The sequence below is a fragment of the Alkalispirillum mobile genome, from assembly GCF_003664325.1.
GTDB classification, from domain to species: domain Bacteria; phylum Pseudomonadota; class Gammaproteobacteria; order Nitrococcales; family Halorhodospiraceae; genus Alkalilimnicola; species Alkalilimnicola mobilis.
The window spans coordinates 57,672-115,342 of record NZ_RCDA01000005.1; the positions used below are offsets into that span (position 1 = coordinate 57,672).

The window sequence follows — 57,671 nt, forward strand, 5'->3', positions numbered from 1 at the left end:
CAGCGGGGCCCCCCCGCTGATGGCCACCCGCAGCCGGCCGCCCAGCCGCGCGGTGACCTTTCCCGCCACCAGCTTGTTCAACAGTGGCCAGCCCAGCTCCTTCGGGTGCCAGCCCCGCAGCCCCTGCCCCCGCTGGTAACGCTGCCAGCCCACGTTGACGGCGCTGTGGAACAGCCGGCGGGCCAGGGGCGATTTCTCGCGCAGCCCCTCCTGGATTCGGCCGTAGACCCGCTCGTAGATGCGCGGCACGCTTACCAGCGCAGTGGGACGATGCGTGGCCAGGTCCTCGGGCAGGTCCGGTACCGACCGGGCGTAGGCCACGGTGGAGCCGGTCATGATCGGCAGGTAATAGCCGATGGTGCGCTCCAGGGTGTGGGACAGGGGCAGAAAGGACAGGAACAGATCGTCCGGGTAGATCGCGATACGCTGCAGCCCGGCGTGGGCGTTCTCCAGCATGTTGTGGTGGCTGAGCATCACCCCCTTGGGCCGGCCGGTGGAGCCGGAGGTGTAGACGATGGAGGCCAGGGCGTGGCCGTCGCGGGGCGGTTCGGGCAGCGCCTCATCTTCCGTCGCCCGCTCCAGCCAGACCTGCAGGGCCGTCACCGCTCCCTGATCATCCGCCGGGGCCATGCCCCGCGTCACCACCACGCGCTGCAGGGCGTTGAGCCGGTGGCCGCCGCGCTGGATGGCGTGCCAGGTCTCTGCCTGTTCCAGGATCAGCAGCCGGGCCCCGCAATCATCCAGAATGTAGGCCACGTTGTCCGGCCGGTCGCTGGTGTACAGCGGCACCACCACCAGGCCGAGCGCCAGGGCGGCCTGGTCAAACAGCACCCACTGCCAGCTGTTCGGCAACATCACCGCCACGGTATCGCCGCGCCCCAGCCCCTCACCGGCCAGGGCTGCCTGCCAGCGGCGCACGGCGTCGGCGGTCTCCTGCCAGGAAAAGGTCTGCCAGGCCTGGCGGGCATAGTCGTACTGGCGGTACGCCGGGGCATCGGGGCTACGGCGCACCCGTTCCAAAAACAGGCGGTGCAGGGTGCCCACCCCCTTGGGTTCGATGTAGTCGGTCTCTGGTTCCACGGTCTCCTCCTGGCGCTTCGTTCTTTTGTTTTGCGGGCTGTCTTGTGCAACCTCTGAGTAAGCGCTATTAAAACGTTTGTTTTACTTCTGTCCGAAAAAAATCCCGCCGCTGCGGGCCGGTCTCAGTCCGACCCGAGCGCCGCCTCAGCTGCGCCCTCCTCCAGGGCCTGCTGTAACTCTGGCGGCAACGGCGCCTGCAAGCCACCCGCCAGGAAGGGCACCATCCTGCGGATGATCTCCTGCGGGTCATCGGGGTTCGCGCCCCGGCTCGCCGCCAGCACCTGCATCATGTCGTTGCCCGCCATTACGTAGGACATGACGCCGACCATGAAGTGCAAGCGCCAGTACAGCTCACCCTTGGGCAGCTCCGGCAACACCTCACGGAACGCCGGCTTGAACCGGCTCACCAACCCCTCGTTGGCCTGCCGCATGTGGTCGTGGAGGAAGTTGGCGTGCTCCGTGTAGGTACGCCCCATCAGGCGCACGAACCGGCCGCCCCCGGCACCGTCGCGGCTCAGCTCCAGCGGGGGGCCGATGAACGCTTCGATCAGCCCCTCCAGCGTCAGGTCGCCGCTGCGCTCCAGCCGGTCCAGCCGACGGATACGCTCGCGGTTCAGCGGCTCCAGCCGCCGGGCCAGCACTGCCTTGATCAGCCCCTCCTTGGAGCCGAAGTGGTAATTGACCGCGGCCAGGTTCACCTCGGCCTGGGAGGTGATCTGGCGCAGCGAGGTCTGCCCCAGGCCGCGCTCTGCGAACAGCCGCTCGGCGGTATCGAGTATGCGCTCCTTGGTGTCGGTGGCTTCGCTCATGGTGGCTTCCGCGTCTTAAACGTACGTTTATTTATAGTCATCCCTGCGAGCAGGTCAAGGGGATTCGTTGTTGCACTGCCACATCCCGTATGCGCCGCTCAGCGCGTCGACATTGAACCCTGCCCGCCCCTGCTCCATATACATCAGTAGGCAAAACGAATACCTCGGACCCGCACAACAAGGATCGGACACGCACATGAAATTCAAGGACTACTACGAGATCATGGGCGTCAGCCGGGACGCCAGCCAGGACGAGATCAAGCGGGCCTACCGCCGTCTGGCCCGGAAGTACCATCCGGATGTCAGCAAAGAGCCGGACGCCGAGCAGAAGTTCAAAGAGCTGGGCGAGGCGTACGAGGTGCTCAAGGACCCGGAGAAACGAGCCGCCTACGATCAGCTGGGGCGCAACTACCAGGCCGGCGAGGATTTCCGCCCGCCACCGGACTGGGGCCAGCAGGGCTTCCAGTTCCACGGTGCGGAGTTCACCGGCGCCGACGCCTCCGGCTTCAGCGACTTCTTCGAGTCCCTGTTCGGCAGCGGCTTCGGACAGCCCGGCGGCTTCGCGCGTGGCGGGACCCAATTCCGGGCCCGCGGCGAGGATGCACGGGCACGCATAACCATCGACCTGGACGACGCCTACCAGGGGGCCAACCGCACGCTCACCCTCACCGCGACCGAGATTGGCGAGGATGGCCGGCCCCGGCACAGGGAGCGCACGCTGAACGTGCACATCCCCAAGGGGGTCCGGCAGGGCCAGCATATCCGCCTGGCCGGTCAGGGCAACCCGGGCCTGGGCGGTGGCCCGCCGGGCGACCTCTTTCTGGAAGTGGCCTTTCGGCCCCACCCCCTGTTCCGCGTCGAGGGGCGCGACGTGTTTCTGGACCTGCCCGTCGCCCCGTGGGAGGCGGCGTTAGGCGCCAAGGTCGCCGCACCCACCCCCACCGGCACCGTGGAACTGCGAATCCCGGCCGGCTCGGTGGGTGGCCACAAGCTGCGGCTAAAGCAGCGAGGCATTCCCGGCAACCCGCCCGGTGACCTCTTCGCCGTATTGCAGATAGCGCTGCCACCCGCCGACACAGAGGCGGCCCGGCAAGCCTACCGCGACATGCAGCAGGCCCTGGACTTCAACCCACGCGCCAGGCTGGGGGTGTGAACGCCATGACACGGAAAATGCAGACGGTGATCCGCGGCGAGATCCTGGAAGAGGAGGTGGTGCTCAGCCTGGGCGAGGTGTGCCGCCTCTGCCGGCTGTCCGCCGACGAACTGCTGGTAATGGTGGACGAGGGCATTATCGAGCCCATGGAGCGGGGCCCCACCAGCCACTGGCGCTTCCATGGGACCAGCGTGCGGCGGGCGCACCGCGCCGTGCAACTACGCCGCGACCTGGGGGTCAACTGGGCCGGCGCGGCGTTGGCGCTGGAGTTGCTGGACGAGGTGGAGACCCTGCGCCAACGCCTGTGGCGCCTGGAGGGGGGCTAGCGCCGTTCAGGCATCGGCGGTGTCCGCCTTCAGGTCATCGGCCAGCACAACCCGGTCGCGGCCCGCCGCCTTCGCCGCGTAGAGCGCCCGGTCGGCGTTTCCGATGGCGCGGGAGTAGTCGGGGTGGCCGTCGTGCAGGGCCAGGCCGATGCTCGCGGTCACCCGGATCGTTGCGTCGCCCGCGTTGATCACCAGCTCGCGTACGCCCCGACGGATCTTGTCCGCCACCGCCTGGGCGTTCTCCGGGCTGATGTCGCTGAGCACCACCAGGAACTCCTCGCCGCCGTACCGGAAGACGAAATCGCCGGCGCGGATCTGGCTACTGAGCGCCTCGGCCACCTGACAGAGCACCCGGTCTCCGGCGTCATGTCCGTGGCGGTCGTTGAGCTGCTTGAAGTGGTCCAGGTCCACCAGCAGCAGCGCAAACCGCCCCCCGTGACGGATGCAGACCTGGGTCTCCCGCTGCAGGATGGTATGCAGGAAGCGGCGGTTGAACAGGCGGGTCAGCGGATCCCGCCCGCCGTCCATCTCCAGGGTGTGGCTGACCAGTTCGGCCAACAGCCAGTTGGCCCGGGTAACCCCCTGGTTCAGCGCCTCCACCTGCTCGAAAAACCCCTGGGTCAGCCCCTGCTTGCGCACCTCGATCGCCCGCTCGGAGGCATGTTCGATTGCGGCCAACTGCTGTTTGAGCTTGGCGATCTCCTGCTCCTGCTGGAACAGCAGGTCGGCCTTGTGGTGCAGCCAGAGGGCGAAATCGGACTGGCGAACGGAATCCGCCGGGGTCAGCGCCGGCTGGTCCTGCTGATACAGGCGGGTCATGAAGCGGCGCAGCCAGTCCAGCAGGTCGGAGCGCAGCCGCTCGCACTCGATGGCCAGGTTCTGGCTGACCGCGTGCATCTTGAGCGCCTGGGACTGGCGCTCCGCCACCATCTGGTCACCCAGGTAGCTCTCGTTGATCAGCGCAATGGAGGCATCGATCAGCTCGCAGACCGCGATCAGCCGGTCCAGGTCCCCGTCATGCTCCCGGTGCACCCGGGTGAGGATGTCCCGCTTCAGGAACCGGCCGCCCAGGTTGACCATGTGCATGGGCACATTGATCCGGGCGTGGACCCGCCCCACTTCCAGCTGACGCTGCACGAAGGCGGGCACCGCGTCCGGCTCGCGGGGGGTGAACAGCTCCCGCACCCATTGCGCCAGGGTATAACGCAGCCGTTGGCGGACAAGGTCATGGGACAGGAAGGCGTCGCTGCCGGGCTCCCGCAGCATCTCGTCGTAAAACTCCGCCACGATGCCGTCCAGATCCCCCTCCACCGCCTGGCGGATGCCGTGCAACGGCTCCTCGCCGATGTCCTGGTAGAGGCGCGTCAGGAGCTGGATGTGGCTGTCGAGGATCTGGCTGGTCTGGATGCCGTGGCTCATGGGAATGAAGCTCTGGGTTGCAAGGAACACATGCCGCCGGCACCGGAGGCCGGAACGCGGGCCATTATGCCAGCTTCGTGCCGCCGGCAGGGAATCGGCCCTTGATACGCAGCAACCCGACGCCACACTTGGTATCCTATGCGGTTCCCTTGCTTAATCAGCTGATACAGCCATCCAGCCATGACCGATTGCCGCAAAACCCTGGAAGACGCCCTCGCCCGCCACATCCTCATCCTGGACTCCGGCATGGGCACCATGATCCAGAACCGTCAGCTGGAGGAGGCCGACTTTCGGGGCGAGCGCTTTGCCGACCACCCCTGCGACCTCAAGGGCAACAACGACCTGCTGGTGCTCACCCGGCCCGAGGTGATCCGCGAGATCCACGCGGAGAACCTGGCGGTGGGTGCGGACATCGTGGAGACCAATACCTTCAGCTCCACCACCATCGCCCAGGCCGACTACCAGATGGAGCATCTGGCCTACGAGATGAACGTGGCCGCCGCCCGGCTGGCCCGCGAGGCCTGTGATGCCGCCGAGCGCGAGACCCCCGACCAGCCGCGCTACGTGGCCGGCGCCCTGGGCCCGACCAACCGTACCGGCTCCATCTCACCGGACGTGAACAACCCCGGCTACCGCAACATCACCTTCGACCAGCTGCGCGCCGCCTACCTGGAAGCGGCGCAGGGGCTGGTGGAGGGCGGCGCCGACCTGCTGCTGATCGAGACCATCTTCGACACCCTGAACGCCAAGGCGGCCATCTACGCCCTGGAGGAGCTGTTCGAAGAGATCGGCCGGCGCCTGCCGGTGATGATCTCCGGCACCATCACCGATGCCTCCGGGCGCACCCTCTCCGGGCAGACCACCGAGGCCTTCTGGAACTCCGTCCGCCACGCCAACCCCTTCACCGTGGGCCTTAACTGCGCCCTTGGCGCCGACCAGATGCGCCCCTTCGTGCAGGAGATCAGCCGGGTGGCGGACACCTACGTCACCATCTACCCCAACGCCGGTCTGCCCAACGAGTTCGGCGAGTACGACCAGTCCCCCGAGGAGATGGCTGCCATCGTGCGCGAGTTCGCCGAGAGCGGGTTCGTGAACGTGATCGGCGGCTGCTGCGGCACCACGCCCGAGCACATCGCCGCCCTGCGCGAGGCGGTGGCCGACTGCGCCCCCCGCGCCATCCCCGAACGCGAGCGGGCCATGCGCCTGTCCGGCCTGGAGCCCTTCAACATCGGCCGGGACAGCCTGTTCGTGAACGTGGGCGAGCGCACCAACGTCACCGGTTCGGCCCGTTTCCGCCGGTTGATCAAGGAAGAGGACTACGACACCGCCCTGGAGGTGGCCCGGGAGCAGGTGGAGAACGGCGCCCAGATCATCGACATCAACATGGACGAGGGCATGCTGGATGCCCGGGCCTGCATGGTGGACTTCCTCAACCTGATCGCCGCCGAGCCGGACATCGCCCGGGTGCCGGTGATGATCGACGCCTCCAAGTGGGAGGTGCTGGAGGCGGGCCTGCAGTGCGTGCAGGGCAAGGCGGTGGTCAACTCCATCTCCCTCAAGGAGGGCGAGGCGCCCTTCCTGGAACAGGCGGAAAAGCTCAAGCGCTACGGTGCCGCCGTGGTGGTCATGGCCTTCGACGAGGACGGCCAGGCGGACACTTACCCGCGTCGCATCGAGATCTGCGAGCGCGCCTACCGGCTGCTGGTGGACCGGGCCGGCTTTCCGCCCGAGGACATCATCTTCGACCCCAACGTCTTCCCGGTGGCCACCGGCATCCCGGAGCACGACAACTACGGCATCGACTTCATCGAGGCCACCCGCTGGATCAAGGCCAACCTGCCCTACGCCCGGGTCTCCGGCGGGCTATCTAACCTCTCCTTCTCGTTCCGCGGCAACAACGCCGTGCGCGAGGCCATGCACTCGGCCTTCCTCTACCACGCCATCAAGGCGGGGCTGGACATGGCCATCGTCAATGCCGGCCAGATCGAGGTCTACGACGACATTCCCAAGGACCTGCTGGAGCGGGTGGAGGATGTGATCCTCAACCGCCGGGAGGACGCCACCGAGCGCCTGCTGGACTTCGCCGAATCGGTGAAAGACAAGGGCGGTGCGCAGAAAAAGGAAGCCGACCTCGCCTGGCGGGAACAACCAGTGAACAAGCGCCTGGCGCATGCGCTGGTCAAGGGCATCGTCGACTACATCGACGAGGACGTGGAAGAGGCGCGCCAGGCTCACGACCGCCCCATCGAGGTGATCGAGGGGCCGCTGATGGACGGCATGAACGTGGTGGGCGACCTGTTCGGCGAGGGCAAGATGTTCCTGCCGCAGGTGGTCAAATCCGCCCGGGTGATGAAAAAGGCGGTGGCCTACCTGCTGCCCTACATCGAGGCAGAGAAGGCCGAGGGCGACGACAAGCCCGCCGCCCACATCCTGATGGCGACGGTGAAGGGCGATGTTCACGACATCGGCAAGAACATCGTCGGCGTGGTGCTCCAGTGCAACAACTTCAAGGTCACCGACATCGGCGTCATGCAGCCAGCCGAGGCCATTCTGGAGACCGCCCAGAAGGAGCAAGTGGACATCATCGGCCTGTCCGGGCTGATCACCCCCTCGCTGGAGGAGATGGTCAACGTGGCCAAGGAGATGCAGCGCCGGGGCATGAATCAGCCGCTGCTGATCGGCGGGGCCACCACCTCCCGGGTGCACACGGCGGTGAAGATCGCTCCCCGGTACGACCACGAAGTGATCTACGTGAAGGACGCCTCGCGGGCGGTGGGCGTGGCCTCCAACCTTATGAGCGAGACCCGGCGCGACGCCTATGTGGCCGGGCTGGCGGAGGAGTACGAGCGCGTGCGCCAGCAGCATGCCAACCGCCAGAAGAAGCAGAAGTGGGTGAAGATCGACGCGGCCCGCGCCAACCGTACCCCCATCGACTGGGACGCCTTCGAGCCGGTCATGCCCAATACCCCCGGGGTGCACGTGCTGGACGACTACCCCCTGGAAAAACTGGTCGATTACATCGACTGGACGCCCTTCTTCAAATCCTGGGAGCTGGCCGGCAGCTACCCCAAGATCCTCGATGATGAAGTGGTCGGCGAGCAGGCGCGCAAGCTTTTCGAGGACGCCAAGGCGATGCTGGCCCAGATCATCGAGGAACGCTGGCTCACCGCCCGGGCGGTATTCGGTCTGTTCCCCGCCAACGGCGTGGGGGACGACACCGAGCTCTACACCGACGAGAATCGCGAGCAGGTGCTACTCACCCTGCACCACCTGCGCCAGCAGACCGAGAAGCCGGAGGGCCGCCCCCACCAGAGCCTGGGTGATTTCATTGCCCCGCGCGAGACCGGCAAGCCCGACCACATCGGCGCCTTCGCCGTCACCGCCGGCATCGGCATCGACGAGCACATCGCTCGCTTCGAGGCCGACCACGACGACTACCACGCCATCCTGCTCAAGGCCCTGGCCGACCGGCTGGCCGAGGCCTTCGCCGAGCACCTGCACGAGCGGGTACGCAGGGAGTTCTGGGGCTATGCCCCGGACGAGCAGCTGGACAACCGCAGCCTGATCAAGGAGCAGTACCAGGGTATCCGCCCGGCGGCGGGCTACCCGGCCTGCCCGGATCACACCGAGAAGGATCTGATCTGGGAGCTGCTGGACGTGGAGAACCGGATCGGCCTGACCTTGACCGAGAGCAAGGCCATGGTGCCCACCGCCGCGGTGAGCGGGCTCTACTTCGCCCACCCGCAGAGCCGCTACTTCGGCCTGGGCAAGATCTACCAGGACCAGGTGGAGGACTACGCCAGGCGCAAGGGCATGAGCCGGCGGGAAGCGGAGCGCTGGCTGGCGCCCAACCTGGGGTATGAACCGGAGGACTGAGCCACGCGTCCTTCTAGCGGAGCGACCCACGCCGGCCACCCGGCACGCCATCCCGGCCCGGGGCCAGCTGACAGCGGATGTCGCCGCGCAGGAAGCGCTCGGAGTCCACGCTGGTGCGCAGCCCGCGTCGGTAGTCCTCGAAGGTACCCAGCACCCGCACGCAGTAGTCCGAATCCGGGCGCGAGGCCCAGCGCTCGGCACAGAGGGTCAAGGTGGTCCCGTCGAACTGCGCGATGCCGTCGTTGCTGCGGTGGCGCCCCCGGTCCTGTTCCCGGTAGTCAAAGGGCACATCCATCCCTTCGACCACGTCCACCGCGAAGGGCTCCACGGCCCGCCAGCGACTGCCGGAGCGGAGCTCGCCCTGCTCCATGACACACTGGAGGCGCTCGCCATACCCCGCCTCGCGGCGGCGCACCTCCAACTCCGCCAGTTGCCGGGCGGCCTCCGCCTCCCGCGCCTGCGCTTCGGCGGTGCGACGTTCTGCCGCGGCCCGGTCCAGTTCGGCCTGCTTTTCCCGTGCGGCAAGGCGCTCTTCGGGGCTCAAGGACTCCCACTCTTCCTCTGAGAAATCAAGCGGATAGGTGGCAAAGCAGCCGGTCAGAAAAAGGGCGCACAGGCCAGCGATCAATGCATGCTTCATGGTTTTCAGGTTCCCTATGCCCCTTCGGAGGTATTGCGGTCTGTCGACCGGCTCGGCAGGCTAAAGCCCATATCAGGGCTCAAGAATACCTTGGCCATCGAATTGTTTCACGAGGCATCATGCACGACTATCGCACCGACAATATCACGCCCCTGAGCCAGCGGAGGGACCGGTGCCAAGGATGTGGCCTGAGGAATATCTGCTTCGGCATTCTCCACCACGCGCCGGAAGCGGACATGCTGGAGCGCCTGATCTGCCGGCGCGGCCCGCTGCCGGCGGGCACCGTGCTGTTCGAGGCGGGCGAACCGCTCGAGCGCCTGTGCGTGATCCGGGTGGGTGCCGCCCGGCGGGAACGCGCTGAACGGTGCGAGGATGACAATCAGCGGGTGATCGGCTTTTCCCTGCCGGGCGAGGTGATGGGGCTGGATGCGCTGTACGAGCAGCGCCACCCTACCAACGCCGTACTGCTGCAGAACAGCTATGTCTGCGAACTGCCGTTCCAGTCGCTGCAGGGATTGGCTGCCCAGGTGCCCCAGCTCTGGCACCAGCTGCTGCGCCTTTCCGGGGATGCGGTGCACCAGAACAAGCGCACCCGCCTGGCCATGAGCCAGCAGTCGGCCGAGGGGCGCCTGGCCCACGGCCTGCTCGACCTGGCTCACCGCATGGCCCGGCGCGGCATGTCCGCCGAAACCATTGATCTGCCGATGCCGCGGCAGGAGCTGGGCAACCAGCTGGGCCTGGCCCCCAACACCACCAGCCGCGCCTTCCGTTACCTGGGGGAACAGGGCTGGATCATGGCCGACGGCCGCCAGATCCGGCTGCTCGATGTACCGGCCCTGGCCGACCTGGCCAACTGGTCGGAGCCTACACCGACCGTGCGCTCGGCCTGAACCGCCGCTCCCCGCTCTCCACCAGCCCCGCGAGGCGCAGCAACGGCCGGCGAAAACGGGCCGGCAGCGCCTCCGGGTCCAGCTGGTCCAGGGCATTCTTGGCCATCAGTCCCAACTCCGTGTCGCCCTGGATACTCAACCGGCGCTGAAAAAACAGGGTGTCCGGGTCCGCCCGCTCCCCCGCCATCAGTACGAAGGCCCCCGGGTCACCCCCGATGCGGGCCTCCGGCGCCATGCCGTGTGCCGCGGCCAGCCGGCCCGCGCGCCAGGTCAGCGGCAGTGCCAGGCCCCAGTCCTGCAATCGGACCTCAAGGCAGCGGCCCTCCAGAAAATCGAATACCCCGTCGGCCAGGGGCTCGGCCAGGGCCTGGTTGATCAGACCGACCGCTACCTGATCCAGCCGCCGTTTCACGAAACGGGCACCGGGGGGCAATGGGAGCGAGCTCATGTCAATTCCTCCTGAAAACGTGCATTGCGCGCCACCCGTGCCATTCCGGCCTCACCAAACCAATAGCCGTCACAGCACGCCTCCGGCGCGAGCCCGGGGATAGGACGATCCGCCCCCGCCTCGCCGGCCAGGGCAGCAGCGTAGGCCCGGACCACACCGGCCATATCCTCACCCCAGGGGCTGAGACGCACGGCGTTGGCCCCGGCGGCACGGATGTCCTCCAGCGCGTCCAGCAGGTGCAGCCAGCGGCCCGATTGCAACTGGGTGCCGTTGATGCGCAGGAAGGCATCCCCGTCGCGGGTACCCATCGGCAATCCGCTCGGGTGCTCCAGGCAACGGAAGCCGCATTGGTCCTTGGGCCGGTCTGCCGCTCGCGCGGTGAAACAGCGGGCGGACCAGGCCAGTGGCAACGGGCCGAAGCCCTGCACCTCCACCTCCAGGTCCGGGTCGCCCAGCCCCTGCAGGTTTTCGCTGATCATGCGGCCCGGCATCTCCACCGATGGCACCCAGCGCACCATGCCGGCCCGGCGGAGCACGGCCAGGGTGCGCGGATTGTAGACGTTGAGGGTGGACCCTCCCACGAAGGGCGCACCGGCGGCGCTGGCCAGTTGCACCGCCCCCATGTCATTGGCCTCCACCCGGAACTCGCCGTTCTCGCACAGGCGGCGGACCACACCCATCTCGGAGCGGGCCTCCACCAGCGCCAGGCTGGAGAGGATCACCTGCTTGCCGGCCTGTGTCAGCTCCCGGCCCAGGCCGATCCAGTCATCCAGACTGAAGGCGCGGCGCTTGCTGCAAACGTTCTCGCCCAGGTAGACGGTGTCCAGCGGCCAATCGGCGGCTGCCCGGTAGAAGGCGTGCAGCCGGTCGGCACTCCAGTAGTAGGGCACGGGGCCCAGTGTCAGTTGCATCGGGTACCTCCGCGGGTCACTGCCAACTGCGATGGTAGGCGCCAAGGGTGGTCTGAGTGCCCTCGGACAGGCCGGCCAGGGCCGCCATCCAGTCCTCGCGCGGCTGGAAGCCGTCGCCATTGTGCCGGCAGGCATCGATGGCCTGACGCCACACCCGGGCCACCTGGGCGACATAAGCGGGGCTGCGCTGGCGCCCCTCAATCTTCACGGCACTGATGCCGGCGGCCATGAGTTCCGGCAGCAGCGACAGGGTGTTCAGGCTGGTGGGCTCCTCCAGCACGTGACCGACCTGGCCCTCGACCTGGAAGCGCCCCTTGCAGACCACCGGATAGCCCGCCTGCTCCTCTTTGCTGAAGCGGTCGATCAGCACACCGCTGAGGCGGGACTCCAGCCCCTGCGCGGTCTCCTCCCAGCGCACGGCGCTGGCCGGCGAACAGGCCCCACTGCGGTTGGGCGAGCACCCGGTAACGTAGGAGGAGAGCAGGCACCGTCCCTCCACCATCACGCACAAGGAACCGAAGGCGAACACCTCCAGTTCCACGTCCGTCGACTCGGAAAGCGCCCGGACCTGCGCCATGGACAGCACCCGGGGCAGCACTGCCCGGCGGATGCCGAAGTGCTCCTCGTAAAAGCGCAACGCCTCGGCACTGGTAGCCGATCCCTGGACGGAGAGGTGCAGGGGCAGGTCCGGGTGGCGCGAGGCGGCGTAGTCCAGCACACCGATATCGGCTGCGATCAGGGCATCCACGCCCAGGTCCGCTGCCTGGTCCACCGCCCGCTGCCAGCGCAGCCAGCCCTGGGGCTGGGCGTAGGTGTTGACCGCCAGCAGCACGCGGGCACCCCGCTCCCGGGCGTAGCGCAGCCCCTGCTGCATCTGCTGATCGGTGAAGTTCAGACCGGGGAAGTGGCGGGCATTGGTATCGTCACGCAGGCCCATGTAGACGGCATCGGCGCCGTTATCGATGGCCTTGCGCAGCCCCACCAGACTGCCGGCCGGACAGAGCAACTCCATGAACTCACCTCCCTTTGCGGCCGCCGCGGGAGGGCGGCAGCACGGAAAACTCGCAAGTCCGTGATCATGCCGCCCGTGCCCTCGGCCGGGGTTGATGCATGGCAAACAGGAGGCTTGACCGGGGCGCTTCGACCACCCTTTATTCCCCCGGGAAAGGGGCGTAGATTGGACTTAGTGGCCTCTTGAACGGCCATATACCCAACGGATCGGGGAGGTTGCCATGAGCACCATGAAAGCAGCGGTTTTCGTAGAACCTGGACGGATCGAAATCCAGGAGAAACCCATCCCGGAGATCGGCCCTACCGATGCCCTGCTCCGGGTCACCACCACCACTATCTGCGGCACCGACGTGCACATCCTCAAGGGGGAGTACCCGGTAGAGCCCGGCCGTATCGTCGGCCACGAGCCGGTAGGCGTCATCGAGAAGCTGGGTGAGGCGGTGACCGACTACGAGGTCGGCCAGCGGGTAATCGCCGGCGCCATCACCCCCTGCGGCCAGTGCAATTCCTGCCAGGACGGGGCCTCCAGCCAGTGCGGCGGAAAAGCCATGGGCGGCTGGCAGTTGGGGAATACCATCGACGGTTGCCAGGCGGAGTACGTCCGCATCCCCAACGCCCAGGGCAACCTGACGCCGGTACCCGAGGGCCTGTCCGACGAGCAGGTACTGATGTGCCCGGACATCATGAGCACCGGCTTCGGCGGGGCCGAGAACGGCCATATCCGCATTGGCGACACCGTCGCGGTCTTCGCGCAGGGGCCCATCGGGCTGTGCGCCACCGCCGGTGCCAAGCTGATGGGCGCCACCCGGATCATCGTGGTGGACGGCGTGCCCGAACGCCTGGAGACGGCCAAGAAGCTGGGTGCGGATGTCTGCATCAACTTCCGCGAGGAGAACCCCATCGAGGCCATCATGGCACTTACCGAAGGCCGCGGGGTCGACGTCTCCATCGAGGCGCTGGGGCAGCAGGAGACCTTCGAGGCCTGCCTGCGCATCCTCAAGCCGGGCGGCACCCTGTCCAGCCTGGGCGTCTATTCCGGCAAGCTGTCCATGCCGCTGGACGCCATTGCGGCGGGCCTGGGTGACCACACCATCATCACCACCCTCTGCCCCGGCGGCAAGGAGCGCATGCGCCGGCTGATGGAGGTGGTGGCCTCGGGCCGGATCGACCTCACGGCGATGGTGACCCACCGCTACAAGCTGGCCGACATCGTCGAGGCCTACGACCTCTTCTCCAACCAGCGCGACGGCGTGCTGAAGGTGGCGGTCACCCCGTGACTGAACAGTACCCGAGAACGGAGCAGACCACCGTCACCGGCGGCCAGACCGATTCCGGCAAACAGCTGGTGATGGTGGTCTACATCCTCTACCTGGTCGGCTTCTTCGTGGTGCTGACCGCCATCGCCGGGCTGATCCTCGCCTACATCAAGCGGGGCGAGGCGGACCCGGTGTCGGCCAGCCATTACCAGTACCAGATCCGGACCTTCTGGATCGGGGTGCTCTACTCGCTGGTGGGGATCATCACCTCACCGATCGGGGTGGGCTTCCTGATCATGGTGCTGGCGGTGCTGTGGTTCCTCACCCGCTGCATCAAGGGGCTGGTGGTCAACTCCGAGAGCCGCCCCATCACGGACCCCACCACCTGGCTCTGGTGAGCCGCATCGGCCACGGGGGCTTAGTGGCCCACGTGGCCGATGAACTCGCGGAACCGCTCTGACGGCGGCTGCGCCAGCATCGCCTGGGCGGCGCCGTCGTGCACGATCCGGCCTTCGTCCATGAACAGCAGCCGACTGGCCGCCTGTTCGGCGAAGCGCATCTCGTGGGTGACGATGATCATGGTGGTGCCCTCCTCGGCCAGGCCCTGCATCACCCGCAACACCTCCCCCCGCAGCTCCGGGTCCAGCGCCGAGGTGGGCTCGTCGAACAGCATCACCTTGGGGTTCACGGCCAGCGCGCGGGCAATGGCCACCCGCTGCTGCTGTCCGCCGGAGAGCTCCGCCGGGTAGTGATCCGCACGGTCGCTGAGGCCGACCCGTTCCAGCAGCCGATCGGCAATGGTGCGGGCCTCGCGCCCAGAGAGCCCCCGCACCTTCCGCGGCCCCAGCATAACGTTGTCGCGGGCACTCATGTGTGGAAAGAGGTTGAACTGCTGAAAGACCATGCCGGTCTGCCGGCGCAGGTCGCGGGGGCGCACGCCGCGGGCCCCGAGGCGCTGGCCGTCCACCTCCAGGACCCCGGCGGTGGGTCGTTCCAGCACGCTGAGGCAGCGCAACAGCGTGCTCTTGCCGGAGCCGGACGGCCCCACCAGTACCACCACCTCGCCGGGGTCCACCACCAGGTCTATATCTTCGAGGACCCGGGTCTCACCGAAGGCCTTGCACAGCTTTTCACAGCGGATCAGGCTCACAGGATACGCATCCTCCGCTCAATGGCGCGCATGACCATGGCCAGGGTAAAGGTCATGATCAGGTAGAACACCGCCACCGCCGTCCAGATCTCCAGCGCCCGCCCGGTCTGGGCGGTGAGTTGCTCACCGCGCTGGGCCAGTTCCGCCACGCCGATCACCAGGAAGAGCGCCGAGTCCTTCAGGCTGATGATGAACTGGTTACCCAGCGGCGGGATGGTGCGCCGGAAGGCCAACGGCCCGACAATGTGGAGCAGCACCTGCGGGTAGGACAACCCCAGCGCCAGCCCGGCATCGGTCTGCCCCTTGTCGATGGAGAGCACGGCGCCGCGCACGATCTCGGTGATGTAAGCCCCGGCGTTCATGGCCAGGCAGATGGAGGCCGCGGCAAAACCGGACAGGGTGATATCCAGGGCCATGGGCAGGGCGAAGTAGATGAACATCGCCTGCACCACGATGGGCGTGCCGCGGATCACCGAGACGTAGGCGAAGGCAATCCAGTTGATGACGGGGAAACGGAAGGCGAGGATCAGCCCGCAGAGCGTGCCGATAACCAGCCCGCCGCCGATGCCCAGCAGGGTGATATAGGCGGTGAGTTGCGCCCCTGCCAGCATCTGCGGCATGGCATCGATGACTACATCCCAGCGGAACTCCATCCACCCTCCATGGGTTCAGGACGTCTGACTGACGGGCACCCGGCCGACTCGCGGCGCCCACCCGGACCTCCGCGCAGACGGCTTCAACGCGGGCTCGGTTCCTCCCCGAACCAGCGCTCGTAGAGCTCCGCGTAACGGCCATCCTCCATCATGCGCAACAGCGCGATGTTGAAGTCGTTGCGCAGTTCGCCGTCGCGCGGGAAGGCCATGGCGTAGGACTGGGCCTCCAGGTTTTCGCCCACCGCCTTCACCTCGCCGTCGCCGGCGGTCTCGATGTAGAACATCACGTTGGGGGTGTCGTGCAGGGCGGCATCCACCCGACCGGCGCGCACCTCCATGTAGGCCTGCTCGGCGCGGGAGAACCGGCGCAGTTCGGTGTCGGGCAGATTGGCCGAGGCATAGTCGTCACTGGTGGTGCCGGTGGTCACCGCCAGGTCCTTGCCGGCCAGGTCGTCGATACCCTGCACCTCGTCGTTGTCGCTGCGCACCATCAGCATCAGCCCGCTGTCGTAGTAGGCGTGGGAGAAGTCCATGGTCTCCTCGCGCTCGGAGGTGATGGTGATCGCGGCGATGGCACCGTCCACCCGCCCGGTCTGCAGCGCGGTGATGATGCCGGAGAAGTTCATGGTGTTGTACTCGTACTCCCAGCCGTTCTCCTCGGCGATGGCCTCCCAGAGTTCAATCTCGAACCCGGTCCACTCGCCGTCCTCCTCGAACATGAAGGGCACGAAGCCGGAGGGGATCGCGATGGTGAGCCGGTCGGCGTGTACCGGCCAGGCGAGGAGCAACAAGCAGAGTGCAGTGAGCAGATGTCGCATGACGATCCTCCGCAGATATCGCCCTAGAAGGGCCTCTACCTGAAGCTAGGCGCGCTCTGCCGGACCGTCAATTCAGCGGGCCGGGTTGTGTGAATCACTCCGGGTCCAGGGGCCGCAGCAGGTCCGCGTCATCCTCGCCGGGTCGGTTCACCCGGCTGGAGACCGGGTAGGCGTGCAGCCGGCCCGGGTCCAGGCGCTGCACCGCGCGGCGGATGGCCATCCGGTCGCGCAGCGTCGGGTCCAGCCAGGCCCAGCGGCAGGCCGGGTCCACCACCACCGGCTGGCGGTGGTGGATCGGCGCGAAGGCCGGTGCGGCCGGCTCGGTGAGGATGGCGCAGGTGCCCGGACCACCGTCCGCCCCCGGCGTCCACAACCCGGCGAAGAAGATCACCGGGTCCGGCGCACCGGGCCGCTGGGTCACGAACCACGGCTGCTTTTCACCCCCCTGCGCCTGCCACTCGAACCAGCCATCCGCCGGGATCAGGCAGCGTCGACCGGCGAAGGCCTCGCGGAAATAGGGGCTGGTCGCGGCCCGCTCCGCCCGGGCATTGATCGGGGTGGGGCCATCCTGCACCCCGGCCGGCCGGTACCCCCAGTGCAAGCCGCTCAACTGCAGCCCGGCCTCGCCCGCATTGAGGAAGGCCGGGATATCAGTGCCCGGCGTTATGTTGAAGCGCGGCCCCTCCGGCCAGTCCACCCCCGCAAGCCGGAAGTAGTCCTGCGCAATGCTGGACAGGGGGGCTGACAGCGCGAAACGTCCGCACATGGGCTTTCCTCCCCGGCGAAAACCGTTAACCTGAAATGAGATAGCCTGCGCGTGACCCGCGGGCTGAAACCCGATTTAACCATGCTCCCCGCGACCATGCAGGAGGGACACCATGAGCAAGCTGATTATCGGTGCCAGCCGGGGCATCGGACTGGAACTGGTCCGCCAGCTGACCCAACGCGGTGACGACGTTATCGCCGCGGTGCGCAGCAGCAACGCAGAGCTGGACGCCACCGGCGCGGACATCCACACCGGCGTGGACGTCACCCGGCACGACAGTCTGCATGAGCTGGCCGACAAGCTGGGTAATCAACCGCTGGAGTGGCTGCTGGTAGTGGCCGGTGTCATGAGCAAGCAACGCCTCGGGCAGCTGGACCAGGACGCCGTCGATGGCATCCGCCAGCAGTTCGAGACCAACGCCCTCGGCCCACTGATGGCCGCCGAGGCCCTCTCCCCCTGGCTGGCCCCCGGCGGCAAGCTGGGCATCCTGACCAGCCGGATGGGCTCGCTGGCCGACAACACCTCCGGTAACAGCTACGGCTATCGCATGTCCAAGGCGGCGGTGAACATGGCCGGCGTCTCCCTGGCCCACGACCTGCAAGAGCGGGAAATCGCCGTGGCGCTGCTCCACCCGGGCTGGGTCCGCACGGACATGACCCGCCACGATGGGCTCATCGACCCGGAAGAGTCGGCTGCCGGCATCATCCAGCGCATGGATGCACTGACCCTGGATCAGACCGGACGGTTCTGGCACGCGCCCAAGGGGGAGCCGCTTCCCTGGTAGTCGGCGTACCAACAGGGTGGTCGCGGCATGCCCGGGGCCCATGTTGTGGCGCCACCCAACGGTTTCAGCAGCGGAGAGCACCATGCCGGACAAAGCAATGGATGAGTGGATTAGCCAGGAGCGGGACAAGCTCTCGCAACTGGCCAACCGGGCACTCCTGCGGGCCAACGTCATCGTCGGAGCGGTCATGCTGGCCCTGCTGGCGGCCTTTTACCTGGCCGCCGAGGCCCGGGAGCTACCCTTCACCGTCGTGGTCGCCGTGCTGCTCTTCCTGATGTTGCTCGGCCCCCCGCTGTTCACCCTGGCAGTCAGCGCGGCGCGCCGGCTGCTCTGGCAGCGGGAGGTGGGGCGCCGCATTCGACGGCTTCGCGCCACGGGCTTTCTGACCAGCTACGTGGACGCCTTGCCCGCCGGAGCCTTGCATGCCCTGCCCCCGGCGGCGCGGGAAGAACTGGAAGCGACCCTGGAGCGTGAACGCGAGGGCCGACTACCCGCCGAGGGCGAATACGCGGAGGCGCTGTTCATTGCCCTCGCGCTGGACGAGGCCACGCGCACCCGCATGCCCCGGCGGCATGGCTCGACGCAATCGCGATCCGCAGGGCCATCGAGACCGAAGGGAAGGAACTGACATTGGCGTCAGAAACGGAACGCCGATCCCCGAATGGCGGACCGGGTTGGAAGCTGGGCGTCGTCGATACCGTGGAGGCCATCGATCCGGTCGCCTGGAACGCACTCACCGGTGGCCACCACCCCTTCCTGCGCCACGAGTTTCTCGTTGCGCTTGAACGCCATGGCGCCGTTGGCCCCGACGTGGGCTGGGTTCCGCAATTCATCCTCCTCCGGGACGACAGCGGTCACCTGCGCGGCGCTGTCCCCGCCTGGCTCAAGGGCCACTCGCGCGGCGAGTTCGTCTTCGACTTCGCCTGGGCCGAAGCCCACGAGCGCCACGGCCTCGCCTACTACCCCAAGCTCGTCGTCAGCATCCCTTGGACGCCGGCCACCGGTCCGCGCCTTCTCGTCGCACCCGGCGATGACGCCGGTACTATTCGCGCTGTCCTCGCCGAGGGCGTGCGCGACCTTACCCGCCAGCTGGGACTCTCCAGCGCTCATTGCCTCTTTGCCTGCGAGCCCGATCTCGAGGCTCTGGGTAACGGGCAGTTCCTGCGCCGGCGCGACTTCCATTATTTCTGGCACAACGACCACTATCAGGACTTCGAGGCATTCCTCACGGCACTGACCAGCCGCAAGCGCAAGAAGATCCGCCAAGAGCGGCGCTACGTCCGCGAACAGGGCATCGACGTGCGCATGCAGACCGGCCACGAGCTCTGTAATACCGAACTCGACCTCATCCATGCCCACTACGCGAATGCCTTTCGGCGCAAGACCAACCTGCCGGTGCTCTCCGCCGGCTTCTTCCGCGAGATCGCGCACACCATGGGCGAGCAACTCTTGATTGCTGTCTGTCGCCACGACCGGGAAATCGTTGCGGCCGCCATCATGTTCCGTGGGAGTGACACCCTCTTTGGCCGGTACTGGGGCAGCAGCGGGAACTACCCCGCCCTCCACTTCGAGGCCTGCTATTACCAGGGCATCGACTATTGCATCCGGCACGGCCTGCAGCGCTTCGAGCCTGGCGTTCAGGGCGAGCACAAGATTGCCCGGGGCTTCCTGCCGACCCGCACCACCTCAGCCCACTGGCTGGTGTCACCGGCGTTCCAGCGGGCAGTCGCCGATTACCTCCAGCGCGAGGGCGACCTCATCGATACGCAATTCGAACATCTGCGCGCGGAATCCCCATTCCGAGTGGATCCGACGCCGACTGCAGGGCCATGATGCGCTCGCGCGCCCACCACCGGCTTTTGCCCTGCGGCGGGGTCAGTCGCGGCCAATCAGTCAGGGCACAGGGGGCCAAACTGATAGAACCGCCGGCAGCGAAACTCCGATTCACAACGCTCCAATTGTGACTGATACCGAGTGGCCCGCTGCGCCACATTGCGCGCCACCTGCCGCACCTGCGGGCGATTGTTGTAGCTCCCCCGCTGATACCCCCCCGGCCCCTCGTGATAGGCCAGGTACAGGTGTTCCGCATTATCCAGCGAGATACCCAGCCGCTCATGGCTCCGCCGGTTGTACCAGCCGATGAAGTCGGTGGCGTGTTTCATGTGCGTCCGCCGCGCCATGAGCGCCCCGGCGTCCTCCCGGTACTCTCCCCAGACCGGGTCCTGCGCCTGGGCATAGCCGTAGGCCGAGGAGGGCCGCCGCCAGGGAATGAAACCGAGCAGCCGCTCCCGGGGTGGCCGGACATGGCTGCGGAAGGAGGACTCCTGCTGGATGAAAGCCATCTGGGTGGCGATCGGGGTCCCCCACTCCTCCTGCGAGGCGCGCGCGTAGTCGTACCAGCGCGGCTGCTCGCGAAAAATCTCGCAGATGTTGCTCTGATCCTGGGGCGGCGACGGCGCCAGAGTGGCGCAGCCGCCGAGAACCGCCGTCACCAGCAACAACAGCACCCACCGCCCCCGTGCCCACACCGACTGCCCCGACAGGCCCTTCCCTTTTCCATCCATCTTATGCGTTATCCTTGCCCGGTCCATTCAATGAATAATGCCAACTCTGGTGAGTGCAGGTCCATGTCGGCGAACCCCTACCCCACCCCGGCGGAAACGCTAGAACGTGAGCTGGAGGTCAAGAAAAGCCGCTTCATTGCCCGTGCCGGACAGGTCGAGAGCCGCGAACAGGCCATGGCCTTCATCGAACAGGCCGTGGCCGACTACCCGGACGCCCGCCACCACTGCTGGGCCTACCTGATCGGCGACCCGGAATCCGCCACCACGGCGGCCATGAGCGATGCCGGTGAGCCCTCCGGTACCGCCGGCAAGCCCATCCTCAACGTCATCCAGCACAAGCGGATCGGCGATGTGATCGTGGTGGTCATCCGTTACTTCGGCGGTATCAAGCTGGGTGCCGGCGGGCTGGTCCGCGCCTACGCTGGGGCCACCCAGAACGTCCTGGCGGCGCTGCCGCTGGCTACCCATCAGCCGCGTACCCGCCTGAAGCTTGCGCTGGGCTTCGCGCAAGAGCAGCCCCTGCGGCACTGGGCGTCACAACACGGGGCGGAGGTGGAGCGGGTGGACTATGGCGAAAGGGTGGCCCTGACACTCGACCTACCGGCGGACGCGGTACCGGCCCTGCGCGATTTCACCCGGGCAAAGGGTATAGACATCTCGGACGACTGACAGCGAACCCATGCCGAAGGCGGCAGCCGCGAAGAGACGGACTATTCTTTCTCAGGACAGTGCCCGAGCCCCCCAGGAGCAGGGCCGCCCAAGCCACTCACCATGTCCAGGGAGGGAATCCCCATGAGTTACGACTTCGTGGTCTGCGTCATCAACACCCGGGGCCGCGGTGACAAGAAGGTTTTCGGCCGCGCACCCGGCCCCACGCGTTTTCTGCTCGTCCCCGAGGACGCAGAGGTCCAGCAGCCCCATCACGGCAGGCCGCGCAGCGAGTGGGTCGAGGCCGTGATGGCGGACGGCACCACCGGAAAGGATCCCATGTCCGACAACCCCACCGGTAATGTGCTGGTCTTCATTCACGGCTACAACAACAGCCAGGAGGCCGTCCTCTGGCGCCACCGCATGCTCAAGGAGACCCTGCGCGCGGCGGGCTACCGGGGTACCGTGGTCAGTTTCGACTGGCCCAGCGCCGAGATGCCCCTCCTGTACATGCGGGACCGGCGCTATGCCAAGGCCACCGCTGAGCGGCTCACCGACGACTGCATCAGCCTGTTCTCGACGCGCCAGGCGCGCGGCTGCGACCTGAACGTGCACCTGCTGGGCCACTCCACCGGCGCCTACGTCATCCGCCACGCCTTCACCGATGCCGACGAGGTTACCGAAATCAAGAACCGCCCCTGGAAGGTCAGCCAGATCGCCCTCATCGGGGCCGATGTCTCCAGTTGCTCCCTGGCCGACGACGACCCGCGCTTCGTCTCCGTCTACCGGCACTGCTCCCGGCTCACCAACTACCAAAGCGGCCACGATGGCGTGCTGCGGGTCTCCAATGCCAAGCGCATCGGGCTAAGGGCCCGGGCAGGGCGGGTCGGCCTGCCCGACAATGCCCCACCCAAGGCGGTGAACGTGGACTGCAGCCCCTACTTCGCCGGCATCGACCCGGACAGCCGTATCCCCAAAGAGAACTATTACGGCAACTTCGCGCACTCCTGGCACATCGGCGACCCGCTGTTCGCCCAGGACCTCTGCCACACCCTGCACGGCGAGTTGGACCGCTATTCCATCCCTACCCGGCGCGAGGAGGACGACCGCCTGTACCTGCACGACCCCGGCTGACACCTCCCCCGGGGCTGCCCGGCACAGCCCAACGGGCTAGCGGTGCAGCCAGCAGGCCGAGTAATGCCCCCGCCGGGGCTCAAAATCGTGCGGCTCCTCCACGTCGCAGAGCCCCGCCATGGCCTGCGGGCAGCGCGGATGAAAGCGACACCCTGGCGGCGGGTTGGCCAGGCTGGGGGCCTCGCCGGCGGGCACCGGGCGCTCTTCATCGGCGTTGGCCGGGTCGGGGTCGGCGATGGCGTTGAGCAGGGCCTGGGTATAGGGGTGCTGGGGGTGGTCCAGCAGTTCATCCACCGGCGCCTGTTCCACCACGCGGCCGCCATACATCACGAAGATGCGCTCGGCGAAGTGGCGCACCGTGGAGAGGTCGTGGGTAATGAAGGCCAGGGTGAGGCCGAGTTCGGTCTGCACCTGTCGCAACAGGCGCAGGATCTCCACCCGCACCGAGGCATCCAGCATGGAGACCGGCTCGTCGGCGATCACGAGGGCCGGCCCCAGCACCAGCGCCCGGGCGATCACCACCCGCTGCTGCTGGCCACCACTGAGCTGGTGGGGAAACTTGTGCAGATAGGTTTCCGGAGGCGATAGACGCACCTCGTCGAGCACCGCCCGCACCCGCCGGCGACGCTCACCCCGGTCGCGCACCCCGTGCACGATCAGCGGCTCCTCCAGGATGCGGCCCACGTCCATGAAGGGGGGCAGCGCCCCATAAGGATCCTGCTGCACGTAGCCCACCCGCGCCCGGTAGGCCTTGAGCGCCCGCTTGTCCAACGACTCCAGGTGCTGCCCCTCGAACACCACCTCGCCCCCGGTGGGCCGGTGCAGGCCCAGCAGGGTGCGCGCCAGCGAGCTCTTGCCACAGCCGCTCTCACCCACGAAGGCCACCGCCTCGCCCCGGCGCAGGGCAAAGCTGACGCCATCCACCGCGCGCACGTGGCCGACACGCAGAAACCCCCACTGGCGAAGCTCGAACCAGGTGTGCAGGTCACGGGCCTCCAACAGGGTGTCGCCGGGGGCGGGTGCTGCCCGCTCGGCCGGTTCCTGCGCGGGGATGGCAACTCGACTCATCGGTGGCCTCCATACAGCCAGCACCGTACGTGGTGACGTTCGCCCACCCGCTGCGGTGGCGGATTCTCGGCACAACGTGCAAAGCGGTGGGGGCAGCGATCCGCGTAGCGACACCCTTGAGGGGGCGAGAGCAGGTCCGGTGGCTGACCGGGGATATGCTGCGGCGCCTCGGCCTGGTAAAGCCGGGGCACGCTGGCCATCAGCATCTGGGAATAGGGGTGGGCCGGCTCGGTGAAGAAGCGGCGGGCGTCGGCGTACTCCGCCACTTGGCCGGCGTACATCAGGGCGACCCGGTCGGCCAGCTCACTGGAGGTGGCCACATCGTGGGTGATCAGGATGAAGCTGGTGGCCTGCTCCCGCTTGATGCGCTTGAGCACGTTCATGATGCTCGCCTGGGTCAGCACGTCCAGCGCCGAGGTGGGCTCGTCCAGGATGATGAGATCCGGCTCGGTGATCAGCGCCATGGCCAGCACCGCCCGCTGGCGCATGCCGCCGGAGAGCTCGAAGGGGTACCGGGCCAGAAAGTCGCTGGAGACCCCCACCCGCTGGAAGACCTCGGCGGCCTTGTCCAGGGCCTTCGCCCGCGACCAGCCCCGGTGCACCACCAGTGGCTCGGCCACCTGCTCCCCCACCCGTACCACCGGGTTGAGGGCATTCATGGCCGCCTGCATCACCATGGAGATGCGCAGCCACTGCACCTCCCGCCGGAAACGCTCCACAGGCAGATCCATCACGTCGGTATCGCCCAGCCACACCCGCCCGGTATGACTGTGCACGTTGCGCGGCAGGATGCGCAGCAGCGCCTTGGCCAGGGAACTCTTGCCGCAGCCGCTCTCCCCCAGCACCACCACCGCCTCGCCCCGGCGCAGGTCGAAACTGACCCCGTCCACCGCCTGCACCACGCCGCGCTCGGTGCGATAGGCCAGCCGGAGGTCTTCCACGCGCAGCAGGGTCTCGGTCATGGACGACGACGGTCCTCTATAGGCCAGACAAGTGGATGGGTCGGCGACCAAGGCCAAAGCCCACGGCTCGCCCTACCCGAGTGACCAGACTATACCAGCGGCAGAACAGGCCAAAGCCATCTAGTCTTAACGGACAAATCCGAGAAGAGGGATGGCGCCCATGACGCCCGAGCTGCGCAGCCTGATCGATGCCCTGGAACCGGACCTCCCCGCCAACCGCCTCATCCACGACCCCCTCAAGACCCTGGCCTACGGCACCGACGCCAGCTTCTACCGCCTGATCCCGCAACTGGTGGTGCAGGTGGAGAGCGAGCGCGAGGTCCGGCGGGTACTCGAGGCCTGCCGCGAACAGCGGATGCCGGTGACCTTCCGCGCCGCGGGGACCTCCCTTTCCGGCCAGGCGGTCACCGACTCGGTGCTGATCCGCCTGGGCAGGGGCTGGCGACGCAGCCAGGTGCTGGAGGAGGGGCGCGCCATCCGGCTCGACCCGGGGGTCATCGGCACCTCCGCTAACCAGGTGCTGGCCCCCTACGGCCGCAAGATCGGCCCCGATCCGGCCTCCATCGGCGCCTGCCAGATCGGCGGCATCGCCGCCAACAACGCCTCGGGCATGTGCTGCGGCACCGCCCAGAACAGCTACCGCACCGTGCGCGATCTGCGGCTCATCCTGGCCGACGGCACCCTATTGGACACTGCCGATACGGAGAGCGTGCAGGCCTTCCGGCGGAGCCACGCCGCCCTGCTCGACGCGTTGGAGCGCCTGGCCCGGGAGACGCGGGCCAACCGGGACCTGGCGGACAAGATCCGCCACAAGTACCGGCTGAAGAACACCGTGGGCTACGCCCTGAACAGCCTGGTGGACTTCGAGGACGGCATCGAGATCCTCAAGCACCTGATGATCGGCTCCGAAGGCACGCTGGGTTTCATCAGCTCCATCACCTACGACACCGTACCCGACGAGGCCCTGAAGGCGGCCGCCCTGGTGCTCTTCCCCGACATGGGCGCCGCCTGCCGGGCCACCGCCGCGCTCAAGGGGCTCACCGACACCCCGGTGGCGGCGGTGGAGCTGATGGACCGGGCGGCCCTGCGCTCGGTGGAAGACACCCCCGGTATGGCCGATACCCTGCAGGGCTTGCCCGACGGCGCGGCCGCCCTGCTGGTGGACGTGCGCGCCGAGGACGAGGCCACGCTCACCACCCGCATGGACGCCGCGAGACAGGCCATCGCCGGCGTGGAGACGCTCCGCCCGGTGGACTTCGCCCGGGACGCCGGCACCTACGCCCTGTACTGGAACATCCGAAAGGGGATGTTCCCGGCGGTGGGCGCGGTGCGCGAGACCGGCACCACGGTGGTGATCGAGGATGTGGCCTTCCCCATGGAGCAACTGGAGGCAGGGGTCAGCGAACTGATCGATATGCTCCACCGCCACGGCTACGAGAACGCCATCCTCTTCGGCCACGCCCTGGAGGGCAATCTGCACTTTGTCTTCCCCCAGGGCTTCGAGGCCCCCGGGGAGGTGGAGCGTTACCAGGGAATGATGGACGAGCTGGCACAGCTGGTGGGGGTGCGCTACGGGGGCTCCCTGAAAGGCGAACACGGCACCGGCCGCAACATGGCCCCCTACGTGGAGCTGGAGTGGGGCAGCGAGGCGTACGCCCTGATGTGGGCCATCAAGGGGCTGTTCGACCCGGAGGGGCTGCTAAACCCGGAAGTCATCCTCAGCCGCAACGCCACCATCCACCTGGAGAACCTCAAGCCCCTGCCGGCGGCCGACCCGCTGGTGGACAAGTGCATCGAGTGCGGCTTCTGCGAGCCGGTCTGCCCCTCCCGCGACCTGACCCTCACGCCCCGCCAGCGCATCGTCATCCGCCGCGAACTGGCGCGGCTGGAGGCCAACGGCGAGGACCCGGCGCGCCAGCGCGCGCTCTGGGAGGCCTACGCCTACGACGGCCTGGAGACCTGCGCCGCCACCGGCCTGTGCGCCCTGCCCTGCCCGGTCAACATCAACACCGGCGACCTGGTCCGCGCCCTGCGCCACGAGCGCACTGCCCACCAGGCCGGGCGCGCCCGGTTCGCCGGGAAATACTTCGCCGGGGTCACGGCCACCGCCCGCCTGGCCCTGCGCACCACCGACGGGGTGCGCCGGCTGGTGGGGCCGCACACCCTGGGCCGGATCAGCGCCATCACCCGCCGTGTAAGCGGCAACCGCACCCCACACTGGCTGCCCTCTACCCCCACCGCGGCAACACCGGGGATGCTCAAGCCCTACCAGAACCCGCCGGGCCGCGCGGACGACCGGCCCACCGTGGTCTACCTGCCCTCCTGCGCCACGCGCATGTTCGGCGCCACGCCGCAGGAGCCGGACCGGCGTTCCACCCTGGAGCTGACCCTGGCCGTGCTGGAGAAGGCCGGCTTCCGGGTGATCGTCCCAGCGGGAGTGAATGATCACTGCTGCGGGATGGCCTTCGAGTCCAAGGGCCAGTTCGAGGAGGCCGAGCGTAAGGCCCGGGCCTTGAACGACCTGCTGCTGACCCGTTCCGACCAGGGACGCCACCCGGTGCTCTGCGACACCAGCCCCTGCACCCTGCGCATGCAAGGGACCCTCAGCAACGCCCTGAGCCTCTACGAACCGGTGCGGTTCCTGCGTGATCATGTGCTGCCCCGCCTGGAGGTCGAGCGCAAACGCGAGCCCATCGCCCTGCATGTCACCTGCTCCAGCCAGCACCAGGGCCTGCAGGAGTGCTTCCGCGAGGTGGCCGAGGCCTGCGCCGAGCAGGTGGTGGTGCCCACTGGCATCCAGTGCTGCGGCTTTGCCGGCGACAAGGGCTTCACCACGCCGGAGTTGAACGCCAGCGCGGTGAACGGCCTGCGGGAACAGGTCGCCCACTGCACCGCGGGCTACTCCAATTCACGCACCTGCGAGATCGGCCTGACCGCCCACGGCGGCATCCCCTACCGCTCCATCTTCGCGCTGGTGGACGAGGTGAGCCGCCCGGCGGCGGTCAGAGGTTCCGCAGCCGCGGGTTGAATACCCGGTCCAGGGCGAAGCCGAGCATGGCGAAACCCAGCCCGGTGAGCATGAGCAGGAAGGCGGGCGACAGCACCCAGTAGTAGAAGCCGTTGTAGAGCGCGCTCTGCTCCTGGGCGTCGTTCAGCACCTTGCCCCAGGTGGGCAGCACCGGGTCGCCCAGCCCCAGCACCGCCAGGGAGGCCTCGAGGAAGACGAAGGTGGGGATCAGGGTGACGAAGGTGGGGATGAGCACCGGCAGCACCCGGGGCACCATGTAGCGCAGGATGATGCGGGCGTTGCTGGCCCCGTAGGCCTTGGCCGCCTCGATGTAGGGCGCCTCGCGGATGGGCAGCAGCATGGCCCGGTACATCTTGATGCCGGCACTGAAGATACCCAATGCCACCACCACCCCCAGCATCAACCAGATGCTGGTGGAATAGAGGGTGCCCACCATCACCAGGATGGGCAGCATGGGCAGGATCATGTTCACCTCGGTGAGCCGCTGGATCACCGCGTCCACCCAGCCCCGGTACCAGACCCCCATGGCGGCGATCACCAGGGTGGTGACGGTGGTGCCCACCGCCGCCAGCAACCCGAAGGCCAGCGCTACCGGGGTGCCCCACATCAGCGCCACCATCAGGTCGCGGCGCTGGTGGTCGGTGCCGGCCACGCCGTGCACCCGGCCGTAGACCACCAGGTCGGCGTCGAGGCCCGCGTTCTCGTCGAACAGCACCACGTCCAGCAGCAGGGTATGGGTGCCCTGGAGGACCGCCGGATCGGGGCGATCGGCGGTCTCCGGGTCCAGCATCAGCCCCACGTGGGGGATATGCCCCAGGCGCCGTTCCAGCGCCCAGTCCTGGGAGATGGAGATCCGCTCCTCCCGCGCCATTCGCCGGCCCCCCAGCACCTCCTCGCGGCCGTCCGGCGCCTGCCATATCAGGCGCACGAAGGGGGCCCGGGCCTGCTCCTCCGCGGCCAGGAAGAGGTTGATCTCGCTGGGGAAGGCGCTGCTGTCGTAGTCGAAGCTGAGGGGAATCCGCAGCCGCCGGCCGCCGGGAAAGGGCTGCTCCTCCGGGGTGACATCGGCGCTGGAGATGATCTGGGTTTCCGGCAGATCGCCCCCCCGCAGCCGGTCCGTCCAGACCGGCGAGGCGTTCACCGGGTGCATCCGCCACTGCTCACCGCCCCGCCACAGGTCCAGCGCCTGGCTGTAGGGGATCGCCACCACGGTGTAGACCGCCAGCCCGATCAAAAAGAGGATCAGCCCCGTGCCCAGCACCGCCGAGGGGTAGCGGCGCAGTTGCTTCAGCCCCTCCAACCAACGCCTCATCGCCCCCCCTCGATCCGTACCCGCGGGTCCAGGATCCCGTAGAGGAGATCCAGCAGGAATACGGTGGCCGCCAGCAGGTAGGCGAAGATCACCACGGTGCCGATGATCACCGGCGTATCCCGGTGGCCGATGGCCTGGAAGACCAGCGTCCCAAGGCCCGGCCAGTTGAAGACCTGCTCCAGGATGATCGCCCCGCTCCACAGCCCTATCAGCATCAGCAGGAAGCTGGTGACGATGGGCGAGAGGGTGGGCCGCAGGATGTAGCGGCGCTGGATCAGGTGTTCCGGCAGCCCCTTGGCCCGGGCCATCTCCACGTAGTCCTCGCTGGAGTGGATCAGGAAGAAGGTCCGCCAGGAGTAGATGGAGATGAAGATCTGCGACAGGAACATGGCCACCAGGGGCAGCGCCATGTGCCGCACCACGCTGGCCAGGTACTCCAGCCGGTCCTCCGGCGGTGGCGCGGTCACCATGCCACCGGAGGGCAGCGCCGGCAGCACGAAGGCGAAGATGAGGATAAGAAACATGCCGTAGAACCAGGCGGGCGCCGCCGAACTGGGCGCCAACCCCACCACGCTACGATCGAGCATGCTGCCGTAACGGCGCGACAGGTGCAGCGCCACCCAGACCGAGACCAGGAAGATCAGCAGGTTGGCCGTGCCGAACAGCAACAGCGTGGCCGGCAGCCGCTCGACGATGATGTCGAAGACCTGGCGCGAGCCGGCATCGCTGTGCATCTGCTCCGCCCGGCCCAGGTCCAGCAGCATGGCCCGGTAGAGGTAGTCGAAGCTGCGCAGGATGAAGGGCTGGTCCAGGTTCAACCGCTCCACCTCCAGGTCCACCTGGCGCTCGATCAGCTCGTTGCGCTCCTCGCTGCTCATGTCCTGGAAGGCCGGGTCGGCGCGCACCGCCTCGGAGATCTCGCCGCGGATCTGCACCATGCGCAGCTCGTCCACCTGCCCACCCATGTTGGCGATGAGGATGGTCAGGTAGACCCCCGCCAGCACGGTGAGCAGCAGCGCCAGCAGCCGCTTGCCGGAGAAGATCAGCATGCGCCAGACGTCCCGCCAGCGGCCGCGGGTGCGGGCTGTTGGATCGATACCGGGCAACGCGCTCATGGCGCCCCCTCCAGCAGCGGCGGCAACGCCAGCGGCTCCCCGCCGGGGACGGTGGCAAAGGCGTGGGAGGCAAAGGCCGGCAGGGCCACTCGGTCCGTGGTGACGGCGATCTCCAGGCTATTGGCCCCCTGCCCCAGGAGCCGCAACACCTCCGCGGTCACCGGCACCTGCCAGCGCGCCTCCCCCAGGTACTGCGCCTCGCCCCGGTGGGCCAACCGGTTATCGCCGTCGAAGAGCAGGAACTGCACCTGCTGGATAGCCTCGCGGGGGTAGGGCTCGCCCTCGAAAGTGACGGCCAGCTCGAAGGCCACCGACTCCCCCTGGGCCACCACCACCGGCCCGTCCAGGGTCAACTCGGGGATCTGCGGGTCGGCGAACTGCAGCCACTTGTTGGCCGGATCGGCGAAATCGGTAAAGCGGCGCAGTACCACGCTGCCCTCCACCGGATGCACCCCGTGCAGGTAGAAGGGCCCGTCGCCCACGTAGAAATGGCCCCGCTCTGCGTACCAGTCCGCCAGCGCCTGATAGCGGTCGGCGGCCTCATCGGGGGTCAGGTACTCGCCCAGCACCGGCGCGTAGGGCAGGTGGTTGGTCTGCTGCAGGCGCTCCAGCTGGCGGCGCAGCACCGGCAGGCTGGGGCCGGAGACCAGGTTGAGCCAGTCGACCCGCAGCCGGTCGGCCTTGTTGGAGGAGAAGGCCAGGCTCCCCTCCCGCTCGGCCATGATCCCCAGGGCCAGCATGTGCCAGGGGGTGGTGCCCGGCGCACGGGCCGCGACGATGGCCTCCGCGTCCGGGAAGATCTGGTCGCTGTAGACATCGATGACCAGCGGGTCCTCCGAGACGATGTGCCAGCCGCGGAAGTGGCGGCGGAAGGCCTCGTAGCTGGGGACGTGGGCCACGTCGTAGAGGGGGCTGTCCTCGTCGGCGCGCTCGAAGGTGAGGATCCAGGGCAGCACCACGTCGGCCAGCGAGGCCCGGGTGCCGTCGTGGAAGCGGCGCTGCAGGTAATCGTCCTCGTAGACCAGGCGCACCCGGGTGCGGGCCGTGACGCCGTCCGGCTCCGCCTCGGCGGCGGTGAGGAACCGCTGCTCGGCGCTGTCCCAGTCCACCCAGGCGGCCTCCGGCACGCGGACCGTCTCGACGGTGTCCACCTGCACCCAGTCCAGGGTGCTGTTCACCGGGGTGTCGGCCTCCACGGTGACCTCGGCGCGCGCCAGGCGCTGGGGGTGGTGCAACCCGGTAAACGGGTCGGGCAGCACCGGCGGGTCACTGAGCGCCCGGGTGATCATCCGGTCGAAGATCCAGTTGCTGCCGGCAATGGGGTTCCAGGGCTCGGTGATAATCTCCGGGGTGCCGATGACCACCCGACCACCCAGCCGGCCCTCATAGCCCAGAGTGTAGGGCCAGAGGGCGGAACCGGACGTACCGCCGGCCAGGTCCCCGGCCAGGTTCACGTCCCGCGCCCGGGGCCAGACGTTGAGCTGATCCACCAACCAGACCCGGGCCGAATCCAGCATGGCCAGGTCCAGGGCCTGGCGCATCAGGTCCTGGCGCTCGTCCCAGTTCTGGTAGTCGCGGCGTTGCAGCCGGTCGGATATCTCGTCGAAGGTCGGGTCCGGCTCGTAGGCCTGCCACAGCGGCTCGGCACGCCCCCGGGGCGTGTAGTAGTAGCTGAAGTTCTCCGCCTGATCGCGCTGGATCAGGGTCGAGACCCAGGCCCCGGTATAGATGTGCCAGCGCCCGCCCGCGGGGTCTCCGGCGATCCAGATCCGCGAGGCCTCCTCGGCGGTGCGGTAGAGCCGTTCCACCTGGAAGCCCTCCGCCTCCAGCAGATTGCCCAGGTAGTCGCCGATGCGGCGGCGCTCATCGTCGTTGCGGATGAGCAGGGTAAGCCGGACCGGCTCGCCCTCGTAGTACCACTGATCCTCCCGCCATTCCGCGCCCAGCCGCCCCATCTCGTGGCGGATCACCTCCCGGGCGCGGGCCGGGTCGTGGCCGTAGCGCAGTTCCAGCTCGCGGGCGGTCTCCGCCAGGCGGGCGTAGTCGGGGAAGGCGGTGCTCAGCGGCAGGTACCGGGGCACTGCCAGCCCGCCGTAGATCTCCTCGGCGATGTGGCGGCGGTTGACCAGCCAGTTCAGCGCCTCGCGCATGGCGGGCACGGCGAAGGGGTTCAGCCGGCCATCGCTGAACTCCGGGCCATAGGGGTTCAGGGTCAGCTCCACGGCGGTGCCGTAGGAGAGGTCGTGGGCGGTGGCGGCGGAGTCGCGCAGGCGGTGGAAGAGCGCCGGGCGGGTGATGCCCTGGGCGAAGACCTGGTGGCTACCGCGCTCAATCAGCCCGGTGACCTGCCCCACGTCCCGCTGTTCCGTGAAGACCACCTCGTCCACCAGGGCGCCGGTGCGCGCCTCCAGGGCGGCATCGTCCGCGGGCTGGCCCCGGTCCACGCCGCCCCCCTGCTCCCCGGCCCCACCGGCAAGCCACAGCACCAGTGCCAGCAGCGCCAGCAGCGCTAACAGGGGAAGCAGGCCTCGTCTGAATGGGGGCAAACGCCGTCACCTCCGAATGCAAACCCGGTCAATGGGCCCGCCCGGTAACGACCAAACGGGCGGCCGCTGCCGATGCGGCCACCCGCTCATGTTACAAGAGACTCGGGCGTTGTATAGCCCCAGGGTGGGCGGTGCCGCACCCACCCGGGCTCAGCAGCTCGGCGCCTGGCGCGGCTCCGCCCGCTCGCCGAAGAAGAAGGGCCGCAGCTTGACCCCTGCCATGTTGCCCAGGAAGGCGAACACCAGCCAGACCCAGCCATGCAGGCTGCCCGAGGCGATGCCGCCGAAGTAGGCCCCGATGTTGCAGCCGAAGGCCAGGCGGGCCCCGTAACCCAGCAGCAGGCCACCGATGACCGCCGCCATCAACGGCCGGAACGGGATCCGCAGGCTCGGGGCGAAACGCCCGGCCAGCGCCGCGGCCAGCAGTGCCCCCAGCACGATGCCGAAGTTCATCACGGAGGTGATGTCGGCGAACACGCTGGTCTGCAGGGCGGCGGCATTGGCCTCGCTCTGCCAGTAGGCCCACTGGGTCACGTCGATGTTGATCAGCTCGAAGAACTTGGCCCCCCAGAGGGCAAAGGCGGCGGTCACGCCCCAGGGCCGGCCGGCCAGCACCAGGGTGATGAAGTTCAGCACCGCCAGGGCCACCGCTCCCCAGATCAGCGGCCAGGGCCCGCGCAGGAACCGACGCCAGCCCTGGTTGGCGCTGGTCTTGGGTGCCTCCAGGCTGCCGTGCCGACGCCGCTCCAGCAGCACGGTCAGGCCGTAAATGGTGGCGAACAGCGCGAAACTGAGCGCGATACCGCCAGCCACCCCCAGGCCCTCGACCACGGACACGGCTTCAAACGCCGGCTGTTGAAACCACCAGTCCACGTGGTGCGTGGCGATGACCGACCCGAGGATGAAGCCGATCAGGGTGACCACCATGCGCACGTTGCCGCCCCCGGCGGTGAACAGCGTGCCGGAGGCGCACCCGCCGCCGAGCTGCATACCGATACCGAACAGGAAGGAGCCCACCACCACCGATACACCAATGGGGAAGACAAAGCCGCTCACCTCATTTCCGAAGGCGCTCCCCGTGTGCAGTACCGGGAAAAACAGCACCACCGCCAGGGCCAGCATGACCATCTGCGCCCGCAGGCCCTGCCCGCGCCGCTCCGTGATGAACACTCGCCATGCGCCGGTGAAGCCGAAGGCCGCGTGATAGAGCACAACACCCAGTGCGCCACCCACCAGGAAGAGCGTCGCCTGGGTCAGGTCAATGGCCTGCCCCAGGTAGAGGGTCCCGACCACCAGCAGGGCGAGGGCGAGCCAGCCCGCCGGGTTCATCGGGCCGACCGTTTTCGGGATTGCGGAGGAGACGGCAGACATGTGGGGCTCCAGAAGTGTTGGGATCACGTGCGATCGTTGATGGCCGGCATACTAATCGGAGCGCACCACTCATGTGAAAGGATTCTAATTTTTATATTAATAGCCTCGAAGAATATAAAATGTCACTGACATGACCTTGGACGGCATACTGGCATCGCCCAGACTGGGGAGAGAGCAGCGGAACTGCCTCGACGCCCCGTGATCCAACACCCAGACACCCGATAACAGGATGGCCCGATGGCAAAACGTTTTTCGATCCTCGCCTTAGCGCTCTCGTTGCCACTGCTGGCGTGGCCACTCGCCGGCCACGCCGGGCCGCCGGACCATGCTGGCGGTCCACCCGGACACGCAGGCCAAGGCGCCGGTCCGTCGGGCCCGCCGGGTCAGAGCGGCACCCAGCGGGGTGAGCGTGACGAGCGGCACGGCCGGAGCGAGGAGCGGCGGGAATCCGGCCGGTTCTCCGACCGTGAGCGCGACATCATCCGCGAGTGGCTGGGCGAGCGGCGCGAGGGGGAACAGGCCCGGGGCGATCAGGAACGGCCCCAGACCCCGGGCCGGTCCGGCGGGCAGCGCAGCCTGCCGCCCGGCCTGCAGATGCGGCTGGAGCGAGGCGGCGACCTACCCCCGGGCTGGCAGCGGAAGGTCGAGCGCGGGGAGGTGATCGACAGCGAACTCATCCGCCAGGCGCGGGTCTCGCAGGATCTCCGCCGACGCTTGCCCCGTCAGGCGGAGGACACGCAGATCGTGGAACTGGAGGACCAGGTGGTCCTCGTTGAGGAGACCACCGGCCTGGTACTGGACGTGCTGGACATCCTGTTGGAGTGAGCCTGAATGGCCGGACCGGGGCCGGTCCGGCCAGGCGACAACCTCAGCCGTGGCAGTCGTACCCCAGGGCCTCCAGCCCCTCCTCCATGTAGTCGGGGGCCAGCGGCGTGGACAGCAGATACTCGCCAGTGCGCGGCGTCCACCCCTGCTGGGCGGCGGCCCGGGCACCGGACCAGTCGTCCGCCTCGAAATCGCCGCGCCCCAGCCACATGAGCGCCACCAGTTCCATCTGCTGGTCCGGCTCCAGGTCGGCCACGGTCTCCACGCACTCCTGGTAGGTCATGTCATCGGCGTGGCCGGCCAGCACCTGCATGGCCCAGTCCTCGCTGTAGCTGGCAGGCCCATCGTCGGGGATAACCACATCCTCTTGGGCCTGGAACTCCCGGATCTTCTGGACGAGTTCGCAGACCAGATCGGGGTTGACGTTCAGCATGGCGCCCTCCTCGGCGGCCCTCGGCCTGCCCTGTTGTCCAAGCGGTAATACCAGCCTACCGCAGCACACGCCCCTTGCAAGCAGGTTACACTGGGCGTTTGGTGGGCGCGTGCTGGCATCCGGCGCGATCTCAAAACCGGCGGGCGAGGGTACAGGGTTGCAAGAGGATATTTTGGTGATCGGCGCAGGCATTGCCGGTCTGGCCTGCGCGCAGGCGCTGAAAGCGGGCGGCATGAACCCCCTCGTCGTGGACAAGGCGCGGGGCCCGGGCGGCAGGATGACCACCCGCCGGCGCGACGGCTGGCAGGCCGACCTGGGAGCGCAGTACTTCACCGCCCGCGAGCCCGCCTTCCGGGCACAGGTGGCGGCGTGGGCACACGCCGGGCACTGCGACCGCTGGCCCGACCAGCCGGTCTATCTCGAAGGGCGTCGCGGCACGCCGGTGGCCGACGGCCAGGAACGCTGGGTGGGCCGGCCGCGGATGAGCGCCATCACCCGCGCCCTGAGCGCAGAACTGCCCCTGCGCACCGAGCGCCGGGTCACCGGGCTGGTCCCGACCGACCGGGGTTGGGTGGCGGAGTTTGCCGACGGCGACCGGTCAGGCGACATGCCCCGCGTGGTCGTCGCGGTCCCCGCCCCACAGGCGGCCGCGCTGTTGCCAGAAGGCGCGAACACGCTGCACGCGGCCCTGGAGCCGGTCCGGATGACACCCTGCTGGACGGTGATCGCGCACTTCCCGCAGCCCCTGGCGTTGGGATACCACGCCGCCTTCGTCCGGGACGATGGCCCACTGCGCTGGATTGCCCGGGACAGTGACAAACCGGGCCGGCCGCCGGGAGAGACCTGGGTGCTGCATGCCTGGGCGGACTGGAGTCAGGACCACCTGGAGCTGCCCGGGGAACGGGTCGCCTGGACACTGCTCGATGCATTCGCGCAGGTCACCGGGGCAGCACACCGCCCTGCCGGGTACCAGGCACACCGCTGGCGCTACGCCGCCAGCGCACGGCCGCTGGACGCTGGTTACCTGCTGGACCGCGAGGCGGGCCTGGGGCTTTGCGGCGACTGGTGCGCCGGAGACCGGGTGGAGGGCGCCTGGCTCAGCGGGCACCGTCTGGGCCAGGCCATCACGGGATAGGCCGCCCGCCGCCGATCAGGCGACGGCGGCATCTCCCACGAAGGGGTTGGTCCGGCGCTCTTCGCCAAAGGTGCTGGCAGGGCCGTGCCCCGGCACGAAGGTCACGTCGTCCCCCAGCGGGAAGAGCTTCTCGCGGATGGAACGGACGAGGGTGTCGTGATCCCCGCCCGGGAAGTCCGAACGGCCGATGGCACCCTGGAACAGCAGGTCGCCGGTGAGCGCGTAGCGGCTCTCCGGGTCGAAGAAGGCAACATGGCCCGGAGTATGCCCCGGCACCAGCACCACCTGCAGGCGCACATCCCCCACGTCGATCGATTCACCGTCTTCCACCCAGCGGTCGGGCTCGAACCCCGGTGCCGGCGGGTAGCCGAACAGCTTGGCCTGCTTGTCCAGTTGCGCCAGGACCGGGCGGTCGTCCTCGTGGGGCCCGATCACCGGCACCTGCAGCCGATCCGACATCTCCTTCACGCCGGCCACGTGATCAATGTGACCGTGGGTGACCAGGATGGACTCCACGGTCAGGCCCAGGTCATCCACCTCGGCCAACACCTTGTCCACGTCGCTGCCGGAACCACCCGGGTCCACCACCGCGGCACGCTGCGTCCGCTCACAGGCCACCACCACGCAGTTTTCCTGATAGGACGCCACCGGAATTACATAGAGTTTCATGAGACCGCCCCGTTTCTCGGCTCTTTCTATCTGGATTAATTCTAAACTATAGCACAGCTGCCCCAGCGCTGGCAGTATACTGCCCTGTCCATTGGCGCTGGAGGTACGAAATGTCGCGCGACCGCATCCGGGTACGGGGTGCCCGCCAGAACAACCTGCGCGGGTTCGACCTGGACATCCCCCTGGGCGAGTTGGTGGTGGTCACCGGGGTCTCCGGCTCCGGCAAGTCCTCGCTGGCCTTCGATACCGTCTACGCCGAAGGCCAGCGGCGCTACGTGGAGACCTTCTCCCCCTACGCGCGGCAGTTCCTGGACCGCATGGACCGCCCGGCGGTGGACCGCATCGACGGCGTGCTGCCCGCCATCGCCATCGACCAGACCAACCCGGTGCGCACCTCCCGCTCCACCGTGGGCACCATGACGGAGCTGAACGACCACCTGAAACTGCTCTTCGCCCGCACCGCGCAACTCTACTGCGGCGGCTGCGGCAAGCGGGTCCAGCGGGACACGCCCGAAGGCGTGGCCGCCCGCCTGCTGGCCAGCCACGGCGGAGAGCGGGCCATGGTCACCGCCCGGGTGGCCATCCCGAAGAAATCCAGCGCCGCGACCCTGCGTGAGCTGCTGACCGGCCAGGGCTTCACCCGCATCCACGCCGAGACCAGGACCCACCTGGAGGTGGTCACCGACCGCATCCGCCTGGTCGACGACCGCCGCGACCGGCTGGTGGAGGCGCTGGAGTCGGGCCTGAAACTGGGTCAGGGCCACGTCCAGGTGCGCCTGCTCGACGAGCAGCGCGAGCCCGGCGAGCCCCTGCGCTACTCCGCCGACCTCCACTGCGCCGACTGCGACATCCACTACGAGGAACCCACCCCCGGCCTCTTCTCCTTCAACTCCCCCGTGGGCGCCTGCGAGACCTGCCGGGGCTTTGGCCGGGTCATGGGCATCGACTACCGGCTGGTGATCCCGGACGAATCCCTCAGCCTGGAACAGGGCGCCATCAAGCCCTTCCAGTCCGGCCGCTCCGCCGAGTGCCAGGACGACCTGCTCTTCCACGCCCGTCGCCGGGGCGTGGCCACCGACATCCCCTTCCGGGACCTGCCCGAGGACGACCGGCGGTGGATCATCGAGGGGGAAGGCAAGTTCAACGGTCGCAAGTGGTACGGCATCGACGGCTACTTCAACTACCTGGAGCGCAAGAGCTACAAGATGCACGTGCGGGTGCTGCTGAGCCGCTACCGCAGCTACGACCCCTGCCCGGATTGCCACGGCGCCCGCCTCAAGCCCGCCGCCCTGCTCTGGCGCATCGGCAGCCACGAGGACAGCGACGCCGTCATCGACCGCGCCGCCCGGCAGCGGCCCCACGGCGCCACCCTGCCCGAGCACGCCTTCCACGGCCTGCCCGGGCTGCACCTGCACGACCTGCTGACCCTGCCGTTGGACCGCTGCGCCCGATTCTTCGAGCAAATCCATTTGCCCGCTCCCCTGGACGAGGCGGCGGAGATCCTGCTGGAGGGCATCCACAACCGGCTCGCCTACCTCAACACCGTCGGCCTGGGTTATCTCACCCTGGACCGCCAGTCCCGCACCCTCTCCGGCGGCGAAGTCCAGCGCATCAACCTCACCACCGCCCTGGGCACCGCCCTGGTCAATACCCTTTTCGTGCTGGACGAGCCCTCCATCGGCCTCCACCCCCGGGACATCGACCGCATCGTTACGGTGATGCACCGGCTGCGTGACGCCGGCAACTCCCTGCTCGTCGTGGAGCACGACCCGGCCGTCATGCAGGCCGCCGACCGCATCATCGACATCGGCCCCGGCCCGGGCGAGCGCGGCGGCCAGGTCATCTTCAACGGCACCCCGGCCGAACTGCTGCGCACTGAAGACTCCCTCACCGCGGACTACCTCACCGGAAGGAAACGGGTGGTCGAGGGCGTGCTTACAGGCGGAGCCGAGCACGCGGACGCCGACGGGTCTGGTGCGTGTTCCGGGCGGAACCGTAGCGGAGCGCGGGTGGAGGGCAGCACCTCGGACCATGAAGGGTCTGGAGGTGTTGGCGGCCGGGTTCGTAGTGGAGCGCGGACGCAGGACGGAGAAGGCCCGCAGGGTGGCCGCATGGATCCGGAAACCCCAAGAATCACCATCCAGGGCGCCACCGAACACAACCTGAAAGCCCTGACCGTGGACATCCCCGTCCATCCGGGCCTGGTCTGCCTCACCGGCGTCTCCGGCTCCGGCAAATCCACCCTCATGCGCGACATACTCTACAACGAGCTGTCCCGCTGCAAAGGCCACCCCGGCGACCCGTCCGGCGCCTTCGAGGCCCTCACCGGCGACGAACACATCGACGACGTGGTGCTGGTGGACCAGTCCCCCATCGGCAAGACCACCCGCTCCAACCCCGCCAGCTACACCGGCGCCTTCGAGCCGATCCGCAAGGCCTACGCCGCCGAACCGCTGGCCAAGGAGCGCAAATACACCCCCGGTGTGTTCAGCTTCAACTCCGGCAAGGGCCGCTGCCCCACCTGCGGCGGCAACGGCTTCGAGCACGTGGAGATGCAATTCCTCTCCGACGTGTACCTGCGCTGTGCCGACTGCGACGGCCGCCGCTACCGCCCGGAGATCCTGGAGATCCAGCGCCTGCCCGACCCCGGCGCCGACCTGGGTACCACCGCCGATGGCCCCAAGAACATCGCGGAGGTCCTCGACCTGACCGTGGACCAGGCCGCCGAATTCTTCCGCGAAACCCCGGCGGTACTGAAGAGCCTCGAACCCCTGCAGGCGGTGGGGCTCGGCTACCTCAAACTGGGCCAACCGGTACCCACCCTCTCCGGCGGCGAGGCCCAGCGCCTGAAGCTGGCCGGCCACCTGGCCAAGACCAGCGGCCGGCGCAAGCAGCGCCAGCGCCTCCTGTTCCTCTTCGATGAACCCACCACCGGGCTGCACTTTCAGGACGTGGCGGTGCTCCTGAGTGCCTTCCGCCGGCTACAGGACGAGGGCCACGCCCTGCTGGTCATCGAACATAACCTGGACGTGATGCTGGCGGCGGACTGGCTCATCGACCTGGGGCCGGAAGGGGGCGACCAGGGGGGCCGACTGCTCTGCACCGGCACGCCGCGGCAGGTCATGGAGCGGGCGGAGGTGTCCCATACCGGGCGGGCACTGGCCGACTACGTCCGGGAACTGGCGCGGCTGCGGACCGGTGCGGGCGCCTCCCCTGGCGCAGCGACAGAAGCCATCGGGGCTTCGACCGGGCAGACCGGGGACACACCCGGATCGGGGGCACAGCAGTACATCGATATCCACCATGCGCGGGAACACAACCTGAAGGGCGTGGACATCCGTATCCCCCGCAACCGGCTCACCGTCATCACCGGCCTGTCCGGCTCCGGGAAGTCCACCGTGGCCTTCGACATCCTCTTCAACGAGGGCCAACGCCGCTACCTGGAATCGCTCAACGCCTACGCCCGCCAGTTCGTGCAACCGGCGGCACGCCCCGACGTGGACAGCGTCGAGGGCATCCCGCCCACGGTGGCCATCGAACAGCGCACCAGCCGGGGCGGGCGCAAGAGCACCGTCGCCACGCTGACCGAAGTACACCACTTCCTGCGCCTGCTCTACGTCCGCCTGGGCACCTGGCACTGCCCCGCCTGCCGGGTACCGATCCAGGCCCAGACCGCCGAGGCCATCCACGCCCAACTGCTGCGCGAGCACCGGGGCGAAACCCTGCACCTGCTGGCCCCCATGGTCAGCGGGCGCAAGGGTATCTACAAAGAGCTGGCCCGCTGGGCCGCGGGCAAGGGCTACGCCAGCCTGCACGTGGACGGCGCCTTTTTGCCCACCGCGGACTGGCCCAAACTGGATCGCTACCGGGAACACGACATCGACCTGCCCGTGGCGGACCTGCGCATTGAACCGGAAAATGCCCAGCCCCTGCGCCGGGCCATCGAGCTGGCCCTGGAACACGGCAAGGGCGTACTGCGCATCCGCACCCCCGACGGCGCCCTGACCACCCTCTCCACCGAGCGCGCCTGTCCGAGCTGCCAGCGCAGCTTCGACGAACCGGACCCGCGCCTTTTCTCCTACAACAGCCCCCACGGCTGGTGCCACACCTGTTACGGCACCGGCGAAGTGCTGGAGGGCTTCAGTGACGAGGATACCGGCAAGGAACACCACTGGCGGGAGACAGAGAGCGACGAAGACGCCCTCCCCGTCCCCTGCCCCACCTGCGACGGCGCCCGCCTCAACGCCGAGGCCCGCGCCGTCACCTTCCAGGACCGCACCCTGCCCGGGCTCTCCGCCCTCACCGTTCACGAGGCCCGGGCCTGGTTCGCAGACCTGATGGCCAGCCGGCAACTCACCGATAACCCACTGGAAGCCGACCCACCGAAACCCGAAGCACCGGATCATGGCGCTCAAGGGCTTATGGCCCTCACCCACCGCGAGGCCACCATCGCCCGCGACGTCCTCCCGGAGATCCACAACCGGCTGCGCTTTCTGGAAGACGTGGGCCTCGGCTACCTGAGCCTCGACCGCGCCGCCCCCACCCTCTCTGGCGGCGAAGCCCAGCGCATCCGCCTGGCCGCCCAACTGGGCTCCAACCTGCAGGGCGTCTGCTACGTCATGGACGAACCCACCATCGGCCTCCACCCCCGGGACAACCGCCTGCTGCTGGACGTCCTCGGCCGCCTCGAAGGCAAGGGCAACACCATCGTCGTCGTCGAACACGACGAAGACACCATCCGCCGCGCCGAACACGTCATCGACCTGGGCCCCGGCGCCGGCATCAACGGCGGGCGCGTCGTTGCCGCCGGCACCGTCGACGAATTGCTGGACCATCCCAGCTCCATTACCGGCCGTTACCTGCGCCAGCCCCTGCCCCACCCGCTCCTGGGCGAACGGCGCCCCGTGCAGTTGCCGGACGCCCCCGGCGCAGCCGTGCCGCCACCACCCGGGAACGCCCCGGAGGCCCCACACGCCACCCTCGCCCTGCGCTCACCCACCCTGCACAACCTCAAGGGCGAGGACCTGCACCTGCCCCTGGGCCGCCTGGTGGTGGTCACCGGCGTCTCCGGGTCCGGCAAATCCTCCCTGATCCGCGGCGTGCTCAAGCCCGCGCTGAAACGGCAGTTGGCTCACCGCCGCCAGGACACCGCGCCGGACCTGCCCCACTGCAGCGGGCTGGAGGGTTGGCAGACCATCGACCGGGTGCTGGAGGTAGACCAAACCCCCATCGGCAAAACCCCGCGCTCCTGCCCCGCCACCTATATCGGCTTCTGGGACGACATCCGCAAGCTCTACGCCGGCACCCAGGAGGCGAGTCTGCGCGGCTACGGCCCGGGCCGCTTCTCCTTCAACACCAAGGACGGCCGCTGCCCGGACTGCGACGGTCAGGGCGTGCGCCGGGTGGAGATGAACTTTCTTCCCGACGTGGCCGTCCCCTGCGAGACCTGCCACGGGCTGCGGTTCACCCGCGAGACCCTGGCCGTGGAGTGGAAGGGCCGGCACATCGGCGATGTGCTGAACATGAGCGTCGAGGAGGCGGAGGCGTTCTTCGCCGCCCAGCCCCGCATCCACCACCCCCTGACCCTGCTCAACGCCGTGGGGCTTGGCTACCTCACCCTCGGCCAGCCCAGTCCCACGCTATCCGGCGGCGAGGCCCAGCGCATCAAGCTGGTCACCGAACTGGCCAAGGCGCGCCCCGACCTGCGCGCCCAGCGCACCCCACACACCCTCTACGTGCTGGACGAACCCACCGTGGGCCTGCACATGGCCGACGTGGAACGGCTCATCGAGGCCCTGCAACGGCTGGTGGACGCCGGCCACACCGTGGTAGTCATCGAACACAACCTGGACCTGATCGCCGAGGCGGACTGGGTGGTGGACATCGGCCCCGAGGGGGGCGATGCCGGAGGCCGAATCGTTGCCTGCGGGGCGCCGGAGCAGGTGGCGGCGAGCGCGACCGAGACGGGCCGGTACTTGGGGGAGTTGCTGGGGCGGGGCTGAACGAACAGCGCCCGGCGATGCCGGGCGCTGGATCGGGACCGGAGGGTGGCCGGCGCGATGCCGGACCACCGGGGATCAGCTGGCGATGGCCAGCCCGGGCCGGTCGTAGGCGATGGGCGAGTCGGAGGACTGGTCGAAGGTTACCTCCTCCCAGGCGTCCTCCTGGGCGATCAGCGCCCGCAGCAGCTTGTTGTTGAGCGAGTGCCCGGACTTGTGCCCCTTGAAACTGCCGATCAGGCTGTGGCCCAACAGGTACAGGTCGCCGATGGCATCGAGAATCTTGTGCTTGATGAACTCGTCCTGGTAGCGCAGCCCGTCCTCGTTGAGGATGCGGTAGTCATCCACCAGGATGGCGTTGTCCAGGCTGCCGCCCAGCGCCAACCGGTTCGCCCGCAGCATCTCGATGTCGCGCATGAAGCCGAAGGTCCGCGCCCGGCTGACCTCCTTGACGAAAGAGGTGCTGGAAAAGTCCAGCTCGGAGAAGCCGTTCTGCTCGGAGAACACCGGGTGATCGAAGTGCATGGTGTAACCGACCTTGAAGCCGTTGAACGGCTCAAAGGCGGCCCACTTGTCATCCTCCTCCACCCGGATGGGCTTGCGGATACGGATGAACTTCTTGAGGGCGTTCTGCTCCTCCATGCCCGCGGATCGGATCAGGAACACGAAGGGCCCGGAACTGCCGTCCATGATCGGCACCTCGGGGGCGCTGACCTCGACGACCGCGTTGTCGATGCCCAGCCCCGCCATGGCGGACAGCAGGTGCTCGACGGTGTAGACCCGTACGTCGTCCTTGCACAGACAGGTGGAGAGACGGGTATCACCCACGTTCAGGGCGTGCCCGGGGATATCCACCACCGGATCCAGGTCCACCCGCCGGAAGACGATACCCGTGTTGGCCGGCGCCGGACGGAGCGTGAGGTACACCTTCTCGCCGGTGTGCAGGCCCACGCCGGTGGCGCGGATGCTGTTCTTTAATGTGCGCTGACGGATCATTTTACGGCCAACTCCAGGTTCTTGTTTCGGTCGCTGCCGGTTCCGGGCACAACACCGCCCCGGTGACGACAACGAGCGACGTCATTCTACTGTAATCCGCCGCACCTTGTATAGTGCAGCGCAACATAGCGGCTTCGGAGTCCCTGGTCAGGCCGGTTCCCCGGCGTCAGGCGGTCAATCCGCCTGACGCCGCAGGAAGGCCGGGATGTCCAGGTACTCCATGTCACCCTCGCTCTCAGCGCCGGGCCGGTCATTGGCCGCCTTCTTCCGGATCACGGTGGGGCGGTCCAGCTCCCCGTAGTCCACGTCGCCGCTGGCCTTGCGGACCGGCTTCAGGTCCGGTTTGCGCTGCTCCTGAAAAGCCCCCAGGCCGGTAGCCACTACTGTGACATGCAGTTCGTTCTCCAGTTCCGGATCGATGACCGTGCCCACAACCACGGTGGCGTCATCGGAGGCGAACTCACGGACGGCATTACCCACCTCGTTGAACTCGTTGATGCCCAGGTCCAGCCCGGCGGTGACGTTGACCAGGATGCCGTTGGCGCCGGCCAGGTTGACGTCCTCCAGCAGCGGGCAGGCGATGGCACGCTCGGAGGCTTCGCGGGCACGCCCCTCGCCGGAGGCGGAACCGGTGCCCATCACCGCCATGCCCATCTCGGACATCACGGTGCGCACGTCCGCAAAGTCGACGTTGATCAGGCCCGGGCGGGTGATCAGCTCGGCAATACCCTTCACCGCACCCAGCAGCACGTCGTTGGCCGCCTTGAAGGCGTCCAGCAGGGTCATGTTGTTGCCCAACACGCTGATCAGCTTCTCGTTGGGGATGGTGATCAGCGAGTCCACGTGTCCACCGAGCTCCTTGATGCCCTCCTCGGCCACACGCATGCGCTTGCCGCCCTCGAACGGGAAGGGCTTGGTGACCACCGCCACGGTGAGAATGCCCATCTCCCGGGCGATCTCCGCGACCACCGGGGCGCCCCCGGTGCCGGTGCCCCCGCCCATGCCGGCGGTAATGAAGACCATGTCGGCCCCCTCGAGCGCTTCCATGATGCGTTCGCGGTCCTCAATGGCCGCCTCACGCCCCACGCCCGGGTTGGCGCCGGCACCCAGCCCCTTGGTGATGTCCGAGCCGAGCTGCAGCGTGGTCCGCGCGGCCACGTTCTGCAGTGCCTGGGCGTCCGTGTTGGCGCAGATGAATTCCACGCCCTCGATGTCGGCCGCCACCATGTGCTGGACGGCGTTACCGCCGCCACCACCGACACCGACCACTTTGATCACCGCGTTCTGGTTGACGTTGTCCATCAGTTCAAACATGGCGCTATCCTCCTGAGACCGTTTTGGTCCGAAAACTGAAAATTGCAGAAACCCGTGTCTTGCCCGGACCGCTGCCGGCCCGGTTTCACCCTGAAATCAGAAATTGCCCTGGAACCAGCTCTTCATACGTGCCCACAGTGCGCGCATACCGCCCTCCTCACTCAGATCAGCGAGCACCGGCTTGCCCTCGTGGCGGGCGCCGTAGACCAGCAACCCCACGCCGGTGGAATAAATGGGGTTGCGCACCACGTCCGACAGCCCGGTAACCCGGGTGGGACTGGCCGCGCGAACGGGCAGATGGAAGACCTCCTCGGCCAGGTCCACCACGCCCTCCATCTTGGAACTGCCCCCGGTGAGCACCACGCCCGCAGGGATCAGGTCCTCGAAACCACTGCGCCGCAGTTCCGCCTGCACCAGCCCGAGCAACTCCTCGTAGCGGGGCTCCACCACCGCCGCCAGGGACTGCCGGGAGAGTCGCCGGGGCGGCCGGTCACCCACGGAGGGCACCTCGATGCTCTCCTCCGGGTTGGCCAGCTGCGACAGGGCGCAGGCGTACTTCACCTTGATCTCCTCGGCGTGCTGCGTCGGCGTCCGCAGGGCCACGGCGATGTCGTTGGTCACCTGGTGGCCGGCGATGGGGATTACCGCCGTGTGCCGGATGGCACCGCCGGTGAACACGGCGATGTCGGTGGTACCGCCGCCGATATCCACCAGGCAGACCCCCAGCTCGCGCTCATCCTCGGTAAGCACCGCCTGGGCCGAGGCCAGTTGCTGGAGCACCACGTCGTCCACGTCGAGGTTGCAGCGACGGACGCACTTGGTGATGTTTTCGGCGGCGGAGACCGCGCCGGTGACCATGTGCACCCGCGCCTCCAGCCGCACGCCCGACATGCCCAGCGGGTCGCGGATGCCCTCCTGGTTGTCGATGACGAACTCCTGCGGCAGCACGTGCAGGATGCGCTGGTCCGCCGGGATGGCCACCGCACGGGCGCCGTCCAACACCCGGTCCAGGTCGCTCTGGGTCACCTCCCGGTCCTTGATGGCCACCATGCCGTGGGAGTTCATGCTCTTGATGTGGCTGCCGGAGATGCCCACGTAGACCGAGTGGATCTCGCAGCCGGCCATCAGCTCGGCCTCTTCCACGGCGCGCTGCACCGACTGGACGGTGGACTCGATATTCACCACCACCCCCTTCTTGAGGCCGGTGGAGGGATGGGAGCCGATGCCCACCACCTCGATCTCACCGTCCTCCCCGGCCTCGCCCACGATGGCGACCACCTTGGAGGTCCCGATATCCAGCCCTACCAGCATCTTGCGCTCGGACTTTTTCGTCATGCCGTGTCAGTTCCCTGTCTGTCGCTCTATTCGGTTGCCGTGTCGGCGTCCCGCCAGCCCAGCGCGAAACCGTTCGGGTAACGCAGGTCGGCACTGGCCAATTCGCGCGACTGCTCGCGCGCGATCAGCGGCCAGGCCTCCAGGAAGCGGGCTACCCGCGCCTCCAGCTGGTCCCGGCCCATTTCCAGGTGGACGGATCGCTCGCCCTCGTCATCACCCTCGGGCAGCAGCTCCGCCCGCCACGCACCGCGCGCATCCCGCTCCAGTACGGCCAGCTCGAAACCGACCGAGGCGAATCGGCGGGCCAGTTGCCGGTAGCCGGCCACCAGTTCCTCCTCGTGGCCGGACACGCCCACCAGCCGGGGCAGGTCGCCCGGGAAGCTGTCCGGATGGGGCCGGAACACCTCCGCCTGCCGGTTGATCAGTGCCGAGTCACCCCAGCGGGCGAGCGGCGCCTGCTCGCGGATGCTCAGTTCCACCGTGTCCGGCCACACCCGCCGCACGGAGGCGCTCGCCACCCAAGGCAGTTGCTCGGCGGCGCGGCGCATGCCGGTGACGTCCAGCCCGAACATGCCGCGGTCCAGGAACGGATCCAGCGCCTCCTCCAGGTCGGCCGGGTCCAAGTACTGCACCGCGCTGTCCAGCCGCACCGTCTGCAACGGGAACCAGTCGCCGCTGCGCAGTTGTTCCAGGGCCGCACTGCCACCGGCCAGGGCCAACAGCAGCGCCGCCGCGCCGGCCGCCCACCCCAACACGGCGCTGCCGCGTTGGCGCGGGGCGCCCCCTGTGGCCGGGTAGCGGGGTGCTGTGGCCGGGTGCATCATGGCCGCACCACCTCCCGCCGGCGGCTGTCCAGCAGGATCCGCCAGCAGAGCTCGTCGAAATCGATCCCTACCGCCTTCGCGCCCATGGGCACCAGCGAGTGGTCAGTCATGCCGGGGATAGTGTTGATCTCCAGCAGCCAGAAACGGCCCTGCCGGTCCCGCATCAGGTCCACCCGGCCCCAGCCACTGGCCCCCGCCACCCGGAAGGCGTCCAGCGCCAGCTGCCGGATCTGCTGCTCCTCGGCCTCGTCCAGGCCGGCCGGGCAGTGGTAGCAGGTGTCGCCGCTGCGGTACTTGGCCTCGAAGTCGTAGAAGCCGCGCGGCGTCTCCAACCGGATCGCGGGCAGTGCCTCTTCACCGAGGATCGCCACGGTGTACTCCTGGCCGTCGATCCAGCGCTCTGCCAGCACCAGGTCGTCGAAGCGGGCGGCCTCGGCGCGGGCGGTCTCCAGGTCCTCCAGCCGCTCCACCCGGGCCATACCGATGCTGGAGCCCTCGTGGGCGGGCTTGATCATCAGCGGCAGGCCGACACTGCCCACCAGCGCCTGCTGGTTGGTCTCCGGCCGCAGCAGCGCCCCCGGCGGCACCGGCAGGTCGGCCCCGCGCCAGAGCAGCTTGGTGCGCCACTTGTCCATGCCGATGGCGCAACCGAGCACGCCACTGCCGGTGTAGGGCACGCCCAGCGCCTCCAGCGCCCCCTGGATAACCCCGTCCTCGCCGCCGCGCCCGTGCAGCGCGATGAAGGCGCGGTCGAACCCGGCCAGGTCCGAGAGCGGCACCTCCGCGGTGTCCACGGCGACGGCATCCACGCCGCGCCGCTGCAGCGCCTCGAACACCGCCCGGCCACTGATCAGGGAGATCTCGCGCTCGGCGGAATCGCCCCCCATCAGTACCGCCACCCGGCCCATTGCCGCCGCCTGTTCGCTGCTCATGACTGCCTCTCCCCGACCACGTGCACCTCGGGCACCAGCGTCACCCCGTGCTGGCGGGCGACCTCGGCTTGCACCTGGTCGATCAGTGCCTCGATATCGGCGGGGCGCGCCCCGCCGGTGTTGATGATGAAGTTGGCGTGGCGCTCCGAGACCTGCGCCCCGCCGCAACGCCGCCCCTTGAGCCCGGCGGCCTCGATCAGCCGGGCCGCATGATCGCCGGGCGGGTTGCGGAACACCGACCCGCAGCTGGGTTCGCCGATAGGCTGGGTGCGGTTGCGTTGGCTCAACAGCGCCTTGACCCGCGCTTTCATCGCCACGGCGTCGCCGGGTGCCAGATCCAGCAACGCGGCGATGAACCACTCGCCCTCGGGCCCGATAACGTGCCGGTAGCCCACCTGGTAATCCTCCGGCCCGCGCCGGCGCAGGGTGCCGCGCCGGTCCACCGTCTCCACCCGGCGCACGCGCGACCAGGTCTCGCCGCCGAAGGCGCCGGCATTCATGGCCAGCGCACCGCCCAGCGTTCCGGGGATACCGGCGAAGAACTCCGCCCCGGCCAGACCCTGCCGGATGCAGTAGCGGGAGAGCCGCCCGCAGGCCACGCCCGCCTCTGCATACACCTGCTCGCCATCGACCCGCAGGGTGTCCAACCCGCCCTGGGTGAGGATGACCGTCCCGCGCAGGCCGCCCTCGCGCACCAGCAGATTGCTGCCCAGCCCGCACCAGAAGAGCGGCTCGTCCTCCGGCAGGCGCTGCAGGAAGGCCACCAGGTCGTCGCGACCGGCCGGGCGGTAGAGCCGCTCCGCCGGCCCACCCGCTCGCCACGAGGTGTAGCGCGCCATGGGCTCCCAGTGGCGCAGTTCACCCGGCTGTATGCGGCGTTCGGCGGCCATCATTCGGCATCCTCCACGCCGTGGCGGCGGGCCAGCTCCGCGGCCGCGCCGCCAATACTGCCGGCACCCAGGGTCAGCACCAGGTCCCCGTCCTGCGCCACCCTCGGCAGCAGGGTCTCCAGTTCGTCCAGGGTCTCGACAAACACCGGGTTGACCTGGCCGCGGGCGCGGATTGCCGCGCACAGGCTGCGGCCGGTGGCCCCGGCCACCGGGGCCTCACCGGCGGCGAAGACCTCCGTGACCACCAGAGCGTCGGCCTCGGCCAGCACCCGTGCGAAGTCCTCGAACAGGTCGCGGGTGCGGCTGTAGCGGTGGGGCTGGAAGACCACCAGTACCCGCCGGCCCGGCCAGCCATCGCGCACCGCCTTGAGCGTGGCGGCGATCTCGCGGGGGTGGTGGCCGTAGTCGTCCACCAGGTTCACGCGGGCGTCGCCGAACTGCAGCGTGCCGTGGTCCTGGAAGCGGCGACCGATGCCCTGGAAGCGCTTCAGCGCGCGCTGGATGGCCGGCACGTCCACGTGCAGCTCCCGGGCCACGGCAATGGCGGCCAGGGCGTTCTGCACGTTGTGCCGTCCGGGCAGGTTCACCTCCACCGGGAAGGTCTCGTCGCCGTCCACCACGGTAAAGCTCGTGCGCCGACCCTGCTGCTGGATATCCACGGCGCGCAAGTCGGCGTCTTCGGCAAAGCCGTAGCTGCGCACCTGGCGTGCGATCTCCGGGCCCAGGTCGCGCAGCACCGGGTCGTCGTGGCAGAGCACCGCCAGCCCGTAGAAGGGCAGGTGGTGCAGGAACTCATCAAAGGTGTGGCGCAGCTGGTCGAAATCGCCGCCGTAGGTCTCCAGGTGATCGGCGTCGATGTTGGTGACCACCGCCATCATCGGCTTCAGGTGCAGGAAGGACGCGTCGCTCTCGTCCGCCTCGGCCACCAGGTAGCGACCACTGCCCAGGCGGGCGTGGCTGGCGGAGCTGTTGAGCCGGCCGCCGATCACGTAGGTGGGGTCCAGCTCGCCCTCGGCCAGCACGCTGGCCACCAGGCTGGTGGTCGTGGTCTTGCCGTGGGTGCCGGCCACGGCGATGCCGTAGCGAAAGCGCATCAGCTCCGCGAGCATCTCGGCCCGGCGCACCACCGGGATGCGGTGTTCGCGGGCGGCCTGCACCTCGGGGTTGTCCTCCTTCACCGCGCTGGAGACCACCACCGCGTCGGCACCCGCCACGTGCCCGGCTTCGTGGCCGAAGACCACCTGCACGCCCAGCCCGCTCAACCGCCGGGTGATGGCGTTCTCCTTGAGGTCGGAGCCGGTCACGGTGAAGCCCAGGTTGTGCAATACCTCGGCAATACCGCCCATGCCCGCACCGCCGATACCGACGAAGTGCAGCTGGCGGACACGGCCAAAGGCGTCCGGGCGGGTGTGGGCCGGGCTCATGTCACCGTTGCTCATCGGGCCTCCTCCAGGCAGATCCGCGCCACGGTGGCCGCGGCGTCCGGCCGCCCCAGCTCGCGCGCGCATGCGGCCATGCGCTGCAGGCGTTGCGGGTCGGCCAACAGGGTCTTGAGTTCCAGCGCCAGGCGCTGGGCGCTGAGCGCCTGCTGCGGCAGCAGGACGCCGGCGCCCGCCTCCACGAACTGGCGCGCATTGGCGGTCTGGTGGTCGTCCACCGCCCCGGGGAGCGGGACCAGGATGGCGGGCACCCCCACCGCCTCCAGCTCGGCCACGGTCAGGGCCCCGGCCCGGCAGATCACCAGGTCCGCCCAGGCCCAGGCCGCCGCCATGTCGTCGATGAACGGCAGCAGGTCGACCGTCACCCCGGCCTGGTCATAGGCCTCGCGCGCCTGCTGCAGCGTGCGCTCACCGGCCTGGTGCCGGACCTCGGGCCGCTCCTCCGGTGCCAGCCGTGCCAGCGCGGCCGGTACCGTGCTGTTCAACGCCAACGCCCCCAGGCTGCCCCCCACCACCATCAGGCGCAGGGGCCGGCGCTCACCCAAGCCGCGCTCGGCCGGCCCCGGCACCCGGCTGATCGCCGCGCGCACCGGATTGCCTACGTGCTCGCCGCCCCGCTCCGGGAGAAGCCCCGGGAAACCGGTGAGCACCCGCCGCGCCAAGCGGCCGAGCAGTCGGTTGGTCAGGCCGGCCACGGCATTCTGCTCGTGGATGATCAGCGGCCGACGAGTGAGCCAGGCGGCCACCGCCCCCGGGCCGGCAGCGTAGCCCCCCATGCCGAGTACCGCCCGCGGCTTGTGCCGGCGAAGCACCGACAACGCCTGCCCCAGGGCCCGCAGCAACACGAAAGGGGCCGCCAACCAGCCGCGCAGGCCATTGCCCCGCAGCCCGCGGACCCGGAGCCACTCGATGGGGATGTCCACCTCGGGTACCACGCGGGCCTCCAGGCCTTGTCGGGTGCCCAGCCACACCACCGGCACACCCTGCTCGCGCAGCCGTTCGGCCACCGCCAGCGCGGGGAAGACGTGGCCACCGGTGCCACCGGCCATGATCAGGACGGGTGCGGTCATGGGCGGGCCCTCCCTGAGGGACGCTTGCGCGGCCGGGGCGGGTTCAGGGCGGCCAGGCGGCACTCGTAGTCCACCCGCAGGATCAGCGCCAGCGCGATACAGGTCATGATCAGGCTGCTGCCCCCGTAACTCATCAGCGGCAACGTCAGCCCCTTGGTGGGCAGCAGCCCCATGGTCACCGCCATGTTGATAAAGGCCTGCAGGCCGATGCTGATGGTCAGGCCCCAGGCCAGGTAGCCACCGAAAGGCCGGCCCGCGCGGAGGCTGGCCAGGCCGATGTGCAGCCCGCGCCAGACGATGTAGGCGAACAGGGCCACCACGGCGACCACCCCCAGCAGGCCCAGCTCCTCGGCCAGCACCGCGAACAGGAAGTCGGTGTGGGCCTCGGGGAGGTAAAAGAGCTTCTGCACGCTGCTCCCCAGCCCTACGCCAAACCACTCCCCGCGACCGATGGCGATCAGCGACTGGGTGAGCTGGAAGCCGGCGTTGAAGGGATCCGCCCACGGGTCGGTGAAGGTAGTCAACCGTTGCCAACGATAGGGCGAGCCGACGATCAGCAGCCATGCGGCACCGGCCAGCATCAGCCCCAGCACGGCGATCCGCCAGAGGGAGGCGCCCGCCAGGAAGAGCACGGCCAGCGCCGTCACCATGAGCACCAGCGCGGTGCCGAAATCGGGCTGGGCCAGCAGGAGGAAGGCAGCGAACGAGAAGACGGCCAGCGGGATGGCGAAGGCGCCGTTGGTGTTGGGCAGTTCCGCGTAGCGCCGCACGCAGTAGCCGGCCAGGTAGATGATGAAACAGATCCGGGCCACCTCCGCCACCTGCAGGTTGATCACCCCCAGCGGAATCCAGCGGGTAGCGCCGTTCACCTCACGGCCGACACCCGGGATCAGCACCGCCACCAGCAGCAGGAAGCCGAGCACCAGCAACACCGGCCCGGCGCGGTAAAACTGGTCCAGAGAGACATGCAGGACCACCACACCCGCCAGCAACGCCACGGCCATGAAGGCGGCCTGCCGGTTGAGGTAAAAGAACGGGTTGCCGGTGACCCCCTCGGCGATGGACACCGAGGCGGAGCCCACCATCACCAGGCCGAGGCCGGCCACAGCCAGCACCGCGAACAGCAGGTGCCAGTCCAGCAGGGCCCAGCGCAGGCTGCCGGTCTGCCCCCAGTCAAGGCGGACGCGTTGCAGGAGCTCAGCCATGGGCCACCTCCTGCACGGCGGCGCGGAAGACCTCGCCCCGGTGGGCGAACCCCTGGAACATGTCGAAGCTGGCGCAGGCCGGGGAGAGCAACACCGCGTCGCCGGCCTGCGCCAGACGGGCGGCGCGCCTTACCGCATCGGTCATGTCCGCGGCCCGCTCCACCGGGAGTGCGCCTTCCAGCGCCCCCGCCAGCAGCGGGGCATCCCGGCCGATGAGCACGGCTGCGCGCCCCTTGTCGGCCAGGGCATCGGCGAGCGGCTGGAAGTCCGCGCCCTTGCCCTCACCGCCGGCGATCAGCACCACCGGGCCGTCCAGGCCGCGGACCGCGGCGACGGCGGCGCCGACATTGGTGCCCTTGGAGTCGTTGTACCAACGCACCCCGGCGTGCTCGGCCACCCACTCGGTGCGGTGGGGCAGTCCCGGGAAGCGGCGCAGCGCCTCGGCCATGGCGGCCACCGGCAGTCCCAGCCCGTAGCCCAGGCAAAGCGCGGCCAGCGCATTGGCCCGATTGTGCTGCCCCGGTAGGCGCAAAGCCGCCGCAGGCATCACCGGCTCGCCGTTCAGCACCAGCCACTGGGTGCCGTCGTGCTCGGCCACCCCGGCGCCCTGCTCCGGGCACTGCGCCAGGCTGAAGCCCAACACCGGCCGCCCCGGGCGCGCCATCGCCGCCACCACCGGGTCGTCCAGGTTGAGTACCTGCACCCCATCGCCATGGAACACCCGCGCCTTGGCCTCGGCGTAGGCAGCCAGGCTGCCGTGGCGGTCCATGTGATCGGCGCTGATATTGAGCACCGTGGCCACCTGCGGGGCCAGACTGTGGGTCGTCTCCAGCTGGAAGGAGGACAACTCCAGGATGTAGGCGTCCGGCGTAGTATCCGCGTCCAGCAGGGCCAGCGCCGGGGTGCCCAGGTTGCCGCCCACCGCGACGTTCCGGCCCGCGGCCTCGGCCATTAGACCGACCAGCGTGGTCACGGTGCTCTTGCCGTTGGAGCCGGTGATCGCCACCACCGGGGCCGCGGCGTGGCGGGCAAAGAGTTCGATCTCGCTGATTAGCGGCACTCCCGCGTCGGCAGCCTCTGCCAACGCCGGGGTCCGCAGGCTCACACCCGGGCTGACCACCACCTCGCGCGCGCCCCGGAGCAGCCCGGCATCGAAGCCGCCGGTGTGCACCGGCACGTCGGGGCATTCGCGCTGCAGCGCGGCGTACTCCGGCGGCTCGGCCCGGCTGTCGATGACCTGCACGGACACACCACGCCGGGCCAGGAAACGGGCACAGGCCAGCCCGGTGAGGCCGAGCCCCACCACCACGCTGTAGCCCGTTTGCCGTTCCGCCGTCTGCATGATCAGCGCACCTTCAACATCGCCAGACCGACCAGCACCAGCACCACGGTGATGATCCAGAAACGCACGATGACCCGGGGTTCGGGCCAGCCCTTGAGTTCGAAGTGGTGGTGCAGCGGCGCCATGCGGAAGATGCGCCGCCCGGTGAGCTTGTAGGAGGCCACCTGCAGCATCACCGACAGGGTCTCGATGACGAACACCCCGCCCATGATCAGCAGCACCAGCTCCTGCCGCACCACCACCGCCAGGATGCCCAGCGCCGCGCCCAGGGCCAGGGCGCCCACGTCGCCCATAAACACCTGCGCCGGGTAGGTGTTGAACCAGAGAAAGCCGAGGCCGGCGCCGATCAGCGCCCCGCAGAAGACCACCACCTCGCCGGCCCCCGCCACGAAGGGGATACCCAGGTAGTCGGCGAACACCGCGTGCCCGGTGGCGTAGGCGAAGACCGCCAGCCCGCCGGCCACCAGCACCGAGGGCAGGATGGCCAGGCCGTCGAGGCCGTCGGTGAGGTTCACCGCGTTGGACGAGCCCACCACCACCAGCCACACCAGCGGGATGAAGAGCAGCCCGAGCGGCAGCACCACGTCCTTGAACAGGGGCAGGATCAGACTGGTCTCCACCGGCGATTGGGCGGTGGTAAACAGGAAGACCGCGGCGATCAGCGCCACCACCGTCTGCCAGAAGAACTTCGCCCGGGCCGACAACCCCTTGCTGTTGCCCAGGGCCAGCTTGCGGTAGTCGTCCACGCCACCGATGAGACCGAAGGCCAGGGTGGTGAGCAGCACCACCCAGACGTACCGGTTGGTCAGGTCCGACCACAGCAGGGTGGCCACGGCGATGGCCACCAGGATCAGCGCGCCGCCCATGGTGGGAGTGCCCGCCTTGGAGAGGTGGCTCTGGGGCCCGTCGTCGCGCACCTGCTGGCCGATCTGGTGCTCGACCAGGCGCTGGATGACGGCCGGCCCCACCAGCAGCGCAATCCCGAGCGCGGTCAGCACGCCCAGGATGGTGCGGAATGTCAGATACTGGAAGACGTTGAAACCGGAATAAACGCCTTCCAGCGCCATGGCCAGGTGATACAGCACTCAGCTTTCCCCCGCTTGCTCATCGTCGCCGGCCAGTGCGGCGACAATGCGATCCATATCCATGAAACGCGAGCCCTTCACGAGCACGCGCACCTCGGCGGACAGGTCGGCGCACAGGGCGGCCTGCAGACTGTCCGCATCCTCGAAATGCCGGCCCCCGTCACCGAAGCTGCGGGTGGCCTCCTCCGCCAGGCTGCCCAGGGTAAACACCCGGTGCACCCCGGCGGCCCGGGCGGCCTCGCCGGCGCGGGCGTGCATCTCGGCCGCGCCAGCGCCCAGCTCGCCCATATCGCCCAGCACCAGCCAGCGCTCGCCGTGTTCGGCAGCGAGAACGTCCAGCGCCGCCTGCAGCGAGGCAGGGTTGGCGTTGTACGTGTCGTCCAGCACCCGGCAATCCTCCCGCCCGGTGCGCCACTGCAGCCGCCCGGCGACACCGGTGCAGGCCTCCAGCCCGGCCACGATGTCGCCCAACGGAACCTCCAAGGCCACCGCCACGGCAGCGGCGGCCAGCGCATTCATCACGTTGTGGCCGCCGGGCAGCGGCAGGCGCACGGGATGGCGGCCCCCGGGCACCTGCAGTTCGAAGTGGCCGCGACCGGTCTCACCCAGGGCAAGCACATCGGCATCGGCGCCGCGCCCGAACTTCAGGCAGCGGCGCTCACCCACCAGGTCGCGCCATATCCCCGCCCTGGGGTCGTCCGCGTTGACCACCGCAATGCCGTCGGCCGGTAGCCCGGCAAACAATTCGCCTTTGCTGCGCGCCACCCCGTCCAGGTCACCGAAACCCTCCAGGTGGGCGGGACCGGCATTGGTCACGACCCCGATCTCCGGCTCGGCCAACGCGGCCAGTTCGGCGATCTCGCCCGGCGCACTCGCCCCCATCTCCACCACGGCGAAGCGGTGGCCGCGATCGAGACGCAGCAACGTCAGAGGGACCCCGAGTTCGTTGTTCAGGTTCCCCCGGGTGGCCAGGGTGGCGCCCCGCCGGGCCAGGATGGCTGCGACCATCTCCTTGACCGTGGTCTTGCCGTTGCTGCCGGTGATACCCACCACCCGCGCCGGCATCCGGCGGCGCCAGGCCCGGCCCAAGCGCTGCAGCGCGGCCCGGCTGTCGGCCACCTGGACCACGGGGAGGGGCCAGTCACCGGCCCGCTCCACCAGCGCGGCCGCCGCCCCGCGGGCCGCGGCGTCCGCCACGAATTCGTGGCCATCCACCCGCGTCCCGATCATGGCCACGAACAGGCCACCGGCTGACAGGCTGCGGCTGTCCAGCCCGACTTCGCCCACCGTGACGGCGTCGCCGTGGCGGGTGCCTCCGGTCCATTCGGCCACGTCCTGCAGGGTGAATCGGCTCATGCCCCCTCCTCGTCCATCGCCAGGCGGACGGCCACGCGGTCACTGAACGGCAGCGTGCGCCCGGCAATCTGTTGCACCGTCTCGTGCCCCTTGCCGGCCACCAGGACCACGTCGCCTTCGGCGGCCCGGCCGATGGCATGCCGGATCGCCTGCTCCCGGTCCCGCTGAACCTTCCAGCCCCGCCCGACGCCGCCCTGGCGGATATCCGCGATGATCTGCGCCGGGTCCTCGAGGCGCGGGTTGTCGTCGGTCAGGACCACGTGGTCGGCCAGCTCCGCCGCCGCCTCGCCCATCAGCGGCCGCTTGCCCCGGTCCCGGTCGCCGCCGCAGCCGAACACCAGCCAGACCGCGCCCGGGAAGTGGGCGCGCACGGCCTCCAGCGCCCCGCGCAGGGCGGCCGGGGTGTGGGCGTAGTCAACGATCACCGTGGCCCGGCCCTTGCGGGCGAAACGCTCCATCCGGCCCGGCACCGGGTGCAGGTGACGCAACCGTTGGGCGATCTCCGGCATCTTCATGCCCATGGTCAGGGCCGCCCCGATGACCGCCAGCACGTTGGCCGCGTTGAAGGCACCCAGCAGCGGTACCCGCACGGCCTCGTCGCCCCAGTCGGTGCGCACGGTCATGTGGATGCCATCGGGCTGGAGATCCAGCTGGCTGCCCAGCACCTGCGCCTGCTCGTGGCCGGCCAGACTGTAGCCCAGCGGCCGTACGTGCGCCGGCAGGGCCCGGTAGACCCGCTGACCGAAGGCGTCGTCCAGGTTGAGCACCGCGTAGCGCAGGTCCGGCACCCCGAACAGCCGCGACTTGGCCCGCGCGTAACTGCGCAAGTCGCCGTGGTAGTCCAGGTGATCGCGACCCAGGTTGGTAAGCACCGCCGTGTGGAAGGGGATGCCCGCGACCCGGTACTGGTCCAGGGCGTGCGAGGAGACCTCCATGGCCACCTGGCCCGCGCCCTCGTCCCGCAAGCGGGCCAGGGTGCGCTGCAGGCTGACCGCGTCGGGGGTGGTGTGACTGCCGGGGTGCAGGTCATCGGGGTAACCGCTGCCTAGGGTGCCGATCACCGCGCAGCGGTTGCTCTTACCGT

The 57,671-nt window shown here is 68.8% G+C and carries 48 protein-coding genes (2 of these 48 cut by a window edge); 15 read left to right on the plus strand and 33 right to left on the minus strand.

The genetic code is table 11. The features are described 5' to 3' along the window. Positions 1-1,080, minus strand: the 5' portion of a protein-coding gene (locus DFR31_RS12520) for an AMP-dependent synthetase/ligase (protein WP_245971195.1). Its footprint begins 768 nt before the window's first position; 1,080 of the gene's 1,848 nt are visible here — the first part of the coding sequence; the start codon lies at positions 1,078-1,080; the stop codon falls past the left edge of the window. Between the two features lie 122 nt (positions 1,081-1,202). Further along, positions 1,203-1,889 (minus strand): TetR/AcrR family transcriptional regulator, encoded by a 687-nt coding sequence (locus DFR31_RS12525; protein ID WP_121443030.1) that lies wholly within the window; start codon positions 1,887-1,889, stop codon positions 1,203-1,205. A gap of 196 nt (positions 1,890-2,085) precedes the next feature. Here DFR31_RS12525 and DFR31_RS12530 point away from each other — a divergent pair, with 196 nt between their 5' ends. After that, on the plus strand, positions 2,086-3,042 hold the full coding sequence (locus DFR31_RS12530) for a DnaJ C-terminal domain-containing protein (RefSeq protein WP_121443031.1): 957 nt from the start codon (positions 2,086-2,088) through the stop codon (positions 3,040-3,042). A gap of 5 nt (positions 3,043-3,047) precedes the next feature. Then, entirely contained in the window at positions 3,048-3,368 is a 321-nt protein-coding gene (locus DFR31_RS12535) for a chaperone modulator CbpM (RefSeq protein ID WP_121443100.1), read from the plus strand. 6 nt (positions 3,369-3,374) lie between these two features. Here the strand turns inward: DFR31_RS12535 and DFR31_RS12540 are convergent, their stop codons facing one another. Next, complete coding sequence (locus DFR31_RS12540; protein WP_121443032.1) at positions 3,375-4,787, minus strand: GGDEF domain-containing protein; 1,413 nt, start codon at positions 4,785-4,787, stop codon at positions 3,375-3,377. A gap of 180 nt (positions 4,788-4,967) precedes the next feature. Here DFR31_RS12540 and metH point away from each other — a divergent pair, with 180 nt between their 5' ends. Then, complete coding sequence (metH, locus tag DFR31_RS12545) at positions 4,968-8,663, plus strand: methionine synthase (RefSeq protein ID WP_121443033.1); 3,696 nt, start codon at positions 4,968-4,970, stop codon at positions 8,661-8,663. A gap of 13 nt (positions 8,664-8,676) precedes the next feature. On the opposite strand, the gene DFR31_RS12550 is transcribed toward metH, so the two are convergent. Beyond that, positions 8,677-9,303, minus strand: coding sequence for a hypothetical protein (locus DFR31_RS12550; RefSeq protein WP_147436980.1), 627 nt, complete (start codon positions 9,301-9,303; stop codon positions 8,677-8,679). Between the two features lie 119 nt (positions 9,304-9,422). Between DFR31_RS12550 and DFR31_RS12555 the strand changes: the two genes are divergently transcribed. Next, entirely contained in the window at positions 9,423-10,193 is a 771-nt protein-coding gene (locus DFR31_RS12555) for a helix-turn-helix domain-containing protein (protein WP_170153693.1), read from the plus strand. Here DFR31_RS12555 and ubiT read toward each other — a convergent pair. From ubiT to ubiU, 3 genes are read right to left on the minus strand one after another with little or no spacing between them, the layout of a single operon-like run. Then, on the minus strand, positions 10,168-10,641 hold the full coding sequence (gene ubiT / locus DFR31_RS12560) for a ubiquinone anaerobic biosynthesis accessory factor UbiT (RefSeq protein ID WP_121443036.1): 474 nt from the start codon (positions 10,639-10,641) through the stop codon (positions 10,168-10,170). The two genes, DFR31_RS12555 and ubiT, sit on opposite strands and share 26 nt — an antisense overlap. Then, the gene (locus DFR31_RS12565) at positions 10,638-11,552 is read right to left on the minus strand and encodes a U32 family peptidase (protein WP_121443037.1); all 915 of its coding nucleotides are present in this window, start codon (positions 11,550-11,552) and stop codon (positions 10,638-10,640) included. The genes ubiT and DFR31_RS12565 overlap by 4 nt, the downstream gene beginning before the upstream one ends. Before the next feature lie 16 nt (positions 11,553-11,568). Next, a complete protein-coding gene (gene ubiU, locus DFR31_RS12570; protein ID WP_121443038.1) occupies positions 11,569-12,564 on the minus strand; it encodes a ubiquinone anaerobic biosynthesis protein UbiU in 996 nt (331 codons plus the stop codon). Positions 12,565-12,784: 220 nt separating this feature from the next. Here ubiU and DFR31_RS12575 point away from each other — a divergent pair, with 220 nt between their 5' ends. Together DFR31_RS12575 and DFR31_RS12580 are read left to right on the plus strand one after the other, a co-directional pair. Then, positions 12,785-13,840 carry an NAD(P)-dependent alcohol dehydrogenase gene (locus DFR31_RS12575; protein ID WP_121443039.1) on the plus strand — a complete coding sequence of 352 codons (1,056 nt, stop codon included), beginning with the start codon at positions 12,785-12,787 and terminating at the stop codon, positions 13,838-13,840. Between the two features lie 71 nt (positions 13,841-13,911). Continuing rightward, positions 13,912-14,217, plus strand: a complete 306-nt coding sequence (locus tag DFR31_RS12580; protein ID WP_245971199.1) for a DUF4870 family protein — start codon at positions 13,912-13,914, stop codon at positions 14,215-14,217. Positions 14,218-14,237: 20 nt separating this feature from the next. Here DFR31_RS12580 and DFR31_RS12585 read toward each other — a convergent pair whose 3' ends face one another. The 4 genes from DFR31_RS12585 to DFR31_RS12600 form a co-directional block, all read right to left on the minus strand. Continuing rightward, a complete protein-coding gene (locus tag DFR31_RS12585; protein ID WP_281273367.1) occupies positions 14,238-14,969 on the minus strand; it encodes an amino acid ABC transporter ATP-binding protein in 732 nt (243 codons plus the stop codon). Continuing rightward, positions 14,966-15,622: an ABC transporter permease subunit gene (locus tag DFR31_RS12590; protein WP_121443040.1), complete on the minus strand. Its 657-nt coding sequence runs from the start codon at positions 15,620-15,622 to the stop codon at positions 14,966-14,968. The genes DFR31_RS12585 and DFR31_RS12590 overlap by 4 nt, the downstream gene beginning before the upstream one ends. 83 nt (positions 15,623-15,705) lie before the next feature. Then, the gene (locus tag DFR31_RS12595; RefSeq protein ID WP_121443041.1) at positions 15,706-16,440 is read right to left on the minus strand and encodes a glutamine ABC transporter substrate-binding protein; all 735 of its coding nucleotides are present in this window, start codon (positions 16,438-16,440) and stop codon (positions 15,706-15,708) included. 94 nt (positions 16,441-16,534) lie between these two features. Beyond that, entirely contained in the window at positions 16,535-17,206 is a 672-nt protein-coding gene (locus tag DFR31_RS12600) for an SOS response-associated peptidase (protein ID WP_121443042.1), read from the minus strand. A 112-nt stretch (positions 17,207-17,318) separates the two neighbouring features. Here DFR31_RS12600 and DFR31_RS12605 point away from each other — a divergent pair, with 112 nt between their 5' ends. From DFR31_RS12605 to DFR31_RS12615, 3 genes are all read left to right on the plus strand, one after another. Beyond that, complete coding sequence (locus DFR31_RS12605; RefSeq protein ID WP_121443043.1) at positions 17,319-17,990, plus strand: SDR family oxidoreductase; 672 nt, start codon at positions 17,319-17,321, stop codon at positions 17,988-17,990. Positions 17,991-18,072: 82 nt separating this feature from the next. Beyond that, entirely contained in the window at positions 18,073-18,618 is a 546-nt protein-coding gene (locus tag DFR31_RS12610) for a hypothetical protein (RefSeq protein WP_147436981.1), read from the plus strand. Positions 18,619-18,620: 2 nt separating this feature from the next. After that, positions 18,621-19,823, plus strand: a complete 1,203-nt coding sequence (locus DFR31_RS12615; RefSeq protein WP_245971196.1) for a GNAT family N-acetyltransferase — start codon at positions 18,621-18,623, stop codon at positions 19,821-19,823. Between the two features lie 56 nt (positions 19,824-19,879). Here DFR31_RS12615 and DFR31_RS12620 read toward each other — a convergent pair whose 3' ends face one another. Then, positions 19,880-20,554, minus strand: coding sequence for a transglycosylase SLT domain-containing protein (locus DFR31_RS12620; protein ID WP_121443045.1), 675 nt, complete (start codon positions 20,552-20,554; stop codon positions 19,880-19,882). Between the two features lie 63 nt (positions 20,555-20,617). Here DFR31_RS12620 and DFR31_RS12625 point away from each other — a divergent pair, with 63 nt between their 5' ends. Next, complete coding sequence (locus DFR31_RS12625; protein ID WP_121443046.1) at positions 20,618-21,223, plus strand: IMPACT family protein; 606 nt, start codon at positions 20,618-20,620, stop codon at positions 21,221-21,223. Between the two features lie 123 nt (positions 21,224-21,346). After that, positions 21,347-22,336, plus strand: coding sequence for an alpha/beta fold hydrolase (locus tag DFR31_RS12630; protein ID WP_121443047.1), 990 nt, complete (start codon positions 21,347-21,349; stop codon positions 22,334-22,336). 36 nt (positions 22,337-22,372) lie between these two features. Here the strand turns inward: DFR31_RS12630 and DFR31_RS12635 are convergent, their stop codons facing one another. Both DFR31_RS12635 and DFR31_RS12640 read right to left on the minus strand, forming a co-directional pair. Further along, entirely contained in the window at positions 22,373-23,404 is a 1,032-nt protein-coding gene (locus DFR31_RS12635) for an ABC transporter ATP-binding protein (protein ID WP_121443048.1), read from the minus strand. After that, a complete protein-coding gene (locus DFR31_RS12640) occupies positions 23,401-24,366 on the minus strand; it encodes an ABC transporter ATP-binding protein (RefSeq protein WP_121443049.1) in 966 nt (321 codons plus the stop codon). Before DFR31_RS12640 ends, DFR31_RS12635 begins: the two co-directional genes overlap by 4 nt. 160 nt (positions 24,367-24,526) lie before the next feature. Here DFR31_RS12640 and DFR31_RS12645 point away from each other — a divergent pair, with 160 nt between their 5' ends. Further along, on the plus strand, positions 24,527-27,394 hold the full coding sequence (locus DFR31_RS12645) for an FAD-binding and (Fe-S)-binding domain-containing protein (RefSeq protein ID WP_121443050.1): 2,868 nt from the start codon (positions 24,527-24,529) through the stop codon (positions 27,392-27,394). Here the strand turns inward: DFR31_RS12645 and DFR31_RS12650 are convergent. The 4 genes from DFR31_RS12650 to DFR31_RS12665 form a co-directional block, all read right to left on the minus strand. Next, complete coding sequence (locus tag DFR31_RS12650) at positions 27,369-28,706, minus strand: ABC transporter permease (RefSeq protein ID WP_121443051.1); 1,338 nt, start codon at positions 28,704-28,706, stop codon at positions 27,369-27,371. The two genes, DFR31_RS12645 and DFR31_RS12650, sit on opposite strands and share 26 nt — an antisense overlap. Next, complete coding sequence (locus tag DFR31_RS12655; RefSeq protein WP_425452576.1) at positions 28,703-29,755, minus strand: ABC transporter permease; 1,053 nt, start codon at positions 29,753-29,755, stop codon at positions 28,703-28,705. Before DFR31_RS12655 ends, DFR31_RS12650 begins: the two co-directional genes overlap by 4 nt. 62 nt (positions 29,756-29,817) lie before the next feature. Continuing rightward, positions 29,818-32,367, minus strand: coding sequence for an ABC transporter substrate-binding protein (locus DFR31_RS12660; RefSeq protein ID WP_121443053.1), 2,550 nt, complete (start codon positions 32,365-32,367; stop codon positions 29,818-29,820). Between the two features lie 150 nt (positions 32,368-32,517). Next, the gene (locus tag DFR31_RS12665; RefSeq protein ID WP_121443054.1) at positions 32,518-33,738 is read right to left on the minus strand and encodes a YeeE/YedE family protein; all 1,221 of its coding nucleotides are present in this window, start codon (positions 33,736-33,738) and stop codon (positions 32,518-32,520) included. Positions 33,739-33,975: 237 nt separating this feature from the next. Between DFR31_RS12665 and DFR31_RS12670 the strand changes: the two genes are divergently transcribed. Continuing rightward, the gene (locus DFR31_RS12670; protein WP_121443055.1) at positions 33,976-34,563 is read left to right on the plus strand and encodes a hypothetical protein; all 588 of its coding nucleotides are present in this window, start codon (positions 33,976-33,978) and stop codon (positions 34,561-34,563) included. Positions 34,564-34,606: 43 nt separating this feature from the next. Here DFR31_RS12670 and DFR31_RS12675 read toward each other — a convergent pair whose 3' ends face one another. Beyond that, on the minus strand, positions 34,607-34,996 hold the full coding sequence (locus DFR31_RS12675; RefSeq protein ID WP_121443056.1) for a DUF3775 domain-containing protein: 390 nt from the start codon (positions 34,994-34,996) through the stop codon (positions 34,607-34,609). A gap of 175 nt (positions 34,997-35,171) precedes the next feature. Here DFR31_RS12675 and DFR31_RS12680 point away from each other — a divergent pair, with 175 nt between their 5' ends. Next, entirely contained in the window at positions 35,172-36,131 is a 960-nt protein-coding gene (locus DFR31_RS12680; protein ID WP_211328310.1) for an NAD(P)/FAD-dependent oxidoreductase, read from the plus strand. Positions 36,132-36,146: 15 nt separating this feature from the next. Here DFR31_RS12680 and DFR31_RS12685 read toward each other — a convergent pair whose 3' ends face one another. Next, entirely contained in the window at positions 36,147-36,800 is a 654-nt protein-coding gene (locus DFR31_RS12685; protein ID WP_121443058.1) for an MBL fold metallo-hydrolase, read from the minus strand. Between the two features lie 110 nt (positions 36,801-36,910). On the opposite strand from DFR31_RS12685, the gene DFR31_RS12690 reads away from it, so the two are divergent. Further along, entirely contained in the window at positions 36,911-42,802 is a 5,892-nt protein-coding gene (locus DFR31_RS12690) for an excinuclease ABC subunit UvrA (protein ID WP_121443059.1), read from the plus strand. A 75-nt stretch (positions 42,803-42,877) separates the two neighbouring features. Here DFR31_RS12690 and lpxC read toward each other — a convergent pair whose 3' ends face one another. The 13 genes from lpxC to DFR31_RS12755 all read right to left on the minus strand — a co-directional run. Continuing rightward, complete coding sequence (gene lpxC, locus DFR31_RS12695) at positions 42,878-43,795, minus strand: UDP-3-O-acyl-N-acetylglucosamine deacetylase (RefSeq protein WP_121443060.1); 918 nt, start codon at positions 43,793-43,795, stop codon at positions 42,878-42,880. A gap of 174 nt (positions 43,796-43,969) precedes the next feature. Continuing rightward, positions 43,970-45,109 (minus strand): cell division protein FtsZ, encoded by a 1,140-nt coding sequence (ftsZ, locus tag DFR31_RS12700; protein ID WP_121443061.1) that lies wholly within the window; start codon positions 45,107-45,109, stop codon positions 43,970-43,972. A gap of 96 nt (positions 45,110-45,205) precedes the next feature. Then, positions 45,206-46,444: a cell division protein FtsA gene (gene ftsA, locus DFR31_RS12705; protein ID WP_121443062.1), complete on the minus strand. Its 1,239-nt coding sequence runs from the start codon at positions 46,442-46,444 to the stop codon at positions 45,206-45,208. Positions 46,445-46,470: 26 nt separating this feature from the next. After that, a complete protein-coding gene (locus DFR31_RS12710; RefSeq protein WP_121443063.1) occupies positions 46,471-47,268 on the minus strand; it encodes a cell division protein FtsQ/DivIB in 798 nt (265 codons plus the stop codon). Continuing rightward, positions 47,265-48,200 carry a D-alanine--D-alanine ligase gene (locus DFR31_RS12715; protein ID WP_121443064.1) on the minus strand — a complete coding sequence of 312 codons (936 nt, stop codon included), beginning with the start codon at positions 48,198-48,200 and terminating at the stop codon, positions 47,265-47,267. Before DFR31_RS12715 ends, DFR31_RS12710 begins: the two co-directional genes overlap by 4 nt. Beyond that, positions 48,197-49,093: a UDP-N-acetylmuramate dehydrogenase gene (gene murB / locus DFR31_RS12720; protein WP_121443065.1), complete on the minus strand. Its 897-nt coding sequence runs from the start codon at positions 49,091-49,093 to the stop codon at positions 48,197-48,199. Before murB ends, DFR31_RS12715 begins: the two co-directional genes overlap by 4 nt. Then, a complete protein-coding gene (gene murC / locus DFR31_RS12725) occupies positions 49,090-50,529 on the minus strand; it encodes a UDP-N-acetylmuramate--L-alanine ligase (RefSeq protein ID WP_211328311.1) in 1,440 nt (479 codons plus the stop codon). Before murC ends, murB begins: the two co-directional genes overlap by 4 nt. Then, positions 50,526-51,599, minus strand: a complete 1,074-nt coding sequence (murG, locus tag DFR31_RS12730) for an undecaprenyldiphospho-muramoylpentapeptide beta-N-acetylglucosaminyltransferase (protein ID WP_121443066.1) — start codon at positions 51,597-51,599, stop codon at positions 50,526-50,528. The genes murC and murG overlap by 4 nt, the downstream gene beginning before the upstream one ends. Next, positions 51,596-52,804 carry a putative lipid II flippase FtsW gene (gene ftsW / locus DFR31_RS12735; protein WP_121443067.1) on the minus strand — a complete coding sequence of 403 codons (1,209 nt, stop codon included), beginning with the start codon at positions 52,802-52,804 and terminating at the stop codon, positions 51,596-51,598. The genes murG and ftsW overlap by 4 nt, the downstream gene beginning before the upstream one ends. Continuing rightward, positions 52,797-54,146, minus strand: coding sequence for a UDP-N-acetylmuramoyl-L-alanine--D-glutamate ligase (murD, locus tag DFR31_RS12740; RefSeq protein WP_121443068.1), 1,350 nt, complete (start codon positions 54,144-54,146; stop codon positions 52,797-52,799). The genes ftsW and murD overlap by 8 nt, the downstream gene beginning before the upstream one ends. 2 nt (positions 54,147-54,148) lie before the next feature. Further along, positions 54,149-55,213: a phospho-N-acetylmuramoyl-pentapeptide-transferase gene (mraY, locus tag DFR31_RS12745; RefSeq protein ID WP_121443105.1), complete on the minus strand. Its 1,065-nt coding sequence runs from the start codon at positions 55,211-55,213 to the stop codon at positions 54,149-54,151. Between the two features lie 18 nt (positions 55,214-55,231). After that, entirely contained in the window at positions 55,232-56,587 is a 1,356-nt protein-coding gene (locus DFR31_RS12750) for a UDP-N-acetylmuramoyl-tripeptide--D-alanyl-D-alanine ligase (RefSeq protein WP_121443069.1), read from the minus strand. Continuing rightward, positions 56,584-57,671 carry the 3' portion of a UDP-N-acetylmuramoyl-L-alanyl-D-glutamate--2,6-diaminopimelate ligase gene (locus DFR31_RS12755; RefSeq protein WP_121443070.1) on the minus strand. The gene runs 406 nt beyond the window's last position, so the window shows 1,088 of its 1,494 coding nt (coding positions 407-1,494); its start codon lies beyond the right edge, outside the window — the gene reads right to left on this strand; the stop codon is at positions 56,584-56,586. Before DFR31_RS12755 ends, DFR31_RS12750 begins: the two co-directional genes overlap by 4 nt.

Bases quoted from the DNA above. Each gene is read 5' to 3' on its own strand.
- DFR31_RS12630 (WP_121443047.1), top strand. From the start codon at position 21,347: ATGAGTTACGACTTCGTGGTCTGCGTCATCAACACCCGGGGCCGCGGT.
- murD (WP_121443068.1), bottom strand. From the start codon at position 54,146: ATGCAGACGGCGGAACGGCAAACGGGCTACAGCGTGGTGGTGGGGCTC.
- DFR31_RS12600 (WP_121443042.1), bottom strand. From the start codon at position 17,206: ATGTGCGGACGTTTCGCGCTGTCAGCCCCCCTGTCCAGCATTGCGCAG.
- murB (WP_121443065.1), bottom strand. From the start codon at position 49,093: ATGATGGCCGCCGAACGCCGCATACAGCCGGGTGAACTGCGCCACTGG.
- murG (WP_121443066.1), bottom strand. From the start codon at position 51,599: ATGACCGCACCCGTCCTGATCATGGCCGGTGGCACCGGTGGCCACGTC.
- DFR31_RS12535 (WP_121443100.1), top strand. From the start codon at position 3,048: ATGACACGGAAAATGCAGACGGTGATCCGCGGCGAGATCCTGGAAGAG.
- DFR31_RS12685 (WP_121443058.1), bottom strand. From the start codon at position 36,800: ATGAAACTCTATGTAATTCCGGTGGCGTCCTATCAGGAAAACTGCGTG.
- DFR31_RS12655 (WP_425452576.1), bottom strand. From the start codon at position 29,755: ATGCTGATCTTCTCCGGCAAGCGGCTGCTGGCGCTGCTGCTCACCGTG.
- ftsW (WP_121443067.1), bottom strand. From the start codon at position 52,804: ATGGCTGAGCTCCTGCAACGCGTCCGCCTTGACTGGGGGCAGACCGGC.
- DFR31_RS12750 (WP_121443069.1), bottom strand. From the start codon at position 56,587: ATGAGCCGATTCACCCTGCAGGACGTGGCCGAATGGACCGGAGGCACC.
- lpxC (WP_121443060.1), bottom strand. From the start codon at position 43,795: ATGATCCGTCAGCGCACATTAAAGAACAGCATCCGCGCCACCGGCGTG.
- DFR31_RS12715 (WP_121443064.1), bottom strand. From the start codon at position 48,200: ATGAGCAGCGAACAGGCGGCGGCAATGGGCCGGGTGGCGGTACTGATG.
- DFR31_RS12605 (WP_121443043.1), top strand. From the start codon at position 17,319: ATGAGCAAGCTGATTATCGGTGCCAGCCGGGGCATCGGACTGGAACTG.
- DFR31_RS12675 (WP_121443056.1), bottom strand. From the start codon at position 34,996: ATGCTGAACGTCAACCCCGATCTGGTCTGCGAACTCGTCCAGAAGATC.
- DFR31_RS12580 (WP_245971199.1), top strand. From the start codon at position 13,912: ATGGTGGTCTACATCCTCTACCTGGTCGGCTTCTTCGTGGTGCTGACC.
- murC (WP_211328311.1), bottom strand. From the start codon at position 50,529: ATGAGCAACGGTGACATGAGCCCGGCCCACACCCGCCCGGACGCCTTT.
- DFR31_RS12525 (WP_121443030.1), bottom strand. From the start codon at position 1,889: ATGAGCGAAGCCACCGACACCAAGGAGCGCATACTCGATACCGCCGAG.
- mraY (WP_121443105.1), bottom strand. From the start codon at position 55,213: ATGGCGCTGGAAGGCGTTTATTCCGGTTTCAACGTCTTCCAGTATCTG.
- DFR31_RS12665 (WP_121443054.1), bottom strand. From the start codon at position 33,738: ATGTCTGCCGTCTCCTCCGCAATCCCGAAAACGGTCGGCCCGATGAAC.
- DFR31_RS12710 (WP_121443063.1), bottom strand. From the start codon at position 47,268: ATGATGCACCCGGCCACAGCACCCCGCTACCCGGCCACAGGGGGCGCC.
- DFR31_RS12530 (WP_121443031.1), top strand. From the start codon at position 2,086: ATGAAATTCAAGGACTACTACGAGATCATGGGCGTCAGCCGGGACGCC.
- DFR31_RS12635 (WP_121443048.1), bottom strand. From the start codon at position 23,404: ATGAGTCGAGTTGCCATCCCCGCGCAGGAACCGGCCGAGCGGGCAGCA.
- DFR31_RS12645 (WP_121443050.1), top strand. From the start codon at position 24,527: ATGACGCCCGAGCTGCGCAGCCTGATCGATGCCCTGGAACCGGACCTC.
- ftsA (WP_121443062.1), bottom strand. From the start codon at position 46,444: ATGACGAAAAAGTCCGAGCGCAAGATGCTGGTAGGGCTGGATATCGGG.
- ubiT (WP_121443036.1), bottom strand. From the start codon at position 10,641: ATGAGCTCGCTCCCATTGCCCCCCGGTGCCCGTTTCGTGAAACGGCGG.
- DFR31_RS12540 (WP_121443032.1), bottom strand. From the start codon at position 4,787: ATGAGCCACGGCATCCAGACCAGCCAGATCCTCGACAGCCACATCCAG.
- DFR31_RS12565 (WP_121443037.1), bottom strand. From the start codon at position 11,552: ATGCAACTGACACTGGGCCCCGTGCCCTACTACTGGAGTGCCGACCGG.
- ubiU (WP_121443038.1), bottom strand. From the start codon at position 12,564: ATGGAGTTGCTCTGTCCGGCCGGCAGTCTGGTGGGGCTGCGCAAGGCC.
- DFR31_RS12610 (WP_147436981.1), top strand. From the start codon at position 18,073: ATGCCGGACAAAGCAATGGATGAGTGGATTAGCCAGGAGCGGGACAAG.
- ftsZ (WP_121443061.1), bottom strand. From the start codon at position 45,109: ATGTTTGAACTGATGGACAACGTCAACCAGAACGCGGTGATCAAAGTG.
- DFR31_RS12650 (WP_121443051.1), bottom strand. From the start codon at position 28,706: ATGAGGCGTTGGTTGGAGGGGCTGAAGCAACTGCGCCGCTACCCCTCG.
- DFR31_RS12590 (WP_121443040.1), bottom strand. From the start codon at position 15,622: ATGGAGTTCCGCTGGGATGTAGTCATCGATGCCATGCCGCAGATGCTG.
- metH (WP_121443033.1), top strand. From the start codon at position 4,968: ATGACCGATTGCCGCAAAACCCTGGAAGACGCCCTCGCCCGCCACATC.
- DFR31_RS12555 (WP_170153693.1), top strand. From the start codon at position 9,423: ATGCACGACTATCGCACCGACAATATCACGCCCCTGAGCCAGCGGAGG.
- DFR31_RS12550 (WP_147436980.1), bottom strand. From the start codon at position 9,303: ATGAAGCATGCATTGATCGCTGGCCTGTGCGCCCTTTTTCTGACCGGC.
- DFR31_RS12625 (WP_121443046.1), top strand. From the start codon at position 20,618: ATGTCGGCGAACCCCTACCCCACCCCGGCGGAAACGCTAGAACGTGAG.
- DFR31_RS12595 (WP_121443041.1), bottom strand. From the start codon at position 16,440: ATGCGACATCTGCTCACTGCACTCTGCTTGTTGCTCCTCGCCTGGCCG.
- DFR31_RS12575 (WP_121443039.1), top strand. From the start codon at position 12,785: ATGAGCACCATGAAAGCAGCGGTTTTCGTAGAACCTGGACGGATCGAA.
- DFR31_RS12670 (WP_121443055.1), top strand. From the start codon at position 33,976: ATGGCAAAACGTTTTTCGATCCTCGCCTTAGCGCTCTCGTTGCCACTG.
- DFR31_RS12640 (WP_121443049.1), bottom strand. From the start codon at position 24,366: ATGACCGAGACCCTGCTGCGCGTGGAAGACCTCCGGCTGGCCTATCGC.
- DFR31_RS12620 (WP_121443045.1), bottom strand. From the start codon at position 20,554: ATGGATGGAAAAGGGAAGGGCCTGTCGGGGCAGTCGGTGTGGGCACGG.
- DFR31_RS12690 (WP_121443059.1), top strand. From the start codon at position 36,911: ATGTCGCGCGACCGCATCCGGGTACGGGGTGCCCGCCAGAACAACCTG.